The organism is Pseudomonas sp. R3-57 (genome assembly GCF_051132065.1).
In the GTDB taxonomy this organism is placed as follows: Bacteria; Pseudomonadota; Gammaproteobacteria; order Pseudomonadales; family Pseudomonadaceae; genus Aquipseudomonas.
Map to the genome: position 1 here is coordinate 908535 of NZ_CP071655.1, position 56808 is coordinate 965342.

The 56808-nt window shown below is 60.2% G+C and carries 51 protein-coding genes and 1 pseudogene (2 of these 52 running past the window's edge); 32 read left to right on the plus strand and 20 right to left on the minus strand.

The genetic code is table 11. The annotated features are described in order from the left end of the window. Nucleotides 1-217: the 5' portion of a large-conductance mechanosensitive channel protein MscL gene (mscL, locus tag J3P93_RS04220; protein ID WP_203419572.1), read on the minus strand. Its footprint begins 197 nt before the window's first position; only the first 217 of its 414 coding nucleotides appear in the window; it begins with the start codon at nt 215-217; its stop codon lies off the left edge, out of view. 288 nt (nt 218-505) lie between these two features. Here mscL and J3P93_RS04225 point away from each other — a divergent pair, with 288 nt between their 5' ends. The 3 genes from J3P93_RS04225 to radA are packed head-to-tail and all read left to right on the plus strand — an operon-like array spanning nt 506 to nt 4065. Next, on the plus strand, nt 506-2047 hold the full coding sequence (locus tag J3P93_RS04225; protein WP_434595347.1) for a catalase: 1542 nt from the start codon (nt 506-508) through the stop codon (nt 2045-2047). A gap of 59 nt (nt 2048-2106) precedes the next feature. After that, entirely contained in the window at nt 2107-2652 is a 546-nt protein-coding gene (locus J3P93_RS04230; RefSeq protein ID WP_434595350.1) for an ankyrin repeat domain-containing protein, read from the plus strand. Between the two features lie 45 nt (nt 2653-2697). Next, nucleotides 2698-4065 carry a DNA repair protein RadA gene (gene radA, locus J3P93_RS04235; protein ID WP_095181861.1) on the plus strand — a complete coding sequence of 456 codons (1368 nt, stop codon included), beginning with the start codon at nt 2698-2700 and terminating at the stop codon, nt 4063-4065. A gap of 118 nt (nt 4066-4183) precedes the next feature. Here the strand turns inward: radA and J3P93_RS04240 are convergent, their stop codons facing one another. Further along, nucleotides 4184-4552 (minus strand): PilZ domain-containing protein, encoded by a 369-nt coding sequence (locus J3P93_RS04240; protein ID WP_434595353.1) that lies wholly within the window; start codon nt 4550-4552, stop codon nt 4184-4186. Nucleotides 4553-4713: 161 nt separating this feature from the next. On the opposite strand from J3P93_RS04240, the gene J3P93_RS04245 reads away from it, so the two are divergent. The 3 genes from J3P93_RS04245 to yjiA all read left to right on the plus strand — a co-directional run bounded on the left by J3P93_RS04245 (nt 4714) and on the right by yjiA (nt 8116). Further along, complete coding sequence (locus J3P93_RS04245) at nt 4714-6780, plus strand: carbon starvation CstA family protein (RefSeq protein ID WP_041477781.1); 2067 nt, start codon at nt 4714-4716, stop codon at nt 6778-6780. A 15-nt stretch (nt 6781-6795) separates the two neighbouring features. Then, nucleotides 6796-6993 carry a YbdD/YjiX family protein gene (locus J3P93_RS04250; protein WP_003228401.1) on the plus strand — a complete coding sequence of 66 codons (198 nt, stop codon included), beginning with the start codon at nt 6796-6798 and terminating at the stop codon, nt 6991-6993. A gap of 151 nt (nt 6994-7144) precedes the next feature. Continuing rightward, a complete protein-coding gene (gene yjiA, locus J3P93_RS04255; RefSeq protein ID WP_434595358.1) occupies nt 7145-8116 on the plus strand; it encodes a GTPase in 972 nt (323 codons plus the stop codon). Nucleotides 8117-8214: 98 nt separating this feature from the next. Here the strand turns inward: yjiA and J3P93_RS04260 are convergent. The 5 genes and pseudogenes from J3P93_RS04260 to morA all read right to left on the minus strand — a co-directional run bounded on the left by J3P93_RS04260 (nt 8215) and on the right by morA (nt 16636). Next, nucleotides 8215-8924 (minus strand): annotated as a pseudogene (locus J3P93_RS04260) (GntR family transcriptional regulator). A gap of 22 nt (nt 8925-8946) precedes the next feature. Further along, nucleotides 8947-9651, minus strand: a complete 705-nt coding sequence (locus tag J3P93_RS04265) for a FadR/GntR family transcriptional regulator (RefSeq protein WP_434595360.1) — start codon at nt 9649-9651, stop codon at nt 8947-8949. A gap of 48 nt (nt 9652-9699) precedes the next feature. Then, nucleotides 9700-11013, minus strand: coding sequence for a C4-dicarboxylate transporter DctA (locus tag J3P93_RS04270; RefSeq protein ID WP_093098169.1), 1314 nt, complete (start codon nt 11011-11013; stop codon nt 9700-9702). A 278-nt stretch (nt 11014-11291) separates the two neighbouring features. After that, on the minus strand, nt 11292-12545 hold the full coding sequence (glyA, locus tag J3P93_RS04275) for a serine hydroxymethyltransferase (protein WP_434595363.1): 1254 nt from the start codon (nt 12543-12545) through the stop codon (nt 11292-11294). A 242-nt stretch (nt 12546-12787) separates the two neighbouring features. Continuing rightward, the gene (gene morA, locus J3P93_RS04280; RefSeq protein WP_434595366.1) at nt 12788-16636 is read right to left on the minus strand and encodes a cyclic di-GMP receptor MorA; all 3849 of its coding nucleotides are present in this window, start codon (nt 16634-16636) and stop codon (nt 12788-12790) included. Nucleotides 16637-16924: 288 nt separating this feature from the next. Here morA and ettA point away from each other — a divergent pair, with 288 nt between their 5' ends. Continuing rightward, complete coding sequence (gene ettA, locus J3P93_RS04285) at nt 16925-18589, plus strand: energy-dependent translational throttle protein EttA (protein ID WP_434595368.1); 1665 nt, start codon at nt 16925-16927, stop codon at nt 18587-18589. A 372-nt stretch (nt 18590-18961) separates the two neighbouring features. Continuing rightward, nucleotides 18962-20299, plus strand: a complete 1338-nt coding sequence (gene gdhA / locus J3P93_RS04290; protein WP_434595371.1) for an NADP-specific glutamate dehydrogenase — start codon at nt 18962-18964, stop codon at nt 20297-20299. On the opposite strand, the gene J3P93_RS04295 is transcribed toward gdhA, so the two are convergent. From J3P93_RS04295 to J3P93_RS04310, 4 genes are all read right to left on the minus strand, one after another. Further along, nucleotides 20296-20790, minus strand: coding sequence for a GreA/GreB family elongation factor (locus J3P93_RS04295; RefSeq protein ID WP_434595373.1), 495 nt, complete (start codon nt 20788-20790; stop codon nt 20296-20298). The genes gdhA and J3P93_RS04295 overlap by 4 nt on opposite strands. Nucleotides 20791-20858: 68 nt before the next feature. Further along, nucleotides 20859-21215 carry a hypothetical protein gene (locus J3P93_RS04300; RefSeq protein ID WP_434595376.1) on the minus strand — a complete coding sequence of 119 codons (357 nt, stop codon included), beginning with the start codon at nt 21213-21215 and terminating at the stop codon, nt 20859-20861. 212 nt (nt 21216-21427) lie between these two features. Beyond that, entirely contained in the window at nt 21428-23281 is a 1854-nt protein-coding gene (locus J3P93_RS04305; RefSeq protein ID WP_434595377.1) for an Lnb N-terminal periplasmic domain-containing protein, read from the minus strand. 96 nt (nt 23282-23377) lie between these two features. After that, the gene (locus J3P93_RS04310) at nt 23378-23866 is read right to left on the minus strand and encodes a DUF3015 domain-containing protein (RefSeq protein ID WP_007909797.1); all 489 of its coding nucleotides are present in this window, start codon (nt 23864-23866) and stop codon (nt 23378-23380) included. 300 nt (nt 23867-24166) lie between these two features. Between J3P93_RS04310 and J3P93_RS04315 the strand changes: the two genes are divergently transcribed. After that, nucleotides 24167-26605, plus strand: a complete 2439-nt coding sequence (locus J3P93_RS04315) for a Lon protease family protein (RefSeq protein WP_434595381.1) — start codon at nt 24167-24169, stop codon at nt 26603-26605. 323 nt (nt 26606-26928) lie between these two features. Next, nucleotides 26929-27249, plus strand: coding sequence for a hypothetical protein (locus J3P93_RS04320; RefSeq protein ID WP_090286459.1), 321 nt, complete (start codon nt 26929-26931; stop codon nt 27247-27249). Here J3P93_RS04320 and J3P93_RS04325 read toward each other — a convergent pair. After that, nucleotides 27246-29075 (minus strand): hypothetical protein, encoded by a 1830-nt coding sequence (locus J3P93_RS04325; protein WP_434595383.1) that lies wholly within the window; start codon nt 29073-29075, stop codon nt 27246-27248. The two genes, J3P93_RS04320 and J3P93_RS04325, sit on opposite strands and share 4 nt — an antisense overlap. Before the next feature lie 162 nt (nt 29076-29237). Here J3P93_RS04325 and J3P93_RS04330 point away from each other — a divergent pair, with 162 nt between their 5' ends. The 3 genes from J3P93_RS04330 to J3P93_RS04340 all read left to right on the plus strand — a co-directional run bounded on the left by J3P93_RS04330 (nt 29238) and on the right by J3P93_RS04340 (nt 30904). Continuing rightward, nucleotides 29238-29726, plus strand: coding sequence for a TIGR00645 family protein (locus J3P93_RS04330; RefSeq protein WP_090286455.1), 489 nt, complete (start codon nt 29238-29240; stop codon nt 29724-29726). Nucleotides 29727-29858: 132 nt separating this feature from the next. After that, a complete protein-coding gene (locus J3P93_RS04335) occupies nt 29859-30164 on the plus strand; it encodes a DUF6482 family protein (RefSeq protein ID WP_434595385.1) in 306 nt (101 codons plus the stop codon). 122 nt (nt 30165-30286) lie between these two features. Then, the gene (locus J3P93_RS04340) at nt 30287-30904 is read left to right on the plus strand and encodes an FKBP-type peptidyl-prolyl cis-trans isomerase (RefSeq protein ID WP_093098187.1); all 618 of its coding nucleotides are present in this window, start codon (nt 30287-30289) and stop codon (nt 30902-30904) included. Nucleotides 30905-31040: 136 nt separating this feature from the next. On the opposite strand, the gene J3P93_RS04345 is transcribed toward J3P93_RS04340, so the two are convergent. From J3P93_RS04345 to J3P93_RS04355, 3 genes are all read right to left on the minus strand, one after another. Beyond that, the gene (locus J3P93_RS04345; RefSeq protein ID WP_090286449.1) at nt 31041-31298 is read right to left on the minus strand and encodes a PA4570 family protein; all 258 of its coding nucleotides are present in this window, start codon (nt 31296-31298) and stop codon (nt 31041-31043) included. 192 nt (nt 31299-31490) lie between these two features. Beyond that, nucleotides 31491-31832 carry a zinc ribbon domain-containing protein YjdM gene (locus J3P93_RS04350; RefSeq protein ID WP_090286447.1) on the minus strand — a complete coding sequence of 114 codons (342 nt, stop codon included), beginning with the start codon at nt 31830-31832 and terminating at the stop codon, nt 31491-31493. A gap of 209 nt (nt 31833-32041) precedes the next feature. Then, complete coding sequence (locus J3P93_RS04355; protein WP_090286445.1) at nt 32042-33010, minus strand: polyprenyl synthetase family protein; 969 nt, start codon at nt 33008-33010, stop codon at nt 32042-32044. 241 nt (nt 33011-33251) lie between these two features. Between J3P93_RS04355 and rplU the strand changes: the two genes are divergently transcribed. From rplU to J3P93_RS04380, 5 genes are all read left to right on the plus strand, one after another. Next, on the plus strand, nt 33252-33563 hold the full coding sequence (rplU, locus tag J3P93_RS04360; RefSeq protein ID WP_007924746.1) for a 50S ribosomal protein L21: 312 nt from the start codon (nt 33252-33254) through the stop codon (nt 33561-33563). 35 nt (nt 33564-33598) lie between these two features. Beyond that, nucleotides 33599-33856, plus strand: coding sequence for a 50S ribosomal protein L27 (gene rpmA / locus J3P93_RS04365; protein ID WP_016773121.1), 258 nt, complete (start codon nt 33599-33601; stop codon nt 33854-33856). A gap of 193 nt (nt 33857-34049) precedes the next feature. Further along, complete coding sequence (gene cgtA / locus J3P93_RS04370) at nt 34050-35273, plus strand: Obg family GTPase CgtA (protein WP_090286443.1); 1224 nt, start codon at nt 34050-34052, stop codon at nt 35271-35273. Nucleotides 35274-35410: 137 nt separating this feature from the next. Further along, nucleotides 35411-36529, plus strand: a complete 1119-nt coding sequence (proB, locus tag J3P93_RS04375) for a glutamate 5-kinase (RefSeq protein ID WP_434595394.1) — start codon at nt 35411-35413, stop codon at nt 36527-36529. A 10-nt stretch (nt 36530-36539) separates the two neighbouring features. Beyond that, nucleotides 36540-37007, plus strand: coding sequence for a CreA family protein (locus J3P93_RS04380; RefSeq protein ID WP_166216509.1), 468 nt, complete (start codon nt 36540-36542; stop codon nt 37005-37007). 102 nt (nt 37008-37109) lie between these two features. Here J3P93_RS04380 and J3P93_RS04385 read toward each other — a convergent pair whose 3' ends face one another. Next, complete coding sequence (locus J3P93_RS04385; protein WP_434595398.1) at nt 37110-37463, minus strand: winged helix-turn-helix transcriptional regulator; 354 nt, start codon at nt 37461-37463, stop codon at nt 37110-37112. A 102-nt stretch (nt 37464-37565) separates the two neighbouring features. On the opposite strand from J3P93_RS04385, the gene J3P93_RS04390 reads away from it, so the two are divergent. Beyond that, nucleotides 37566-38312, plus strand: coding sequence for an NADPH-dependent F420 reductase (locus J3P93_RS04390; protein WP_434595401.1), 747 nt, complete (start codon nt 37566-37568; stop codon nt 38310-38312). A gap of 125 nt (nt 38313-38437) precedes the next feature. On the opposite strand, the gene rpsT is transcribed toward J3P93_RS04390, so the two are convergent. Continuing rightward, nucleotides 38438-38710 carry a 30S ribosomal protein S20 gene (gene rpsT / locus J3P93_RS04395; RefSeq protein WP_003228351.1) on the minus strand — a complete coding sequence of 91 codons (273 nt, stop codon included), beginning with the start codon at nt 38708-38710 and terminating at the stop codon, nt 38438-38440. A 252-nt stretch (nt 38711-38962) separates the two neighbouring features. Here rpsT and murJ point away from each other — a divergent pair, with 252 nt between their 5' ends. From murJ to ispH, 6 genes are all read left to right on the plus strand, one after another. Beyond that, nucleotides 38963-40501 (plus strand): murein biosynthesis integral membrane protein MurJ, encoded by a 1539-nt coding sequence (murJ, locus tag J3P93_RS04400; protein WP_434595405.1) that lies wholly within the window; start codon nt 38963-38965, stop codon nt 40499-40501. Nucleotides 40502-40630: 129 nt separating this feature from the next. Further along, nucleotides 40631-41569, plus strand: a complete 939-nt coding sequence (ribF, locus tag J3P93_RS04405) for a bifunctional riboflavin kinase/FAD synthetase (RefSeq protein WP_434595408.1) — start codon at nt 40631-40633, stop codon at nt 41567-41569. A gap of 13 nt (nt 41570-41582) precedes the next feature. Further along, a complete protein-coding gene (gene ileS / locus J3P93_RS04410; RefSeq protein WP_434595410.1) occupies nt 41583-44414 on the plus strand; it encodes an isoleucine--tRNA ligase in 2832 nt (943 codons plus the stop codon). Next, nucleotides 44407-44919, plus strand: a complete 513-nt coding sequence (gene lspA / locus J3P93_RS04415) for a signal peptidase II (RefSeq protein WP_434595413.1) — start codon at nt 44407-44409, stop codon at nt 44917-44919. The genes ileS and lspA overlap by 8 nt, the downstream gene beginning before the upstream one ends. Further along, nucleotides 44912-45364: an FKBP-type peptidyl-prolyl cis-trans isomerase gene (gene fkpB / locus J3P93_RS04420; RefSeq protein WP_090286424.1), complete on the plus strand. Its 453-nt coding sequence runs from the start codon at nt 44912-44914 to the stop codon at nt 45362-45364. The genes lspA and fkpB overlap by 8 nt, the downstream gene beginning before the upstream one ends. Nucleotides 45365-45499: 135 nt before the next feature. Further along, a complete protein-coding gene (gene ispH, locus J3P93_RS04425) occupies nt 45500-46444 on the plus strand; it encodes a 4-hydroxy-3-methylbut-2-enyl diphosphate reductase (protein ID WP_434595416.1) in 945 nt (314 codons plus the stop codon). Here ispH and J3P93_RS04430 read toward each other — a convergent pair. Further along, nucleotides 46416-46970 carry a GspH/FimT family pseudopilin gene (locus tag J3P93_RS04430; protein ID WP_434595419.1) on the minus strand — a complete coding sequence of 185 codons (555 nt, stop codon included), beginning with the start codon at nt 46968-46970 and terminating at the stop codon, nt 46416-46418. The genes ispH and J3P93_RS04430 overlap by 29 nt on opposite strands. A 130-nt stretch (nt 46971-47100) precedes the next feature. Between J3P93_RS04430 and J3P93_RS04435 the strand changes: the two genes are divergently transcribed. From J3P93_RS04435 to thiO, 7 genes are read left to right on the plus strand one after another with little or no spacing between them, the layout of a single operon-like run. Next, nucleotides 47101-47574 carry a GspH/FimT family pseudopilin gene (locus J3P93_RS04435; RefSeq protein ID WP_434595422.1) on the plus strand — a complete coding sequence of 158 codons (474 nt, stop codon included), beginning with the start codon at nt 47101-47103 and terminating at the stop codon, nt 47572-47574. Continuing rightward, a complete protein-coding gene (gene pilV / locus J3P93_RS04440) occupies nt 47571-48020 on the plus strand; it encodes a type IV pilus modification protein PilV (RefSeq protein WP_434595424.1) in 450 nt (149 codons plus the stop codon). Before J3P93_RS04435 ends, pilV begins: the two co-directional genes overlap by 4 nt. After that, nucleotides 48017-48730: a PilW family protein gene (locus J3P93_RS04445; protein WP_434595427.1), complete on the plus strand. Its 714-nt coding sequence runs from the start codon at nt 48017-48019 to the stop codon at nt 48728-48730. Before pilV ends, J3P93_RS04445 begins: the two co-directional genes overlap by 4 nt. 10 nt (nt 48731-48740) lie before the next feature. Then, complete coding sequence (locus J3P93_RS04450; protein WP_434595429.1) at nt 48741-49217, plus strand: pilus assembly PilX family protein; 477 nt, start codon at nt 48741-48743, stop codon at nt 49215-49217. Then, the gene (locus J3P93_RS04455) at nt 49204-52293 is read left to right on the plus strand and encodes a pilus assembly protein (RefSeq protein ID WP_434595432.1); all 3090 of its coding nucleotides are present in this window, start codon (nt 49204-49206) and stop codon (nt 52291-52293) included. Before J3P93_RS04450 ends, J3P93_RS04455 begins: the two co-directional genes overlap by 14 nt. A 15-nt stretch (nt 52294-52308) precedes the next feature. Beyond that, nucleotides 52309-52710 carry a type IV pilin protein gene (locus J3P93_RS04460; protein WP_203419544.1) on the plus strand — a complete coding sequence of 134 codons (402 nt, stop codon included), beginning with the start codon at nt 52309-52311 and terminating at the stop codon, nt 52708-52710. A gap of 57 nt (nt 52711-52767) precedes the next feature. Further along, nucleotides 52768-53868 carry a glycine oxidase ThiO gene (gene thiO, locus J3P93_RS04465; RefSeq protein ID WP_434595435.1) on the plus strand — a complete coding sequence of 367 codons (1101 nt, stop codon included), beginning with the start codon at nt 52768-52770 and terminating at the stop codon, nt 53866-53868. Between the two features lie 131 nt (nt 53869-53999). Here the strand turns inward: thiO and J3P93_RS04470 are convergent, their stop codons facing one another. After that, nucleotides 54000-55346: a sigma-54-dependent transcriptional regulator gene (locus J3P93_RS04470; protein ID WP_434595438.1), complete on the minus strand. Its 1347-nt coding sequence runs from the start codon at nt 55344-55346 to the stop codon at nt 54000-54002. Then, a protein-coding gene (locus J3P93_RS04475) for a sensor histidine kinase (RefSeq protein ID WP_434595441.1) crosses the window boundary here: on the minus strand, nt 55343-56808 show its 3' portion. The gene runs 124 nt beyond the window's last position; only the last 1466 of its 1590 coding nucleotides appear in the window; its start codon lies off the right edge, out of view; the stop codon is at nt 55343-55345. The genes J3P93_RS04470 and J3P93_RS04475 overlap by 4 nt, the downstream gene beginning before the upstream one ends.

A 56808-nucleotide genomic window follows, 5' to 3' on the forward strand; every position in this document is an offset into this window, starting at 1 on the left:
GCATCACTGCAGGAGTGTTGCCCTCGGCGGCTTTGAGCGTGATGGCCAGATCACTGAAGTCCACCCCGCCGATCAACAGGCCGATTGGCGGCATGATCACGTCGCCGACAAACGACGAAACAATCTTGCCAAACGCCGCACCGATGATGATACCGACGGCCATGTCGACCACATTGCCTTTGACCGCGAAGGCCTTGAACTCGCTAAGCACGCCCATAGTTATTTCCTTGTTACAGATGAGTTTGGTGAAGGCAGTGTAAATCAGCGAAACGCGTCCTGCGCGAAACACCTTCTTACAATCCCCGCTTTTATCGACACATCATTAGACGATTAGTTTGCAAAGTGCCAGCAATCGCGCGCGAAATAGCGCGTAAATCGCTGACCGGGAAGCCATTTTTCTCAATCATGGCGTTACGTTCTTTCTATTTATGTTCATCGCCGCAGGCCTCTAGCCTTGGCTTGGCGCACCTGGATGCGCCGCCAAAAACAACCAGAGGATCCTGATATGACTTCCTTACCTGGACTGGGGGCTTTTCCCCGTCGCCGCACGCTCGGTGTACTGACCGCCGGCCTGCTGAGTTTCTCCGTGCATGCAGCGCCCCTGACCCGCGATAACGGCGCTGCCGTCGGTGATAATCAGAATTCGCAGACGGCCGGCGCCACCGGCCCGGTACTGCTGCAGGACGTGCAACTGATCCAGAAACTGCAGCGTTTTGATCGCGAGCGCATTCCCGAGCGTGTGGTTCACGCCCGCGGTACCGGTGCTCACGGTACGTTCACGGTGACCAACGACCTCGGTGACCTGAGCAAGGCCAAAGTGTTTGCTGCGGGCCAGACCACACCGGTCTTCGTGCGCTTCTCGGCAGTGGTTCACGGCAATCACTCGCCGGAAACCTTGCGTGACCCACGCGGTTTCGCCACCAAGTTCTACACCGCCGACGGTAACTGGGACCTGGTGGGCAACAACTTCCCGACCTTCTTCATTCGCGACGCGATCAAGTTTCCCGACATGGTTCACGCGTTCAAGCCTGATCCGCGGACCAACCTGGACGACGATTCGCGCCGCTTCGACTTTTTCTCCCACGTACCGGAAGCCACCCGTACGCTGACCGAGTTGTATTCGAACGCGGGCACACCGGCCAGTTATCGGGAGATGGATGGCAACGGTGTTCATGCCTATAAATTGGTCAACGCCAAAGGCGAAGTTCATTACGTCAAGTTTCACTGGAAGAGTTTGCAAGGGCTTAATAACCTGACGCCAGATCAAGTCGCCAAAGTTCAGGGTCAGGATTACAGTCATATGACCAATGACTTGGTCAGCAATATCAACAAAGGCAACTTCCCGAAGTGGGACTTGTACGTTCAAGTTCTGAAACCGCAGGATTTGTCCAAGTTTGATTTTGATCCATTGGACGCGACGAAGATCTGGCCGGGCATCCCCGAGCGAAAAGTTGGACAAATGGTTTTGAACCGTAATCCGGCGAATGTCTTCCAGGAAACCGAACAAGTTGCGATGGCCCCGGCTAATGTGGTTCCGGGTATTGAACCGTCCGAAGACCGTTTATTGCAGGGCCGAGTGTTCTCCTACGCCGATACACAAATGTATCGCTTGGGCGCCAATGCTCTGCAATTGCCAATCAACGCGCCGAAAGTTGCGGTGAACAATGGCAATCAGGACGGTGCGATGAACTTTGGCGCCAGCAGCAGCGGTGTGAACTATCAGCCAAGCCGTCTGCAACCGCGTGAAGAGACCTCAAGCGCGCGTTACAGCCAACTGGCGCTGTCGGGCAGCACTCAGCAGGCGAAGATCCAGCGTGAGCAGAATTTCAAGCAGGCCGGCGATCTGTATCGCTCGTTCAGCAAGAAAGAGCGCCGCGACCTGATCGACAGCTTCGGCGGCTCGCTGGCCACCACCGATGACGAGAGCAAGCACATCATCCTGTCCTTCCTGTACAAGGCCGATCCGGAATACGGCACCGGCGTGACGCAAGTGGCCAAGGGCGACCTGAGCCGGGTCAAGGCCCTGGCGGCGAAATTGGTCGACTGATAGTGCGGTAACACCTGCGGGGCCTGCATCAGGCCCCGTTCCGTTCAAGGAGACTGCTGATGCGAACCTGTCTTTTCCTATTGGCCGCGTGCCTGTCGCTCACCGCTTGGGCGGCACCGATCAACCAGAGTCCCGAGGCGATCCAGGCGCAATTGCGCGACTACTACTTCGACGCGGCGCGGCGCGGGGATGTACCGATGCTCGAGACGTTCATCGAATCGGGCTATTCCCTCGACACCCGCGACAGCAAGGGCTACACCGCGCTGATCCTCGCCGCTTATCACGGTCAGGCGCCCGCGGTGGAACGCTTGCTTGCTGCCGGCGCCGACGCCTGCGCTCAGGATCAACGCGGCAACACGGCGTTGATGGGCGCGATCTTCAAGGGCGAAGTCCAGATCGCCCGGCGCTTGATGGCCACCGATTGCAGCCCCGATCAACGTAACGGCGCCGGGCAGACGGCGGCGATGTATGCCGGCTTGTTCAAGCGTCTGGAACTGCTCGATGCGCTGAAAGCCAAGGGCGCCGACCTGAACGCCGAAGACCCGTTGGGCAACAGCGCCGCACGTCTGGCCAGCGGTGAAATCCGTACGCCGGCGCCGCGCTGATTTCGGGCCTGTGGGTTATCATCGCGGTTTTTGTCGGGGGTTCTGATGGCCAAGGCCAAGCGCATGTACGGCTGCACCGAGTGCGGCGCAACCTTTCCCAAGTGGGCCGGCCAGTGCGGTGAATGCGGCGCCTGGAACACGCTGACCGAAACCATGATCGAAAGCGGCGGCGCCACGGCACCCACCGGGCGCACCGGTTGGGCCGGGCAACAAGCGCAGATCAAGACCCTGGCCGAAGTCAGCATCGAAGAAATCCCGCGTTTTTCCACCGCCTCCGGTGAACTTGACCGTGTGCTCGGCGGCGGTCTGGTCGACGGTTCGGTGGTGCTGATCGGCGGTGATCCGGGCATCGGCAAGTCGACGATTCTGCTGCAGACCCTGTGCAACCTCGCCAAGAGCATGCCGGCGCTGTACGTCACTGGTGAAGAGTCCCAGCAGCAAGTGGCCATGCGCGCACGCCGCCTCGGCTTGCCGCAGGACCAGCTACGCGTGATGACCGAAACCTGCATCGAAACCATCATCGCCACCGCTCGCCAGGAAAAACCCAAGGTGATGGTGATCGACTCGATCCAGACGATTTTCACCGAACAACTTCAATCGGCACCCGGCGGCGTTTCCCAAGTGCGCGAAAGTGCGGCGCTGCTGGTGCGTTACGCCAAGCAGAGCGGTACGGCGATTTTCCTCGTCGGCCACGTCACCAAGGAAGGCGCGCTGGCCGGCCCGCGCGTGCTTGAGCACATGGTCGACACCGTGCTGTATTTCGAAGGCGAGTCCGATGGGCGCCTGCGCTTGTTGCGTGCGGTGAAGAACCGTTTCGGCGCGGTCAACGAGCTGGGCGTGTTCGGCATGACTGACAAGGGTTTGAAAGAAGTCTCCAACCCTTCGGCGATCTTTCTCACACGCGCCCAGGAAGAAGTCCCGGGCAGCGTGGTCATGGCGACGTGGGAAGGCACCCGGCCAATGCTGGTGGAAGTGCAGGCGCTGGTCGATGACAGCCATCTGGCCAATCCGCGCCGGGTGACGCTGGGTCTGGACCAGAACCGCTTGGCCATGCTGCTTGCGGTTCTGCACCGCCACGGCGGTATTCCGACCCACGATCAGGATGTGTTCCTCAACGTGGTCGGCGGGGTCAAGGTGCTGGAAACCGCTTCCGATCTGGCGCTGATGGCGGCAGTGATGTCGAGTCTGCGCAACCGGCCGTTGCCGCATGATCTGCTGGTGTTCGGCGAGGTCGGTCTGTCCGGCGAAGTGCGCCCGGTGCCGAGCGGGCAGGAGCGCTTGAAGGAAGCGGCCAAGCATGGTTTCAAACGCGCGATCGTGCCCAAGGGCAACGCGCCGAAGGAATCGCCGGCAGGCTTGCAGATCATTGCCGTCACTCGCCTTGAACAAGCCCTCGACGCACTCTTCGAATAACCACAATCCCCTGTAGGAGTGAGCCTGCTCGCGATAGCGGTGTGTCAGCCAACTGATTTGTTGAATGACACACCGCTATCGCGAGCAGGCTCACTCCTACATTAATCGGTGGTGGACGCTAGATTTCGATCAGGGCGCCCAATTCGCGCTCGAGCTCGGCCTCATCCGCCAGGTTCAGCTCGATCAGCCGCCGCAAGCGCTGGATCGACTCCAGGCTGATATGTCGGCAGATGAACCCCAAATGGCCGTTTTCCTCGTGGGCCAGTTGCACGTCCATCTCGATATCGACGTCATCGCTCAGATGAATGTCGACGAAAAAATCCTTTTCCCGATCGCCGAGCCACGGCTCCGGCCGTTCGACCAGCAAACCCTTGAGTGACAGGTCGATCAGTTTGACCTGCCAGATGTACTCGCCCTGACTCAGCTCGGTTCTGGCATCGAACGCAATACGTTTGAAGCGACGACGGTTGTCTGAAGGCTCGTTCATGGCGCAATCCTCCGAAGGTTCGCTGACTATAGACCCGCCTTGTCCGAGCGTGCCAGCGCGGAAGGGCTCAGATAGACCTATGTCGGGGTATGGCCTTTGGCACCGTTAGCGCTAAACTCGGGGTGGCTGTCTTTCTTGTCCACCCTGGCTGGAATAAAAAAATGAAAAATAATAATAGCCTGCTACGCCACTTACCCTGGCTAGTGCTGGCAATCGTAGGAGCGTGCGCCCTGGGCGTAGTGGCATTGCGCCGCGGCGAGGCGATCAACGCCTTGTGGATCGTGGTCGCTGCCGTGGCCATTTATCTGGTTGCGTACCGTTACTACAGTCTGTTCATCGCCAACAACGTGATGCAACTGGATCCGCGTCGGGCCACCCCCGCCGTGCTCAACAACGATGGTCTGGACTATGTGCCGACCAACAAACACATTCTTTTCGGTCACCACTTCGCGGCCATCGCTGGCGCGGGGCCGCTGGTCGGCCCGGTATTGGCGGCGCAGATGGGCTATCTGCCCGGTACGCTCTGGCTGATTGCCGGTGTGGTGCTGGCGGGCGCGGTGCAGGACTTCATGGTCCTGTTCATGTCGACCCGACGCAACGGCCGTTCCCTGGGCGATATGGTGCGTGAAGAAATGGGCCGGATTCCCGGGACCATCGCGCTGTTCGGCTGCTTCCTGATCATGATCATCATCCTTGCGGTGCTGGCGCTGATCGTGGTCAAGGCCCTGGCGGAAAGCCCGTGGGGTATCTTCACCGTGATGGCGACCATCCCGATCGCGATGTTCATGGGCATCTACATGCGCTACATCCGTCCGGGCCGCATCGGCGAGATCTCCGTAGTCGGCGTATTGCTGCTGCTCGGTTCGATCTGGCTGGGCGGGCAGATTGCTGCCGATCCGGTCTGGGCCAAAGCCTTCACCTTCACCGGTGTGCAGATTACCTGGATGCTCGTCGGTTACGGTTTTGTCGCCGCGTCGCTGCCGGTCTGGCTGATTCTGGCGCCGCGTGACTATCTATCGACCTTCCTCAAGATCGGTACCATCGTCGCCTTGGCGATCGGCATTCTGGTGACCATGCCCGAGCTGAAAATGCCGGCGCTGACACAGTTTGTCGACGGCACCGGGCCGGTGTGGAAGGGCGGTCTGTTCCCGTTCCTGTTCATCACCATTGCCTGCGGTGCGGTATCGGGTTTCCATGCGCTGATTTCCTCGGGCACAACGCCCAAGCTGCTGGATAACGAAACCAACGCCCGCTACATCGGCTACGGCGGCATGCTGATGGAATCGTTCGTGGCAATCATGGCCATGGTTGCCGCTTCGGTGATCGAGCCGGGCGTGTACTTCGCCATGAACAGCCCGGCCGCCGTGGTTGGCAGTGACGCCGCGTCAGTGGCGCAGATGGTCACCAGCTGGGGCTTCGCAATCACGCCGGAAGCGCTGCAAGCGGTTGCCCATGACATCGGTGAAACCACCATTCTGGCTCGCGCCGGCGGTGCGCCGACCCTGGCGGTGGGTATTGCGCAGATCCTGCACAGTGTCCTGCCGGGTGAAAACACCATGGCGTTCTGGTACCACTTCGCGATCCTGTTCGAAGCGCTGTTCATCCTGACCGCAGTCGACGCCGGTACCCGTGCCGGGCGTTTCATGCTGCAGGATCTGCTCGGCTCGTTCGTTCCGGCGCTGAAACGTACTGAATCGTGGACCGCCAACCTGATCGCCACCGCCGGTTGTGTGGCGATGTGGGGCTGGTTGCTGTACCAGGGCGTGATCGATCCACTGGGCGGCATCAACACCCTGTGGCCACTGTTCGGCATTTCCAACCAGATGCTCGCCGGTATCGCGCTGATGCTCGGCACCGTGGTCCTGATCAAGATGAAGCGCCAGCGCTACATCTGGGTCACCCTGCTGCCAGCGACATGGCTGTTGATCTGCACCACGACCGCAGGCTTCATCAAGCTGTTCGACGCTAACCCGGCGATCGGCTTCCTGTCGCTGGCCAAGAAGTACAGCGATGCGCTGGCCAACGGTCAGGTGCTGGCACCGGCGAAAAGCGTCGAGCAGATGCAGCATGTGATCTTCAACGCCTATACCAACGCCACACTCACCGCGCTGTTCCTGTTCGTGGTGTTCAGCATCCTGTTCTATGCGCTCAAGGTCGGCATCGCCGCCTGGGGCAAAAAAGAACGTACGGATAAAGAGTCGCCATTCCAGGCCCTGCCGGATGCGTAACCAGAGGATTGCAGCATGTTCAATGACCTGAGTCGCCTCGGTAAATACCTCGGTCAGGCCGCGCGCCTGATGGTCGGCATGCCCGACTACGACACCTACGTCGAGCATATGCAAACCAAACACCCGGACAAACCGGTGATGAGCTACGAGATGTTCTTTCGCGAACGTCAGGAGGCGCGTTACGGTGGCAAGGGTGGGCCGAAGTGCTGTTGAGCTGACAGTATCAGGTTGAGGTAATCCCCTGTGGGAGCTGGCCTGCCAGCGATGGCGGAGTGTCAGTCGACGGAAATTTCGACTGACACACCCTCATCGCCAGCAGGCTGGCTCCCACATTTGTTTTGTGTTCTTTTCAGGAGATCGAGTTTTGTCCTCTCCCATCCCGGTCACGGTACTCAGCGGTTTCCTCGGCGCCGGCAAGACCACGCTGTTGCGCCATCTGCTCAAAGCCGAGCACGGCCTGAAAATCGCCGTGATCGAAAACGAATTCAGCGATGCCGGCATCGACACCCAGTTGCTGGGTGACGAGCCGGTGCAAGTCATGACCCTGGCCAACGGCTGCGTCTGCTGCACCATTCACACCGACCTGACCAAGGCGCTGTACTTGCTGCTCGAACGGCTGGACAGCGGCGAGATCGCGTTTGATCGTCTAGTAATCGAGTGCACAGGCCTTGCCGATCCAGCCCCGGTGGCGCAGACGTTTTTCATCGATGAAGAATTGCGCGAGCGTTACCTGCTCGACGGCATCATCACGCTGGTCGATGCCGCGCATGCCGACGTGCATCTGAGCCAGACCATCGCCCAGGCGCAGATCGGTTTCGCCGACCGCCTGTTGGTGAGCAAGACCGATCTGGTTGACCAGGCCACTTTCACCGCGTTGAGCGAGCGGCTGACGCGGATCAACCGTCGTGCGCCGATCCGTGTGGTCGAGCACGGCAACATTGATCTGGCGGAACTGCTGGATGTACGCGGCTTCAATCTCAATGCCGATCTTGGCGGCGGCTTGAGCCTGCGTCCGGTGGGCCAGGCGCCGTCGATCGATCGTATTTCCAGCCTGGTGCTGCGCACCGATCAGCCGCTGGATATCGATCAGCTCAGCGAGTTCATGAACGAACTGCTGGAAGAACACGGCAAGCAATTGCTGCGTTACAAAGGTGTGTTGAACATCGCCGGTGAGGATCGGCGGCTGGTGTTTCAGGGCGTACTGAAACTTTATGGTTTCGATTGGGACACAGAATGGGCCGAGGGTGAGAAGCGTGAAAGTGTGATGGTGTTTATTGCCGATGATTTGCCCGAGGAGAAGATTCGGGCGGGGTTTGCGCGGGTGGCGGCAGCCTGACGGATTTTCTGAGCCTGTGCTGCAGCTATCGCGAGCAGGCTCACTCCTACAGGGGAACGCGTTTCAAATGTAGGAGTGAGCCTGCTCGCGATGGCCATCTAACCAGCAACATATTGCCCAAGGTCTGTGCCCAACAGTGTCTGCTCAAGCTGATCCAGATGCTGATTCATCAACATCATGGCTTCAGCGACTCTGCCGGATTCCACCGCCTCGACCAGCGCCAGATGCTCCTGCCACGCGCAACAGCTATGCGAAGAACCCTCGCATCGCGCAATCGCCAGCGATGTCAGCGGCACCAGACTGCTCAGAAAATGCGCCAACGGCGCATTCCCCGCCATTGCCGCCAACTGCAAATGAAACTCCCCGGCCAAGCGGATCGCCGCACCGCTTCGATCCTGCTCGACCGCCAAACGCTCACGTTCGATCAACCCGCGCAGACGTTTGATCCCGTCAGCCTGTGGACGCTGGCACGCCAGCCGCACCAATGTGCCTTCAGCCAGCCGTCGCGCATGCAAGGTCTGCCGGGTCTGCTCCGCATCAGGCGCGGCAATACGTGGTCGATGATTGGCCCGTAGCACCACGATGTGTTCATGAGAAAGCTGCGTCAGCACCCGTCGTACATCGGCGCGGCCGGCGCTGAACATCGCCTGCAGGCTGTCCTCGGTAAATGGCTGGCCGGGGTGATTCGCTGCTCCAGAATCGCCTCGAGCAGGCGCGGATACAGATCGTCCACCGCGGCGCGCAGGCGTGTGAAGGGCAGGGGCGCGCCTGTAGAGTGAGCGGGCGGCGTTGCGGCGACACTGTTCATGGCCGGTCTCCATAAAGAAAATTCAGTTAGGCAGGTTGTCTTCCGGGATATTCAGCTCGACGCCCATGCGCTGGCCTTCTCGCAGAATGTGCCGACGCATTTCGGCGCTGGCCTGCGCGCTGTTCTTGCTGCGGATCGCGCGGACTACCGCTTCGTTTTCTTCCAGACGTTCGGCCAGATGCTCGGGAGAATTGCGCAGCACTTCGGCGCTTTGCTTGAGCGCGTTGCTGGTCTGCTGCACGACACTTTGGAAAATCGGGTTCGAGGTCAGCGTGAACAGCTCTTCGTGAAAAGCGATGTAAGCGCTGACGCCGGCGTCGCTGTCGCCCGCTTCGAGGGCTTCGCGCATGTCCATCAGGGTCAGGCGCAACTGCCCGACTTCCTTGCTGCTGATCGATTGCGCGACCAGACCGACAATGAATGGCTCGAGGGTATAGCGCAGTTGCAGCACGTCTTCGAGGCTGGCGCCGGCGACTGCACTGTCCTGGTTCGGGTTGTCGCTCAGTTGTGCGTCGAGTACGACCACGCCTTTGCCCGGCATCGAACGCACCAGACCAAGGGTTTCCAGAACGATCACCGCCTCGCGCAGGCTCGGCCGGCTGATGCCCAATTGTTCGGCCAGTTCACGCTGGCCCGGCAGCATTTCACCGCTGCGCCACTGACCACGGGCCAGCGCCGCGCGGAGCTTTTCCACCACTGAGTTGACGACGGTTGAAGTTGTGATCACGTATTGGCTCCTGCGCCGTGCCTGCCTGTCAGCAGGCACGGCGATCAATCAAAATTCTTTGGCCGCCGCCTGGGCGACGGTTTTTCTCGGCTGGAAGTTATAGCCCTGTTCGCCGTTGAGCACCTTGTTGGCCCGTTGTACGTCGATGTCCTTTTCCCAGCGGGCGATAGCGACGGTGGCGACGCAGTTGCCGATCAGGTTGGTCAGCGCGCGGCCGATGCCCATGAACCAGTCCACCGCGAGCACCAGCACCAGACCGACCACCGGAATCGCCGGAATCGCGGTCAGCGTTGCCGCCAGAATCACCAGCGCCGAGCCGGGAATGCCGTGGGCGCCTTTGGAAGTGATCAGCGACACCAGCAGAATCGTCAGCAGGTCGGTCATCGCCAGCGGTGTCCCCGTGGCGTTGGCGATGAACACGATGGCCAGGGTCAGGTAGATCGAAAAACCGTCGAGGTTGAACGAGTACCCGGTCGGAATCACCAGCCCGACGGTCGAACTGCCGATGCCCAGGTGTTCCAGCTTGCGCATGATTTGCGGCAGCACGGCGTCCGAGGAGGCGGTGCCCATGACGATCAGCAGTTCTTCGCGCAGGTACTTGAGCAGCGGCCACATGCGCAGGCCGGAAGCACGCATCACCACTCCGAGAATCACGCTGACAAACGCGATGCAGGTCAGATAGAACAGGCCGACCAGACTGCCCAGATGTTGCAGCGAATCCAGGCCATATTTGCTGGTAGTGAAGGCGATGGCGCCGAACACGCCGATCGGCGCCAGACGCACGATCATGCCCATGATGCGAAAGATCACGTGGCTCAGTTCGTTGATCAGCCGCGAGATCCCCGACGCCGCTTCGCCGACCAGATTCAGCGCGCTGCCGAACAGCACCGAGAACAGCAGCACCTGCAGAATGTTGTTGTCGGCGAAGGCACCGATCACCGAGGTCGGGATCAGGTCCATCAGGAACTGCGTGGTGGTGTGCATGTGCTGGCCGCGCTCGGCGAGGTCGCCCATGTCGGCGCTGGACAGTTGCTCCAGATGAATATTCGCGCCGCTGCCGATGCCGGTGCTGAAGGCGAACACCAGGCCGATCACCAGAGCGATGGTGGTCAGCACTTCGAAGTAGATCACCGACTTGAGGCCGATGCGCCCGACCTTCTTCAGGTCGCCCGCGCCACTGATGCCGCTGACTACCACGCAAAACACGATCAGGCCGATGAGCATCTTGATCAGTTTGATGAAACCGTCGCCGAGCGGTTTGAGCTGGGCCGAGTATTCAGGGAGAGTAAGCCCGCAGACGATGCCGAGCATCAGTCCGAGAACCACTTGGAGGAAGATTGAACGCGAGCACCATCTGAGCATGGGAGGAATCCTGGGTCGGTGTCCTGGCTGCCGCACGCGTGGCGTTTCGGATTCAGGACTTAATTATTGTGGTCTTACCGGTATGTCCAGTGCAGGCGCAGTCTAGGCGCGGTTTTTTGTTGATCGCAAGTGAAAAGTGACGAATTGGCATGACCGGTCTGACCAGTTGTGCGGCGAGTCCCATCCTTGAGCGGTTCAGGCGTTTGAAAAAATATCGGCGAAAAAAAACCGGCCAATCACTTGGCCGGTTTTTCATGCTGCGGGTTTAACGTCGCGATTTACGCGCCGTATACCGGCAGTTTCTTGCAGATGGCTTTGACTTTCTCACGAACGGCGTCGATCACCGCTTCGTTGTTCAGGTCTGCCAGGATGTCGCAGATCCAGCCGGCCAGCTCTTTGCACTCAGCTTCCTTGAAGCCGCGAGTGGTCACAGCCGGGGTACCGAAACGCAGGCCAGAGGTGACGAACGGCGAGCGTGGATCGTTAGGCACGGAGTTCTTGTTCACGGTGATGAACGCTTTGCCCAGAGCGGCGTCGGCGTCTTTACCGGAGATTTCCTGCTTGATCAGCGACAGCAGGAACAGGTGGTTTTCAGTACCGCCCGAAACCACGTCGAAACCGCGCTCGATGAATACGCTGGCCATGGCCTGGGCGTTTTTCACCACTTGTTGCTGGTAGACCTTGAACTCAGGCTGCAGCGCTTCCTTAAAGCAGATCGCCTTGGCAGCGATCACGTGCTCCAGCGGGCCACCCTGGGCGCCAGGGAATACTGCGGAGTTGAGCTTCTTCTCGATGTCGGCGTTGGCGCGCGCCAGGATCAGACCGCCACGTGGGCCGCGCAGGGTCTTGTGCGTGGTGGTGGTGACGACATCAGCGAACGGCACCGGGTTCGGATAGACGCCAGCGGCGACCAGACCGGCCACGTGGGCCATGTCGACGAACAGGTAGGCACCGACTTTGTCAGCGATGGCGCGGAAGCGTGGGAAATCGAGGATCTGCGAGTAGGCAGAGAAACCGGCCACGATCATTTTCGGCTTGTGCTCGATTGCCAGGCGCTCGACTTCGTCGTAGTCGATCAGGCCGTTGGCGTCGATGCCGTACTGCACGGCGTTGTACAGCTTGCCCGATGAGGAAACGCTGGCGCCGTGGGTCAGGTGACCGCCGTGGGCCAGGCTCATGCCCAGAATGGTGTCACCGGCCGAGAGCAGGGCCAGATACACAGCGGCGTTGGCTTGCGAACCGGCGTGCGGCTGAACGTTGGCGTAATCGGCACCGAACAGTTCCTTGGCACGGTCGATGGCCAGTTGCTCGACCACGTCGACGTACTCGCAACCACCGTAGTAGCGCTTGCCCGGGTAGCCTTCGGCGTATTTGTTGGTCAGGACCGAGCCTTGAGCTTCCATCACCGCTGGGCTGGTGTAGTTTTCCGAAGCGATCAGCTCAATGTGTTCTTCCTGACGCTGAGCTTCTTGCTCCATGGCGGCAAAAAGGTCGGCGTCGTACTTGGCAATAGTCAAATCACGGCTGAACATGGCGGTCCTCAAGGATCGGGGGGGCAGAAAAGGGGGGCATTCTAACCTAACGGGTTTTGGATGGCATATGAAACGGCATCATGTCGCAGACAAGTGGCGTTCATGACAGATATGCGGTGCTTTTGCCGGCCCCATCGCTGGCAAGCCAGCTCCCACAATGACTGCGTTCCAAGCTGAGGATACTGATCCATTGCAAATCCCTGTGGGAGCTGGCTTGCCAGCGATGGCCGCGCCGCGGGACTTCAGTCGAACATGAACAGTGCATCATTGCTGAACTGCGCCTCGAACCGTCCCGCCGGCATCGGCCGGCCGAACAGGTAGCCCTGCACCTCGTCGCAACCGTGCTCACGCAGGAAGTCCAGTTGCTCGTGGGTTTCCACGCCCTCGGCGATCACCGCCAGGTTCAGGCTGTGGGCCATGGCGATGATCGCCCGGGCGATTTGCGCGTCCTGTTCGCCCGAGGGCAAGCCATCGACGAAGGTGCGGTCGATTTTCAGCACGTCGATCGGGAATTGCTTGAGGTAGTTGAGCGATGAATAACCGGTGCCGAAGTCGTCGACTGCGATGCTCAGGCCAAGATTTTTCAGGCCAGCGAGAATCTGCATCGCCTCGCTGACTTCGCGCATCAGGATACTTTCGGTCAGTTCCAGCTCCAGGCACGCCGGCGGCAGGCCGGTTTCGCGCAGGATCGTGGCGATGCGCGTGCCGAGCTGGCCGTCGGAGAACTGCCGCGCCGAGATGTTCACCGAAACCTTTGGCACGCGCACGCGTTGCTGGTGCCAGGTTTTCAACTGGCGGCAGGCTTCGCTGATCACCCAGTCGCCCACATCGACCACCAGCCCGAGTTCTTCCAGCACCGGAATGAAATCCCCCGGCGGCACCAATCCGCGCCGCGGATGGCGCCAGCGCAGCAGCGCTTCGGCGCCGGTCAGGCGTTTGCCGTCGCCGCTGAACTGCGGCTGGTAATACAGGACGAATTCGTTCTGCTCCAGAGCGTGGCGCAAGTCGCTTTCCAACTCCAGACGCTCCAGCGCACTGGCGTTCATGTCGGCCTGATAGAACTGGAAGTTGTTCTTGCCGCGCTCCTTGGCGTGGTACATCGCGGTGTCGGCGTTCTTCATCAACTGGCTGAGTTCGTTGCCGTCCTGCGGACTGAGGGCGATGCCGATACTCGCGGTGACAAAGAACTCACGGCCTTCGAGGACGAACGGCCGCACCAGACTGCCAAGGATCTGCTCGGCGACGTGAATCGCCCGGTTCAAGGCCAGCTCGCGACTGGAACGATGTTGCAGCAGCAGGGTGAATTCGTCGCCGCCCATGCGCGCCACGGTGTCGTCTTCACCGACGCAGGCCAGCAGGCGCGTGGCCATGTCCTTGAGCATGCGATCGCCAGCGGCGTGGCCGAGGGAGTCGTTGATTGGCTTGAACCGGTCGAGATCGAGGAACATCAGCACCACCCACGACTTCTGCCGTTCAGCCGCTTGCAGCGCGGTGTGCAGGCGATCCTGGAACAGCGTGCGGTTGGGCAGATGGGTCAGGGCGTCGTAGTAGGCGAGGCGGTGGATGCGCTGTTCGCTGGCCTTGCGCTCGCTGATGTCGCTGAAGAAACACACGTAACTGGCCAGATCGCCCTCGTCGTCGAGCACCGCCGTAATCCCGACCCACGCCGGGTAGTGCTCGCCGTTACGACGTTTCATCCAGACTTCGCCTTCCCAGGTGCTGTGCTCGTGCAATTGCTTGAGCACGTAGCGCAGGTGCGCGTCCTGCTGCTCGTCGACGGTGAGCATGTTGGGCAACTGGTCGAGCACTTCGCCCACTGCGTAGCCACTGACGCGGCTGAACGCTTCGTTGGCCTGGACGATGTAACCAGCCGGGTCGGTGATCAGGATGGCCGAGGTCGAATGCTCGAATACCGTCGCGGCCATGCGCAGGTCTTTTTCGGCGCGGCGTTGCTGGCTGATGTCGCGGCCGACGCCGAGCACGCCTTCGAAGGCGCCATGTTCGTCCCAGACCAGCACCAGGCGCAGTTCGATCGGGATCTTGCGGCCATCGGCGCGCAGGCAGTCGAACAGGAACAGTTGCGTCTGCACCTGACTGCGCAGCAGGGTCAGTTGTTCGGGCTTGTCCAGGGCTTTGCTGACGCGGTCCATCAGGGCGTAGATGCCGTTCAGTTGCCCGGGATTGGCGATGGTCGATTGCCAGCCGTTGTGGAAAATCCACTCGGCGTTGTAACCCAGCACCGCTTGCACCGACGGGCTGACGTAGTTCAGCGAGAGTTTGCTGTCGGTGGAGAAAATCACGTCGCTGATGCTTTCCGCGAGCATCCGGTAACGCTGCTCGCTGTCGCGCAGGGATTCGCTGGCCTCGATCTGCTCGGTGATGTCCTTGGCCACGCCGATGATTCGCGTGACCTGATCGTGTTTGTCCCGCGCCAATGCCTGTTCGCGGATGTCGAAACGCCGCCACTTGCCGTCCCGATGACGGAAACGCAACTGGCATTGCAGCAACTGGCTGTAACCGGCGTGGCGCTGCAGCTGCCGCGAGCGATGGTAGTGGTCGGCATCTTCCGGGTGCAGGAGGATTTCCCAGAAGTATTCGCCCATCTGGTGCAGTTCGCTGCGGTTGTAGCCCAGCGTCTGGCCGAGGTGATGGTTGCTGAAAATCATCCGCTGGCTGATCACGTCCTGCACATACAGATGGTCCGGCACGGTGCGCACCACATCCGACCAGAAACCCTCGCGCTCCAGCAACGACAGTTCGATCAGCTTGCGGCTGGTGATGTCGTTGATGCTGAGGATCACCGCTTTGTAATCGTCTTGCTCGTTGGGCAGGCGCAGCACCATCCACAGGTGTTGGTCGCGACCGTTGCCGTCCGGCAGTTTGATTTCCAGCTCCAGTTGATCCTGGTGCAGCAAAACCGCCTCGAGAATTTGCTGGCCGATGACGCAGTGCTGATGCGGTTGGCCGGCGATCAGCAGTTGCCAGGCGTGCTCGCAGGAATTGACGTTGAGCAGTTGCAGCGCGACCTGATTGACCTCGGTGACGCGCAATTCCTGAAGCAACTGTTTGCATTGCTGCGGCTGGTCGAGCCAGGCCTTGAGCTGGTCGCTGCTCTGGATCTGCGCCTTGGCGAACGCCTGCTTGAGGCCCGACAGATCGAGCACGCAGAGGGCCACGCCGGTGCCTTCGAAAATGTCCTGATAACGTCGTCGCCCTTCATGCAGCTGGCGCTGACGCCGACGCATGTTCAGCAGCGCGATCACCGGCAACATCGAAAACGCCAGGCCCAGCAGGCATTTGCCGATGAACGCCGGCAACAACTCTTCGAGCACCCGCTGGCGGTCGAACAGGCCGCGCAACTGCCAGTCGCTGCTGCTCAGCGGCACGGTCAGCACGGTATTGGCCAGGTCGTCCGCGGTTAGTACGCCGGGTTTCGCCGAAGGCTGGGCTTTGTCGCGGCTGATGATTTGATGGTTGACGCGGTTTTCCACCAGCCACAGCGGACGCAGGCCGGCTTCACCCTGTTTGGTCAATGAATCGAAAAACGTCGGCGTCAGGCGCAGCGCCCAATAACCACGCGTGCTGCCGCTGGCCTGATGCAGCAACAGGTGCACCACCGAGCCATCGTCGGCGTTGCTGAAATAATGGGCCTGGGCACGGCTGCGCCGGACCAGTTCGGTGAGGTAGTCGGCGTCGTCGCTGTTTGCGGCGCTGTCGCTGATGATCCGCCCGGATGGGCTGAGCAAGGCCATACTGCGCAGGTCGGGTAGCGATTGCTGGAGCTTGCGCAACAGCGCCTGCTGTTCGTCGGCTGATTGCGGCTGTTCGACGATCGGTAGCAGATTGAGGGCGATTTGCGCGTTCAGCGCCATGTTCAGGCTGACCTGGGCGGCGAGGTCGGCGGTGTAGTCGATGGTGTACTGGCGCTGGTTTTTCTGGGTTTCGCGCAGTTGATCGAGCAGTTGCCAGAACAGCAGCGCCAGCAATAGAAGCACGAGCGTCGCCAGCGCACCCTTTAATGTGCCGCGCAGGGACGAGCCGGGCGCCGCTGGGGTGCTGCTCACAGAAGCTGGCGGAGTGACGTTGGACAAGCTGTGATCCTGCGGATTGGCTGGACTGGCGCGACGTGCACTATAAGCTGGACGCCCAAAGGGCGGCTAGCATGCCTTGACTCGTGGCGAAGTGCCAGCCCCTCGCGGCTGGACTGCCTGTGAGCATTCAGGTAGCTTTGCCGGTTAGACCGGGGGCGTTCCAGCCCCTACAATCAGACTTTTTCCTGCGCGCACGCATTGATCGTGATCACGTGAACGACGCGCACCGGTCTGGCCAGGCCTCGCCTGCGCTCCAATCATTCATCTGTCACTGACCCAAGGTTCTCCATGGCTCAATACGTCTTCACCATGCATCGGCTGGGCAAAGTTGTTCCGCCGAAGCGGGAAATCCTCAAAAACATTTCGTTGTCTTTCTTCCCCGGCGCCAAGATCGGCGTGCTCGGCCTCAACGGTTCGGGTAAGTCCACGCTGCTGAAAATCATGGCCGGCGTTGACACCGAGTTCGAAGGTGAAGCGCGTCCGATGCCGGACCTGAACATCGGTTACCTGCCGCAAGAGCCGCAACTCGATTCGACCAAGACCGTGCGTGAAGTGGTCGAAGAAGCGGTGAGCGTGATCAAGGATGCACAAGCGCGTCTGGACGAGGTCTACGCTGCCTACGCCGACCCGGATGCCGACTTCGACAAACTGGCCGCCGAACAGGCCAAGCTCGAAGCGATCCTGCAGGCCAGCGACGGTCATAACCTGGAGCGTCAACTGGAAGTCGCCGCCGATGCGCTGCGTCTGCCAGCCTGGGACGCGAAAGTCGAACACCTGTCCGGTGGTGAAAAGCGTCGTGTGGCCCTGTGCCGTCTGCTGCTGTCCGCCCCGGACATGCTGCTGCTCGACGAACCAACCAACCACCTGGATGCCGACTCCGTGGCCTGGCTGGAGCATTTCCTCCACGACTTCCCGGGCACTGTGGTGGCGATCACGCACGACCGTTACTTCCTCGACAACGTCGCCGGCTGGATTCTCGAACTCGACCGCGGCGCGGGCATTCCGTACGAGGGCAACTATTCGGGTTGGCTCGAAGCCAAGTCCGACCGTCTGGCCGCTGAATCCAAGCAGCAGTCGGCCCACGAAAAAGCCATGAAGGAAGAACTGGAGTGGGTGCGCAAAGGCGCCAAGGCCCGCCAGTCGAAATCCAAGGCCCGTCTGCAACGCTTCGAAGAAATGCAATCGCAGGAATTCCAGAAGCGCAGCGAAACCAACGAGATCTACATCCCGGCCGGTCCGCGTCTGGGCGACAAGGTCATCGAATTCAAGAACGTCTCCAAGGGCTACGGCGATCGCGTCCTGATCGACAACCTGTCGTTCTCGATGCCAAAGGGCGCCATTGTCGGCGTGATCGGTGGTAACGGTGCCGGTAAGTCGACCTTGTTCCGCATGCTGATGGGCAAGGAAACCCCGGATTCCGGCTCCATCGAAGTCGGCGAAACCGTGCAACTGGCCTGCGTTGACCAGAGCCGCGAAGACCTCGACGGCAGCAAGACCGTGTTCCAGCAGATCTCCGACGGTTCCGATCAGATCCGCATCGGCAACTACGAGATTCCGTCGCGCACCTACGTCGGTCGCTTCAACTTCAAGGGCGGCGATCAGCAGAAGTTCGTCAAGGACCTGTCCGGTGGTGAGCGCGGTCGTCTGCACCTGGCGCTGACCCTGAAGGAGGGCGGCAACGTCCTGCTGCTCGACGAACCGTCCAACGACCTCGACGTGGAAACCCTGCGTTCGCTGGAAGAAGCGCTGCTGGACTTCCCGGGCGCCGCCATTGTGATCTCTCACGATCGCTGGTTCCTTGACCGTGTCGCCACGCACATGCTGGCGTACGAAGACGACTCGCAAGCGGTGTTCTTCGAAGGCAACTACACCGAGTACGAAGCCGACCGCAAAAAGCGCCTCGGCGAAGCAGCGGCCCAGCCACATCGGGTACGCCACAAGAAACTGGCCTGATTCGGCTGGTTGCATGACAAAGCGGAGCCTTCGGGCTCCGTTTTTTTTGCCTGGGTTTTTTCAACGGGACCGAGGTGGATTCATCGCTGGCAAGCCAGCTCCCACAGGGATTGTGTTATGCCCGGATTGTGTGTCCGCCGCTAAAACTGTGGGAGCTGGCTTGCCAGCGATGGCGGTGTAACAATTGGTGCATGACCTGAATGTGTTCTCACCATTGAGGTGCAAAACAGGCCGAAAACCATGCTTATTTATATCCTGTGCACCATTTAATTTCATAACTGCGACATTTTGCTCTGTTCCTGTGCGCAATCGGTTTGTTACAGTCCGGCCCAATCTCTTCCAACGACAATAAATTTGCCGAGACTTTCACCCATGACCGAATCCGTCGAATCCTTCCTCGCGCGCCTGAAAAAACGCGACCCCGATCAACCCGAATTTCATCAGGCCGTCGAAGAAGTGCTGCGCAGTCTGTGGCCATTTCTCGAAGCCAACCCGCGCTACCTGACCTCGGGGATTCTGGAGCGCATCTGCGAGCCGGAGCGCGCGGTGGTGTTTCGTGTGTCGTGGGTCGACGATCAGGGCAAGGTTCAGGTCAATCGTGGTTTCCGCATCCAGATGAACAGCGCCATCGGCCCGTACAAGGGCGGTCTGCGTTTCCATCCGTCGGTGAACATGGGCGTGCTGAAATTCCTCGCCTTCGAACAGACCTTCAAGAACTCGCTGACGTCGTTGCCGATGGGCGGCGGCAAGGGCGGTTCGGACTTTGATCCAAAGGGCAAAAGCGACGCCGAGGTCATGCGTTTCTGCCAGGCGTTCATGAGCGAGCTGTATCGCCACATCGGTGCGGACGTGGACGTACCGGCCGGTGACATTGGCGTGGGGGCGCGGGAGATCGGTTTCCTGTTCGGTCAGTACAAGCGCCTGAGCAATCAGTTCACCAGCGTCCTGACCGGCAAAGGCATGACGTATGGCGGCAGCCTGATTCGCCCGGAGGCCACCGGTTTCGGTTGCGTGTACTTCGCCGAGGAAATGCTCAAGCGCCGCGGGCAGGGCGTTGAAGGCAAGCGGGTGGCGATTTCCGGTTCCGGCAACGTTGCTCAGTACGCGGCGCGCAAAGTGATGGATCTGGGTGGCAAGGTGATTTCCCTGTCCGATTCCGAAGGCACGCTGTTCTGCGAAGCCGGCTTGAGCGAAGAACAGTGGCTGGCGCTGCTGGAGCTGAAGAACGTCAAACGCGGGCGCATCAGCGAACTGGCCGCCGCGTTCGGCCTGGAGTTCCGCGCCGGGCAGTTGCCATGGTCGCTGCCGTGCGACATCGCGCTGCCGTGCGCCACGCAGAACGAACTCGACGCCGAAGCGGCGCGCACGCTGCTGCGTAATGGCTGTGTCTGCGTGGCCGAAGGCGCGAACATGCCGACCACGCTGGAGGCTGTGGATATCTTTATCGAGGCGGGCATTCTGTTCGCCCCGGGCAAGGCGTCCAACGCGGGCGGCGTCGCGGTGAGTGGTCTGGAAATGTCGCAGAACGCCATGCGCCTGCTGTGGACGGCCGGCGAGGTCGACAGCAAGCTGCACGCGATCATGCAATCGATCCACCACGCTTGCGTGCATTACGGCGAGGAGAACGGCCAGGTCAATTACGTCAAAGGCGCGAACATCGCCGGCTTCGTCAAAGTCGCCGATGCGATGTTGGCCCAAGGCGTGGTTTAAGCCGGTTCGATGCGGATCACTTCAATGATCTGATCGCCGGCGGGGCGCTGCCACAGCATCTCATCGTTGAGCCGCGCGCCGAGTAGCGCCCGGCCCAGCGGTGAGGCCCAATTGATCAGTCCCTGACTCGCGTCGGCCTGATCCTCGCCGACCAGTTGCACGCAAAATTCATTGTCGTGTTCATCGGCGTAGGTCACCCGACTGCCGATCTGTACCGTGTCGGTGGACGTCGCGGCGACAGCCACTTGCGCGGTACTCAGGCGCTGGTTGAAGTAACGCAGATCCCTTTGCAGATCCGCCAGTCGCTGTTTGTCGGCCTGCTCACCTTTGGCCGATTGTTCGGCATGCAGGGCTTGCAGCTCGGCGACTTTCGCCTGCAACTGCGCCAGACCTTGCGGCGTCACGTAATTGGGCTGCGTGCTGACCTGTCGCTCGACCGGTTGATCGGCCTGTGCGGCGGCGCTGTCTTCGTTGACGAATGCGCGACTCATGGTGTCCTCCTCTAAAGGATTTGGGCCATGTTCGCCGGCATTTGGTTTCACTGGATGTCCGAGAACGACTATTGCGAGCGATAGGCCCGTCCGGCGTCCTGGTCTTTCTGTTGCTGCCAGGCGCGCTCGCGTTCGTCCCAATGTTCGTTGCGATAGTCCTCGCGGCTCTTGTTTTCCAGCATTGCCTGGCACTGGCGGAAACCGTCGGTCCAGCCATCGGCGTACTGCCTGTCCTTGAGATAGCGCGGCACGTTCTTGCGAAACTCGCCGCTGATCGAACCGGCGGCTTGCCGGCCGCTGACGCAACCGTCGTCGAACCCGTCGGCGAAGGCTGGTGGATAACCCTTGGCAATCAGATCCTCATGGGTCGACTGACAACCGCCCAGCACCAGCAACACGCCCAGCACACCCGCACACCGCCACATTGCACTCTCCCGCGCCGATACCCAGCTCATAGGGAAAGTCTAGAAGGGGATTAATGAGGCGGCTGTCGAAGGTCTGTGAAAAATCCATTCACACCACAATCCCCCTTGCAGGAGTGAGCCTGCTCGCGATAGCGGTATGTCAGTCACAGCAGCACTGACTGAAGAATTGCTATCGCGAGCAGGCTCACTCCTACCAGGGGATATGTTCGAAGTCAGTAGTGATACCACTTCACTTCGAGCATGACTTCGGTCTCGGGTGTAGCGAGATGGCTGAATTCACGCTGTGCACTCAAGCGCAAGCCGAGGTTGCGCGACAATTCCCACTGCTGATTGAGGCTCAGACTGCGGCGCACTTCACCGTTGAAGAAGTAATCGCCCTTGGCCTCCAGACTCAGGTTGCCCAGCGGATTTTTCCACAGCACGCCGGTATTGAACCCGCCGGCGGGGGAGACGAACTCGGCGAAGTCATTGTTGTGCTCCACGCGCACGGTGCCGAGTGCAAAGCCGAGCACATCCTCGCCCAGCTGCCATGTACCACCGCCACCGCCGTTGACGTGGCTGACCAGCGTCTCGTCATCATGCTTGCCCGGCACCCGCTCAAGGCCACCGGTGACTTGCCATGACAATGGCTGCAGCAGCTCATTGCGCGGTGTCAGCGAACGAATCGTTGCCAGATCCAGTTGCTGCAACTGCCAGTCATTGCCTTCGTACTGGCGCAGCTTGAGTTGCAGGATCTCGATCTGTGCGCCGAGCGGGAAGCTTTCGGCGTTGTCATTGAGATCGTGATAGGCCATGCGCAAACCGTATTCGCCGAACGCACGATCGCCGCGCGTGCCGAGGCCGGCCTGCCAGGTGCGCGACTCGTGCCCGTCTTCCGGCAGCCCCGGCTGCGGAATGTTCAATTCCGGAGCCGGATTCTTGTTGATTGCCCGCAGCAGTTCGAAACTGCGCTGCGCCCGTTGCGGATCGCGTTCCTGGCCGTTGGCGCGGTAGCGCTCCAGGCGATAGGCCGCATCGACGATCAACGCCTGACGCGCGCGCGGCAGCGCCTTGAACGTCGAATCCTGCAAAACCTGTTGATCGGCGCTGACCTTGAGCACCCACTGTTGTTCGTCATCGCTCAACGGCTCGGCACGGCTAAGCAATTCGCGCTCGCGGGACGGACGATATTCGATGTGCTCGACCAGCCCGGCCTCTTTCACCGCTTTGACGGTGTCGGTGGGGATCGCGGTCAGCGGGAATTGTTCGGTCAGGCGCAGGCTCGGCCGCGCCACTTGCAGCAACTCGAGCAAGCGATAGGAGCAGTTTTCGTCGAAGAAGAAATAGTCGAACTGGATCTGCTTGAGCTCCCAGACATGCGCGACCATACGCGCGGTTTCTTCCTGCGTCAGGTTCAACCGGTATTCCCACAGGTCGCGGTTTTCCAGGCTGCGGTATTCGGAGAGTTTTTCCTGATAGGGCACCAGCGCGAACAGCCCCGGATAGCCGCCCATCAAGCCTTTCCAGGCGTAGAGAATGCTGTTGTCGGAGCCTTCGATGTAGGCGCCGAAGTTAATCGCGTAGCTGAGCAGCGAGGTTTTGTCGGCCTGTACATCGGCCTGATCGATGCGCAACAGGGTGTGGCCGAACATCGACGAAGGACTGTTGAGGTAGGCGGCCGGGAAAATCATCACCGCGCTGTGCGGCGAGACGTCCTTGAACCACTGCTTGTACTCGGCGCACTCCGGCGTCGGCAGATCGTTGAGGTTGAGCTGCGCTTTCAGCCAGCGCGTGCGCGCCGGGTAAACGCATTGTGCGTGCTGTTCGCCAAGGCTGACTGGCGCATACAGCGCCTGCACGGTCGCGGCCAGTTCACGGTCGGGATGTTCGTTGCCATCGGGCGCGAGAAAGAACTTCTTGTCGCTGACATAGCTGCGCCAGCCACCGAGCTTGGCGGTCTCATAGTGACCGAGGGAAATCCAGAAGCGGTCGTTGGCCAGTTGCTGCAAACGTTGAGGGTCGATGTGAGGCGCGGCGGACAGCGGGGCGCAGACACAGAGCGCCAGCCAGGCAAGGCGTTTGAGCATAGTCGGCAACTTGAACAGGAAAGAAATAAAAGACCCAAAGAGGGACGGGCCAAAAAAACAAAACCCGCTTCCCGAAGGAAGCGGGTGGGGTCGAGCTTAAGCCTGAGTCGCGTACTTGGCCAGACGTGGGTCCGATTTCAGTACCGCCAGGGTGTTGGTATGCACGTCTTCTGCGGTCACGTCAGCCTTGCTGAAGATCTGCTGGAAGTGCTCGTGAGTGACAGCGGCAAAGTGCGCGCGATCTTCTGGTGCCACGCCCAGTACCACAGCGTAAGTCGTCAGCGCTTCGCCGTTGCCTTTGGCCATGTCTTCGGACAGCTCGTTCATCATGCCATTCATGGCGAACCAGGATTTGCCGCCGTAGGTCAGCGACGCGTTGGTCGAGCAACCGTTGGTACCGGAAGTCATACCGAAGGTAGCGTTACCGGAAGTGCCGTTGGTGGTGGAAGCGAGGAAGTGAGCCGGGGTGCCACGCTGACCTTCGAACAGCATGTTGCCCCAACCGCAATCCGGGCCGCCTGGAGCTTGAGCCATTGCGTTGATGGATACAGCGGTGAAGAGAGTACCGAGAAGAATCCGTTTCATAGCTTTTTTCTCTTTATGTGCATACCAATGGACAGGGTTCTGACTTTCCGGTGCTGCGTGAAACAGAGCCGAATATAGCCAGTGGGCCAGTATTAGTTCCAGCCGCGCAGTTTGGAGTTTAGGCACGTTCCGGGGGTTCCGTGGTTTTTTACAAAATATTTGGAATAAACCCCGGTTTTACGGGACGCGCCACCGGGCTGGTCGGTTGTCTATGCTTTGTCATGTGGCGCGCCTTGCCAGTGGGGCACGGGCAGCGCCAGAATGCCGCTATCTGCCCCGCCCGATTGTTAAGGAAGCCCGATGCCTGATTCTGTTGCTGCCAGCTTGCGTCTTGCGCCTGAAGCGCTGACCCGTCCGTTTTCCGCTGAACAGTTCAGCTTCACTACCACCAATGATCTGGAGCCCTTTCGCGGTGTGCTCGGCCAGGAACGCGCGGTCGAAGCCTTGCAGTTCGGTGTGGCCATGCCACGCCCCGGTTACAACGTATTCGTCATGGGCGAACCCGGCACCGGCCGTTTCTCGTTCGTCAAACGCTACCTGAAAGCCGAAGGCAAACGCCTGCAGACCCCGGCGGACTGGGTCTACGTCAACAATTTCGACGAGCCGCGCGAGCCGCGTGCGCTGGAATTGCCATCGGGCACCGCCGGCGCCTTCATCGGTGACATCAATGGCTTGATCGACAACCTGCTGGCGACTTTTCCGGCCGTGTTCGAACACCCGTCCTACCAGCAGAAGAAAAGCGCCATCGACCGCGCCTTCAATCAGCGCTACGACAAGGCCCTCGACATCATTGAGCGACTGGCCCTGGAAAAGGACGTCGCGTTGTATCGCGACAGCAGCAACATCGCCTTCACGCCGATGCTGGACGGCAAAGCGCTGGACGAAGCCGAATTCGCCCAGTTGCCGGAAGCCGAGCGTGAGCGCTTTCATGATGATATTTCCGGCCTCGAAGAACGCCTGAACGAAGAACTCGCCAGCCTGCCGCAGTGGAAGCGCGAATCGAATAATCAACTGCGCCAGCTCAACGAAGAAACCATCACCCTGGCTTTGCAGCCATTGCTGGCGCCGTTGTCGGAGAAGTACGCGGAAAACGCCGCGGTCTGCGGTTATCTGCAAGCGATGCAGGTGTACCTGCTGAAAACCGTGGTCGAGCAACTGGTCGACGACAGCAAGACCGACGCCGTCGCGCGCAAGCTGCTCGAAGAGCAATACGCGCCGAGCCTGGTGGTCGGCCATCCGGCCAGCGGCGGTGCGCCAGTGGTGTTCGAGCCGCACCCGACTTACGAAAACCTGTTCGGCCGTATCGAATACACCACCGATCAGGGCGCGCTGTACACCACTTATCGGCAGTTGCGCTCGGGCGCTTTGCACCGCGCCAACGGCGGTTTCCTGATTCTTGAAGCGGAAAAAATGCTCAGCGAGCCGTTCGTGTGGGATGCGCTCAAACGCGCGCTGCAATCGCGCAAACTGAAAATGGAATCACCGCTGGGCGAGATGGGCCGTTTCGCCACGGTGACCCTGAACCCGCAGCACATTCCGCTGCAGGTCAAAGTCATCATCATTGGCGCGCGGCAGCTGTACTACACGCTGCAAGACCTCGATCCGGACTTCCAGGAAATGTTCCGCGTGCTGGTCGACTTCGACGAAGACATCCCGATGGTCGACGAGAGCCTCGAGCAGTTCGCCCAACTGCTGAAAACCCGCACTTCGGAAGAAGGCATGGCGCCGCTCACTGCCGATGCGGTGGCGCGTCTGGCGACCTACAGTGCGCGGCTGGCCGAACACCAGGGGCGCTTGTCGGCGCGTATCGGCGATCTGTTTCAACTGGTCAGCGAGGCGGATTTCATTCGTCATCTGGCTGGTGATGAAATGACCGATGCCGGGCACATCGAGCGAGCCCTGAAAGCCAAGGCCACCCGCACCGGTCGGGTGTCGGCGCGGATTCTCGACGACATGCTCGCCGGGATCATCCTGATCGACACCGATGGCGCGGCAGTCGGCAAGTGCAACGGGCTGACCGTGCTTGAAGTCGGCGACTCGGCGTTCGGCGTGCCGGCGCGAATTTCCGCCACGGTGTACCCGGGCGGCAGCGGCATTGTCGACATCGAGCGTGAGGTCAACCTCGGCCAGCCGATCCACTCCAAGGGCGTGATGATTCTCACCGGTTATCTGGGCAGCCGTTACGCGCAGGAATTCCCGCTGGCGATTTCCGCTAGCATCGCGCTGGAGCAATCCTACGGTTACGTCGATGGCGACAGTGCGTCGCTGGGCGAGGCGTGCACGCTGATTTCGGCATTGTCGAAAACTCCACTCAAGCAGTGCTTTGCGATCACCGGTTCGATCAACCAGTTCGGCGAAGTGCAGGCGGTCGGCGGGGTCAACGAGAAGATCGAAGGCTTCTTCCGCCTGTGCGAAGCACGCGGACTGACCGGCGAGCAGGGCGCGATCATTCCGCAGGCCAACGTCGCCACGCTGATGCTCGACGAAAAAGTGCTCGCGGCGGTACGGGCCGGGCAGTTCCATGTTTACGCGGTGCGTCAGGCCGATGAAGCGCTGAGCCTGCTGGTCGGCGAACCGGCCGGTGAGCCGAATGAGGATGGGCAATTCCCGGAAGGCAGCATCAACGCGCGAGTGGTGGAGCGTCTGCGTGATATTGCCGAGATGATCAGCGAAGAGGATCTGAAAGAAGCCGAGAAGGAACTGGCGCAGGAGGCTCTCGCCGAAGCCAAACCGGCTTAAGCCAAGCGCGGTCAAACTGTAGGAGTGAGCCTGCTCGCGATGGCGCAGTGTCAGTCGGCAAAGATGTTGCCTGACCCGCCGCCATCGCGAGCAGGCTCACTCCTACATTTGTTTTCAAGATTAGGATTTGCATCGATCTTCGGCAAATGTGTCACGACTCTGACGTCAATATTCACACAATGACCATTCGGCGCCTTCTGGTTCCATTCGGCTTGCGAGGGACACTTTTCTTCTATTCTCAGGTCAAGGATATCGACAGTATCACTGGATCGAGCCAGTCCTCCCGTGGGGGCTGAATACCGGCTTTACCGAGGGTCGCCGCCATGTCGCGCAACCTCTGCCTCACCCGTCAATGCCTGGGTCTCGTGACCCGGATCGAATGCGCCGTCAAGCCGCTGGCCGGCGATAACGGCATGTGGACATTGCTCTTCGCCGCCGGCATGGCGGGCGAACAACCTTCTGCGATCAAGGCCCAGGGCCCTTTCCATGGCCCGGTGGCGGCCGAGTCGATTCTCGACACGATCGTCGAAAGCCTGACCTTGCATGGTTATGAACTGGCCGACGATCCGCAGATCTGGAGCCTGCATTTGCAGGCCCAGTTGCGCCAGATCAACGGCGGGCGTGGGCGCAGTCTCAACAGCTAAGGCGCGGTTGGCGGCAATGGCGCCTTGTCGAGCTTGACCTCGAAACCGTACTGCACGGTGCTGAGGTCGGTTCGCTGATAGGTCTCCACGTGTGTCGGGCGGCCATAGAAATAATGCACGCCTAGCAGCGCCGGGCCCTCTGCACTGGCGTCATGGCTGACCGAGAGAATCTGCTTCAGGTAATGACCGCTGTCGTCCTTGACGTAAAAGCGCCATTCATTCTGGGCGAACAGTTTCTGATCGACCACTAGCGTGTTGTCTTTGATCGCCAGGCCTTTGGGCAAAGACTTGGCGTCGTAACTCTGCTTGTTCACCGTGGCGAGAAACAGCGGCATCGAGCCGACCGCAATCGCCGGTGTCTCCGGGAACAGATTGAGGTCGTAGGTGATGGTCGCTTGCAACGGGTCGACCTGATACGCCTCGGGCGGCAGTTCGATCGGTTCGTCGAGTTTGCCGCCACGCTTTTCAGTAAAGAACGTGACCGGGCTGACGCCAGGATTGAGTTCGTCGCCGAGCAATTCATCATTGAAGCTGCGGCGGTGCGAGAACTCGATGCGCGCGCCACTCGGCTCCTCCACCGATTGATGAATACGCACGCCAGCCTTCAGTTGCTCCTCGGTCAGCGTCGCGCCTTTGAGCCAGTTGGCGGCGAGATCGTCGTAAACCACGACCGGCAGGTCCAGCGGCTGCACGGCTTTGGCCGTGGTATGCGGAGTGAAGGTGCGAACTGGCAGGTTCAGGTCTTTGCGCGTGACCGTTGCTGAAGAAAAGTCCAGCACACTGACTTCCAGCGTTTCGATCGGGCCGTGGAAATACACCTTGTTGTAGCGACGTGGATGCTCCTTCTCGAACGCTTGCTGGTCGTCGCTGAGCTGTTTTTCCAGGCTGTCGCTCCAGGTCTTCTGCTGCTGCAATTGCGCCAGTTGTTTTTGGTAAAACGCCACCTGTTCCGGGCTTTCGTTGATCGAGCCGGCGCGCACCAGATATTGCCCGCTGGCGTCGCGGGCCTGGACGATCAGCGGATTGAGGCGAGTCTCGGCCACTTCCGCGGCCAGCGGCAGGTTGTTGCTGACTTCGACCTCGGCGTAGTTGTTTTCAAGCTTCAGCAATTTGACGCTGAGGTTGTCGTTGCTGCGGGTCTGGCCGACGTCTTTCTGCGTCAGGTCGAAACTGTACAGGCGCCGCGGCGCGATGACTTCGACCTGGCCTTGCAGGCTGACCGGTTGCGGCAGGGTTTTCTTGTCGACATTCAGGCCGTCGATGAACGGGTAGGTCACGGTCAGGTCGTCGGGGTTGGTGACGTTGGAGCTGGACGGGCTGAGCTGAATGCCGGGATCGGTTTCCGACCATTCCGGCTGAAAGGCGATTACGCGTTTGTTGCTGAGCGTCACCGAGCGCCATTCGATGGCATGCGGAAACAGGAAGCCGCCGGGAATGTTCAGGTTGAAGGGGAACACCGGCTGCAGGTCGGTGAGGTAATCGGAACTGGCATCCTTGTGCAGCACGAACAGGCCGTTGATGAACGTATCGACCAGTGCCTGCGGGGTAGGGTAGTGCTTGAGCACGGCGAGAGCGTCTTCGCCGTATTCGGTGTGCGGCGCAAGGTCGTCGAGCTTGAGTCGGGCGCGATCGAGCAACAGCAGCGAGCCGCCGAGTTCAGTGATGGCATCCTTGAGCTTCGGATCGCTGATCGCGTCCAGCGACTGTTCGAAGGTGGCGGTCTTTTCGTCAAGGTTGACGACGCGTTTTTCATCGCCGGGCGAGCAACCGCTGATCAGCAAGGCAAGGCAAATTTCGGCGGTCGTTAGCGGCAATCGCACATCCATTTCCACGCGTCCTGTCTACGGTCACTGGGCTGTCAATGCTTTGGACACTAGCAGAAAACAAATGACACACACACGCAGGTGGCGGATTTACGGGCGGTTTCTGGCTGTCACAGGTGGCTGCTATACTCGCCGCCACTTCCAGCCCCCCTTGTGTGAGATTCAATGGAACGCTTTATCGAAAATGCAATGTACGCCACGCGCTGGCTGCTGGCGCCGATCTACATCGGCCTGTCCCTTGGCTTGCTGGCGCTGGCATTGAAGTTCTTCCAGGAAATCGTGCATATCCTGCCCAACGTCTTCGCCATGGCCGAGTCGGAACTGATTCTGGTGCTGCTGTCGCTGATCGACATGGCGCTGGTCGGCGGCCTGCTGGTAATGGTGATGATTTCCGGCTACGAGAACTTCGTCTCGCAACTGGACATCGACGAAGGCAAGGAAAAGCTCAGCTGGCTTGGCACCATGGACTCTTCGTCGCTGAAGATGAAAGTCGCGGCGTCGATCGTGGCGATCTCCTCGATCCATTTGCTGCGCATCTTCATGGATGCCAAGAACGTCGATCCCGAGCACCTGATGTGGTACGTGATCATTCACATGACCTTCGTGATCTCGGCGTTCGCCATGGGTTACCTGGACAAGGTCACCAAGCACTGATCAACCGTGGATCAAGGCAAAAAAGCCGCCCGTCTGTTGTGAAACAGACGGGCGGCTTCGCTTATACCTTGTGCTTTGTTCTGTACAAGCCTATCCCTGTAGATTCTGGCTCGCCACTGCTTGAGGTGTTCGATGAACCTGCAAGAGCTGAACGCGTTCGCCATCGCCGGCAAGGTCGATGAGTTGAATCTGATTTCCATGGAGGGCGGGATCTATCTGCTGGAAGCGCGCATGCACGGGGCGGCGCATCCGCTTCGTGACGGGCACGGTAAAACATTGAGTCTGCGCTCGATCGAGCATGCGCGAGACATGTTGCAGACCTTTCCGGTGCTGCCGTTCAATCTGGTGCACACCTCGGTGCATGATGAAATGTGCGGCCTGGGCGGTGGCATCAATGAAAGCCTGAAGGTGCCGCTCGCCTTTCGCTCGGCCCTGTAGGCCTGGCGCCCCACGTCCGGGGCATCTGTGCTAGTCTGCTCGCCCTTTTGGTTCCGGGCGCGCCGGGACGCGCTGTGCTCGCACGGCACGTCTTGTGGCCGTCCGCACAGCGGAGCAGTGTCATGTCCGAAGTAAATCTGTCCACCGACGAAACCCGCGTCAGCTACGGCATTGGCCGTCAGCTGGGTGACCAGCTGCGTGACAACCCGCCACCGGGCGTCAGCCTGGACGCGATTCTGGCTGGCCTGACCGACGCCTTCGCTGGCAAGGAAAGCCGCGTGGGTCAGGAAGAGATGTCCGCCAGCTTCAAGGTGATCCGCGAAATCATGCAGGCCGAAGCGGCTGCCAAGGCTGAAGCCGCGGCTGGCGAAGGCTTGGCCTTCCTGGCAGAAAACGCCAAGCGTGACGGCATCACCACTCTGGCTTCCGGCCTGCAGTTCGAAGTGCTGACCCAGGGCGACGGCGCCAAGCCGACCCGTGAAGACCAGGTGCGTACGCACTACCACGGCACGCTGATCGACGGCACTGTGTTCGACAGCTCCTACGAGCGCGGCCAGCCTGCAGAATTCCCGGTCGGCGGCGTGATCGCCGGCTGGACCGAAGCCCTGCAACTGATGAATGCCGGCAGCAAATGGCGCCTGTACGTGCCAAGCGAACTGGCTTACGGCGCTCAAGGCGTTGGCAGCATCCCGCCGCACAGCGTTCTGGTGTTCGACGTCGAGCTGCTGGACGTTCTGTAATTCCGGGCCTGCCTTGATGGCGGGCTTACCGCTGTAGGAGTGAGCCTGCTCGCGAAAGCGGTGTGTCAGTCAACACGATTGTCGACTGGAAATCCGTCATCGCGAGCAGGCTCACTCCTACAGTTTTTACCGCGTTTCATAGTTCGATCTTGTTGTGCAGTTCACTGCTGGGGCGCAAGGCCCGGGCATAGCAGAACAGGAACAGGTTGCGCACCAGCTCCTTGAGCACCAGCGGCTCGCTGGAATTGAGGCTGCTGACGTCCAGATCGCCTTGATCCTGCAGCTCATGCAACGCTTCTTCTTCAAGCACCGCACAGACTTCGCCGGTTTCCCGATGGAGGATTCTGAGATAGGGGTGCGGGCGATCCAGCCAGGCGTCGATCAAATAAGTCATGGGTCGTTTCTCCTTGAAAGGTTTCAATGAGAATAATTCTTATTCGTCAAATAGCAAGTGCCTATTGGCGGATGATGACCTTTGTGTGGGAGTGAGCCTGCTCGCGAAGGGGCGAAACTGATGTTTCTTTGAGGCGCAGCGCAGAGGGTGAAGCTCCATCCCACGGCTGGCGCGGGATGGATGACGCAAGGCTCAGACTTTTCTGACGAACTCGGATTTGAGCTTCATCGGGCCGATGCCGTCGATCTTGCAATCGATGTCGTGGTCGCCATCGCACAGGCGGATGTTCTTGACCTTGGTGCCGACCTTAACGACCAGGGAGGTGCCCTTGACCTTGAGGTCCTTGATCACGGTGATGGTGTCGCCGTCCTGCAGGACGTTGCCGACCGAATCTTTCTTCACGTCATCCGTGGACGCCACTTCGGCTTCGCCGCCGGCAGACCACTCGTGGGCGCACTCAGGGCAGACCAGTTGCGTACCGTCTTCGTAGGTGTATTCGGAATTGCATTTCGGGCAGGGTGGCAACGTGCTCACTAAGGTTCCTTGGGTATCAGGAGGATAAAAGGGCGCACATTGTATAGGGTTTTACGCTCGGCAGGGCATAAGCCAGAAACAACTGTGGGAGCGACGGTGCGACGATTCGACCTGCTCGCGAAGGCGGCTTTTCAGACAACATTGTCATCTGACAGACCGCTTTTGCGAGCAGGTCGAATCGTCGCACCGTCGCTCCCACAGGGGATCAATCAGTGCGTGCGGGCGACCGCAAACTCGCTCAGTTCCACCAGCGCATCGCGGTATTCGCTGGCTGGCAGCGCCTCGAGGCAGGTGATCGCACGGGCCACGTAATCGCGGGCCAGTTGCGCGGTGTACTCCAGCGAACCGGAAGCTTCCACGGCGATGCGGATGCTTTCCAGGTCTTCGATCCCGCCTTTCTGGATCGCCTGGCGCACCAGTGCAGCCTGTTCCGGCGTGCCTTCGCGCATCGTGTAGATCAACGGCAGGGTCGGTTTGCCTTCGGCCAGATCATCACCAACGTTCTTGCCTAGAGTCTCGGCGTCGCCCTTGTAATCCAGCAGGTCATCGACCAGCTGGAAGGCCACACCCAGATGATCGCCGAAGGTGCGCAGGGCTTCGCTCTGCTCGGCGGTGGCACCGGCCAGTGCGGCGGCGCTGTGAGTCGAGGCTTCGAAGAGCATCGCGGTCTTGCCGCGGATGACTTCCATGTAGGTTTCTTCGGTGGTGCTGGCGTCACGCACCTTGGACAGTTGCAACACTTCGCCCTCGGCGATGATGCGCGTGGCCTGGGACAGGATCTTCATCACCGGCATCGAGCCCAGTTCGACCATCATTTCGAACGAGCGCGAGTACAGGAAATCGCCGACCAGCACGCTCGGGGCGTTGCCCCACATGGCGTTGGCGGTCGAACGGCCACGACGCATGCCGGACATGTCGACCACGTCGTCATGCAGCAGGGTCGCGGTGTGCAGGAATTCGATGGTGGCGGCCAGCAGACGCATGTCGTCGCCTTCGCGACCCAGGGCCTTGCCACACAGCAACACTAATAAAGGACGCAGACGCTTGCCGCCAGCCGAGGTGATGTAATCGCCGATTTTCGATACCAGCGGTACTCGGGAAGTCAGCTGCTTCTTGATGATGCCGTCGACGGCGCTAAAATCGTCCGCCACCGCGCGGTAGAAAGCTTGGGGTTGCATCAGCGAGAGTCGCTCCAGAAGGGTTGCGCGGCATGCTAGGACCCCCACCCAGACCTGTCAAGGCGCGATAGACGGCTACTTGCAAGCCTGGTGCGGCTTGCGTACAATCGCGCACCCTGAACTTCCTGGGCAGCACCTGCCTTACGCAATTGCACTTGGGCCGTTCCAGCCCCATGCAGCCATGCCAGCCAATACCTCTTCTTATAAAGAGCTGGGTGAGCAGGATTATCGGAGAAATACCATGTACGCAGTAATCGTTACCGGCGGTAAGCAATACAAGGTCGCTGAAGGTGAATACCTGAAGATCGAAAAACTGGAAATCGCTACTGGCGAATCCGTGACTTTTGATCGCGTTCTGCTGGTCGCCAATGGCGACGACGTGAACATCGGCGCACCAGTTGTTGCTGGCGCAACCGTCAAGGCTGAAGTGATCTCCCAAGGTCGTCACGATAAAGTCCGCATCATCAAGTTCCGTCGTCGTAAGCACCACATGAAGCGTATGGGCCACCGCCAGTGGTTCACCGAGATCAAAATCACCGGTATTCAGGCTTAATTACAGCCTAATTCCTCACTAGGAGAATTGAACTCATGGCACACAAAAAAGCTGGTGGTAGTACCCGTAACGGTCGCGACTCAGAAGCCAAACGCCTTGGCGTGAAGATGTATGGCGGCCAGGTCATCAAGGCCGGCAACATCATCGTGCGTCAGCGCGGCACCCAATTCCACGCTGGCTACGGCGTTGGCATGGGTAAGGATCACACTCTCTTCGCTAAAATCGAAGGCGTGATCAAGTTCGAAGTAAAGGGCGCCTTCGGTCGTCGTTACGTGAGCGTAATCGCGGCTTAATCGCGAGATCGCTGGAGAAGCCCTGTCTTGCGACGGGGCTTTTTCGTTTGTGGGGTGAGTCTCTTGCAAAGCTGTTTGTATGGGCTGTCGGCGTGCGATGCAGGTCGTGTCTTGGGGTCGCTGCGCTCATTTTTGCAAGAGTCTTATGTCTTGATTGTTTTTCGGCTCGTCCGTACGGCGAGAGGCGTTGGTTATGAAGTTTGTTGATGAAGTATCGATTCGCGTAAAGGCTGGTGATGGCGGCAATGGCGCCATGAGTTTCCGTCGGGAAAAATTCATTGAAAACGGTGGCCCGAACGGTGGTGATGGCGGTGATGGCGGTTCCATCTACATGATGGCCGACGAAAACCTCAACACCCTGGTCGACTACCGTTACACCCGGCACTTCGATGCCGAGCGTGGCTCCAACGGCGGCAGCACCGACTGCACCGGCAAGAAGGGCGAGGACCTGATCCTGCGCGTGCCGGTCGGCACCACGGTGATCGACTCCGCTACTCAGGAAGTCATTGGCGACCTGACCAAGGCCGGTCAGAAACTGATGGTGGTGCAGGGCGGCTGGCACGGTCTGGGCAACACCCGTTTCAAATCCAGTACCAACCGTGCGCCGCGCCAGACCACACCGGGCAAGCCGGGCGAGCAGCGCGACCTGAAACTGGAAATGAAAGTGCTGGCCGACGTCGGTCTGCTGGGTTTGCCGAACGCCGGTAAAAGTACCTTTATCCGTTCGGTCTCGGCCGCCAAGCCGAAAGTCGCCGATTACCCGTTCACCACGCTGGTGCCGAACCTGGGTGTGGTCAGCGTCGACCGCTGGAAAAGCTTCGTCGTTGCCGACATTCCGGGTCTGATCGAAGGCGCTTCCGACGGCGCCGGTCTGGGCATTCGCTTCCTCAAGCACCTGGCGCGTACGCGTCTGCTGCTGCACCTCGTCGACATGGCGCCGCTGGATGACTCCAGTGCTCCGGACGCGGCTGAAGTGATCGTCAACGAGCTGATCAAGTTCAGCCCGTCGCTGGCCGAGCGTGATCGCTGGCTGGTGCTGAACAAGTGCGACCAGATCCTTGAAGAAGAGCACGACGCTCGGGTCAAGGAAATCGTCGACCGCCTCGAGTGGACTGGTCCGGTGTACGTGATTTCGGCCATCGCCAAGATCGGTACCGAGCGTCTGTGCCACGACATCATGCGTTACATGGAAGATCGTGCCGATCGCCTGGCCAATGACCCGGCCTACAAGGAAGAGCTGGCCGATCTCGATCAGCGCATCGAAGACGAAGCGCGTGCGCAACTGCAGGCGCTGGATGACAAGCGTGCGCTGCGTCGCAGCGGCGTGAAATCGGTCCATGACATCGGCGACGATGACTGGGACGAAGAAGATGTGGATGACGAAGACGGTCCGGAAATCATTTACGTGCGTGACTGATTCGTTGCAGTAAACTTAAGCGCCGCTCAATCGAGCGGCGTTTTAGTGTCTGGAAATCGATCGTTGGTCAGCAATAGCCACGATTAACGTCATGGGTGGTGCCAGGTCGTGCTGCCCTCAAGCTAAGGTTGAAGATGATGCGGAGCAAGGTGACAGGTGCGCAGCGTTGGGTCGTGAAGATCGGCAGCGCTTTGCTGACGGCGGATGGCAAAGGGCTCGATCGCGCGGCAATGAGTGTCTGGGTCGAGCAGATGGTGGCCTTGCATGAGGCTGGCGTCGAGTTGGTGCTGGTGTCCTCCGGGGCGGTAGCGGCCGGCATGAGTCGTTTGGGCTGGACTGCGCGACCCAGTGCGATGCACGAGCTTCAGGCGGCCGCGGCAATCGGTCAGATGGGCTTGGTGCAGGCGTGGGAGTCAAGCTTTGCCGAGCATGACCGGCACACCGCGCAGATCCTCCTGACTCACGATGACCTGTCTGATCGCAAGCGCTACCTGAATGCCCGCAGCACGTTGCGCGCGTTGGTCGAGCTGAAAGTCATCCCGGTGATCAACGAAAACGACACCGTGGTCACTGACGAAATCCGTTTTGGCGACAACGACACGCTGGCGGCGCTGGTGGCCAATCTGGTCGAAGCGGATCTGCTGGTGATCCTCACCGATCGCGATGGCATGTTCGACGCCGATCCGCGCAACAACCCTGATGCGCAGATGATCTTCGAGGCGCGCGCCGATGATCCGAGCCTCGACGCGGTCGCGGGCGGCACCGGTGGTGCGCTGGGGCGTGGCGGCATGCAGACCAAGCTGCGCGCGGCGCGGCTGGCGGCGCGTTCCGGTGCGCACACGATCATTGTCGGTGGGCGCCTGGAGCGAGTGCTCGATCGCCTGAAGGCCGGCGAGCGCATCGGCACCTTGCTGTCGCCTGAGCGCGGCATGCTCGCGGCACGCAAGCAGTGGCTGGCCGGGCACCTGCAAACCCGCGGCACGCTGGTGCTGGATGATGGTGCAGTATCGGCGCTGTCACAAGGCAACAAGAGTCTGCTGCCGGTGGGCGTCAAGCTGGTGCAGGGCAGCTTTCGTCGCGGTGAGATGGTGGTCTGCGTGGCGCCGGACGGTCGTGAGATCGCCCGCGGCCTGGCCAACTACAGCGCGCTGGAGGCACAAAAAATCATCGGTCAGTCGTCGGATGCGATTGTCGGTTTGCTTGGTTACATGGCGGAGCCTGAGCTGGTTCACCGTGACAACCTGATTCTGGTTTAAGGAAAACTCGATGCGCGTAGCGAAAGGATTGTTGGGTCTGCTGATGGCGCTGCCATTGCTGGCATCGGCCGAAGAAATCGGTCAGGTATCGACGGTGTTCAAGTTCGTCGGTCCGAACGACCGCATTGTGGTCGAAGCCTTTGATGATCCCAAGGTCGAAGGCGTGACCTGCTACCTGTCGCGCGCCAAGACTGGTGGTGTGAAGGGCGGTCTAGGCCTGGCCGAAGATCGCGCGGAAGCGTCGATCGCTTGCCGGCAGGTGGGGCCAATCAAGTTCAAGGGTGAACTGAAGGATGGCGACGAGGTGTTCAAGGAGCGCACTTCGCTGGTGTTCAAGACCATGCAGGTGGTGCGCTTCCTCGACAAGAAGCGCAACACGCTGGTGTACCTGGTCTACAGCGATCGCTTGATCGAGGGCAGTCCGCAGAATGCCGTGACCGCGATTCCGATCCTGCCGTGGGTGCCGGTCCAGCAGTAAGCGCTGCAAACCCAAACGGTGTGCGAGCCGGTCCGGCAATCTTTTGCGGACCGGCTCGCTGCATTCTGGCATTTGGATTTGAGCAATTGCAGCCTGAAGCGCTCAGCGCTGATCGCGGCGCATCTCTGCCCATTCGATCAACGCCTGGATCGACGGCCCAAGCGCCTGGCCGATGGGCGTGAGCTGATATTCCACCTTGGGTGGCACCTGCGGGTACACCGTGCGCAGCACAATGCCGTCCTTTTCCAGTTGCTTGAGTTGCTGGATCAGCATCTTCTGGTTGATCCCTTCGATCAGTTTTTCCAGGTCCGAGAAGCGCAGCGCACCCTTTGCCGCGAACAGCTGGCAGAGGATGATGATTTTCCATTTTCCCTCCAGTACGCGCAGCGTCTCAGTCGTTGCCTCGGCCCAGTTCTTTCGATTTTGCGGGTCTTCGCAGTTCCATTCTCGGTCCATTTCTTCCTCGCAGGTGAGTTACCCCCCTTTTGGTCGGTACTTACCATTATCTCACCAGCCCCCTAACATCGGTGCAGCTAATCATTGAAGAGGGGTTGAGTCATGAAAATCGGCATCATCGGCACCGGCAATATCGGCGGTGTTCTCGCGCGCAAGCTTAAAGCTGCTGGTCATGAGATTCGTGTGGCGAACTCTAGAGGCGTTGACGGCGTGCGTGCGTTCGCTGAAGAGATCGGCGTCGAGCCTGTGGATATTCGGGGTGCGGTAGACGGCGCGGATGTGATCGTATTGTCGATACCGCTGCCGGCGTTAAGCGCATTGCCTGCCGATCTGTTTGCTTCTGTGCCTGCTGGCGTCCCGATCGTCGATACCAGTAATTACTACCCCGGTTTGCGCGATCCGAAGATTGAGGCAATCGATCAGGGAATGACGGAAAGCATCTGGGTCACCCGGCAAATCGGCCGTCCTGTGATCAAGGCTTTTAACAACCTGCTGGCCTATACCTTGGCTGAGCTGGGGCGTGCGCAAGGTGTTGAGGGTCGCTTGGCGGCGGCCGTAGCGGGGGATGATCCAAAGGCCAAAGAGACGGTGATGTCCCTGGTTGATCAGGTCGGTTTTGATCCAGTTGATGGCGGTACGCTTGACGAGTCCTGGCGGCAGCAGCCGTGCACGCCGTGCTATTGCTGTGACTATGACGCGCAAGCCATGCGCAGGGCTCTGGCGTTGGCGGTGAAAGGGCAGGCGCCGGCCTTGCGAGATGAATTGCCCCGGCACTTCCAGTTGCTCGGTCCGAACCCGAGCCATGACGACGTCGTGGCGATGAATCGTTCTTTCAATCCGCTGGATTGACGCTAGTCGGGTGCGTAGTGGCGCCTGGCTCTTTGAGGGCTCGGCGCTGCCTCGCTCGCGAAGCTGGTCAAATCACAGGCAATAAAAAACCGACCCTGAGGTCGGTTTTTTAATGACTACGTCGATTAAGCAGCTTCTTTCAGCGCTTTGACGTGGCCATTCAGACGGCTCTTATGACGAGCAGCCTTGTTCTTGTGGATGATGCCTTTATCGGCCATGCGGTCGATAACTGGCACAGCCAGAACGTATGCAGCTTGAGCTTTTTCAGCGTCTTTTGCGTCGATGGCTTTAACTACATTCTTGATGTAGGTGCGAACCATGGAACGCAGGCTGGCGTTGTGGCTGCGACGCTTCTCAGCCTGTTTTGCACGTTTTTTGGCGGAAGGTGAGTTGGCCACCGTCGAGCTCCTCGAAAGACTTTTTAGGAAATAGCAAACAAAATAGGCCGCGAATCATGCCGATGAAGACTTGTCTTGTCAAGGGCACTTGAATCGTTCCGCTAAGTGGTAGGTATAAAGAGGCGGGATATTTATTTCCGGCGCTTGACCTGTAAACTCGCGAGCTTTGGCTCTGTGCTGTTGCGGCGCGGAGTATCGCACAAGTAGGCGCATTGTTCGCCTGCTGTTTATCGACAGGCACCCATTCTCTCAATGAATCTGCTCAAATCGCTGGCCGCGGTCAGCTCTATCACCATGCTTTCCCGGGTTCTGGGTTTTGTACGGGACACGTTGATCGCGCGCATATTCGGCGCCGGAATGGCCACGGACGCCTTTTTTATTGCGTTCAAACTGCCCAACCTGTTGCGGCGGATCTTTGCCGAGGGCGCATTTTCCCAGGCTTTCGTGCCGATTCTCGCCGAATACAAAAGTCAGAAGGGCGAAGAGGCGACGCGGACGTTCATTGCCTACGTGACCGGCCTGCTGACCCTGGTGCTGGCGCTGGTCACGGCGTTAGGTATGCTCGCTGCGCCTTGGGTGATCTGGGCGACGGCGCCGGGTTTTACCGATACGCCGGAAAAATTCCAGCTCACCTCCGATCTGCTGCGGGTGACCTTTCCTTATATATTGCTGATCTCGTTGTCCTCGCTGGCCGGCGCCATCCTCAATACGTGGAACCGTTTTTCCGTGCCGGCGTTCGTGCCGACGCTGCTCAACGTCAGCATGATCGTGTTTGCGTTGTTTCTGACGCCGTACTTCGATCCGCCGGTCATGGCCCTTGGCTGGGCGGTGCTGGTCGGCGGTCTGGCGCAGTTGCTCTATCAACTGCCGCACCTGAAAAAGATCGGCATGCTCGTGCTGCCGCGCCTGAACCTGCGCGATACCGGCGTGTGGCGGGTAATGAAGCAGATGCTGCCGGCGATTCTCGGGGTTTCGGTCAGCCAGATTTCGCTGATCATCAACACGATTTTCGCCTCGTTTCTGGTCGCTGGCTCCGTGTCGTGGATGTATTACGCCGACCGTTTGATGGAATTGCCTTCCGGTGTGCTCGGCGTGGCGCTCGGTACGATCCTGTTGCCGACGCTGGCAAAGACCTACGCCAACAAGGATCGCCACGAATATTCACGGATCCTCGACTGGGGCCTGCGCTTATGCTTCGTGCTGGTGCTGCCGTGCGCGCTGGCACTGGGGATTCTCGCCGAGCCGCTGACGGTTTCGCTGTTCCAGTACGGCCAGTTCAGCGGCTTCGACGCTGAAATGACCCAGCGTGCATTGATTGCCTATTCGGTCGGCTTGCTGGGGATCATCGTGATCAAAGTGCTGGCGCCGGGCTTTTATGCGCAACAGAACATTCGCACGCCGGTGAAAATCGCCATCTTCACCCTGGTCTGTACGCAGTTGTTCAACCTGGTATTGATCGGTCCGTTGGCCCATGCCGGTCTGGCGCTGGCGATCAGTGCCGGGGCCTGCCTGAATGCCGGGCTGCTGTTCTATCAATTGCGCAAGCAGAAGATGTATCAGCCGCAGCCGGGCTGGGGCAAGTTCGGTTTCAAGCTGGTTGTGGCGGTCACGGTCATGTCGGCGGTATTGCTGGCGGGCATGCATTTCATGCCGGCATGGGATGAGGGGCACATGCTAGAGCGCTTCCTGCGTCTTGGCGCTCTGGTGGTTGCTGGCGTGGTGGCCTATTTCGGCATCTTGCTGCTGCTCGGTTTCCGTCTGCGTGACTTCAATCGCAAGGCCTTGAGCTGAGGTTTCAGCCTTTATCCACAGGCGTGGGCCGGCAGTTTTGTCGGCTCGATCACTTTGCGTTACGGTGTTGCCTGTCGTCGGCCGTCGGGTGTGGTTATAATCGACCACTTTATGAGCAAGAAGCGCGTTATGCAGCTGGTTCGAGGCCTCCACAACTTGCGCCCCCAGCATCGGGGCTGCGTCGCCACTATTGGCAACTTTGACGGTGTTCACCGTGGTCACCAGGCTATCCTGGCCCGGCTGCGTGAGCGTGCGCTCGAGTTGGGCGTACCCAGCTGCGTGGTGATTTTCGAGCCGCAGCCACGGGAGTTCTTTGCCCCCGAGACTGCGCCGGCGCGTCTGGCCCGCTTGCGTGACAAGCTGCAATTGCTGGCTGCCGAAGGCGTCGACCGGGTGTTGTGCCTGGCGTTCAACCAGCGCTTGAGCAAGCTCAGTGCCAGCGAGTTCGTCGATACCATTCTGGTTGATGGTCTCGGCGTGCAGCATCTGGAGGTCGGTGACGATTTCCGTTTCGGTTGTGATCGCCTCGGTGATTTCGATTTTCTGCTGCAGGCCGGGCAGATGCACGGTTTCAGCGTCGAAGCCGCGCAAACCGTCGAGCTGGACGGCATTCGCGTCAGCAGCACGCAAGTGCGCAACGCCCTCGCCGCGGCCGATTTCGCTTTGGCCGAACGCTTGCTCGGCCGCCCGTACCGGATCGCCGGTCGTGTGCTGCATGGCCAGAAACTGGCCCGGCAACTGGGTACGCCCACTGCCAATGTGCAACTCAAGCGTCGTCGCGTGCCGTTCACCGGGGCGTATCTGGTGAATGTCGATATCGACGGCAAGACCTGGCCCGGTGTCGCCAATATTGGCGTGCGGCCCACGGTACAAGGTGATGGCAAGGCCCACCTCGAAGTCCATCTTTTAGATTTTGCCGGCGATCTGTATGACCGGCGTTTGACGGTGGTTTTCCACCAGAAGCTGCGTGAAGAGCAGCGTTTCGCCTCCCTGGAGGCACTGAAAACGGCGATCAACGCGGATGTCGCCGCCGCCCGTGCACTAGCCGCACCTAGCGCCCATCGCTAATGAAGAGCCTTAAATGACCGACTATAAAGCCACGCTAAACCTTCCGGACACCGCCTTCCCAATGAAGGCCGGCCTGCCACAGCGCGAACCGCAGATCCTGCAGCGCTGGGACAGTATTGGCCTGTACGGAAAGTTGCGCGAGATTGGCAAGGATCGTCCGAAGTTCGTTCTGCATGACGGCCCTCCGTATGCCAACGGCACGATTCACATCGGTCACGCACTGAACAAGATTCTCAAGGACATGATCATCCGCTCGAAGACCCTGTCGGGCTTCGATGCGCCGTACGTTCCGGGCTGGGACTGCCACGGCCTGCCGATCGAACACAAGGTTGAAGTGACCCACGGCAAGAACCTGGGCGCGGACAAGACCCGCGAACTGTGCCGTGCCTACGCCACCGAGCAGATCGAAGGGCAGAAGTCCGAATTCATCCGGCTTGGCGTGCTGGGCGATTGGGCCAACCCGTACAAGACCATGGATTTCAAGAACGAGGCCGGTGAAATCCGCGCCCTCGCCGAAATCGTCAAGGGCGGTTTCGTCTTCAAGGGCCTCAAGCCGGTGAACTGGTGCTTCGATTGCGGCTCGGCGCTGGCTGAAGCGGAAGTCGAGTACGAGAACAAGAAGTCCTCGACCATCGACGTCGCGTTCCCGATCGCTGACGAAGCCAAGCTGGCTGCCGCGTTCGGTCTGTCGTCGCTGAGCAAGCCTGCCGCGATCGTGATCTGGACCACTACCCCGTGGACCATCCCGGCCAACCAGGCGCTGAACGTACACCCGGAATTCAACTACGCGCTGGTGGATATCGGCGACAAGCTGCTGGTACTGGCTGAGGAACTGGTTGAAGCCTGCCTGACCCGTTATGGCGTCGAAGGCTCGGTCATCGCCACCACCACCGGTAAACAACTGGAGCTGATCAACTTCCGTCACCCGTTTTACGACCGTCTGTCGCCGGTGTATCTGGCTGACTACGTCGAACTGGGCGCCGGCACCGGCGTGGTTCACTCCGCCCCGGCCTACGGCGTGGACGACTTCGTGACCTGCAAGAAATACGGCATGGTCAACGACGACATCCTCAATCCGGTGCAGAGCAACGGCGTGTACGTGCCGTCGCTGGAATTCTTCGGCGGCCAGTTCATCTGGAAGGCCAACCCGGCGATCGTCGACAAGCTGACCGAAGTCGGTGCGCTGATGCACACCACGGTCATCGAGCACAGCTACATGCACTGCTGGCGCCACAAGACCCCGCTGATCTACCGCGCTACCGCGCAGTGGTTCATCGGCATGGACAAAGAGCCCACCAGCGGTGACACCCTGCGCGTGCGTTCGCTCAAGGCCATCGAAGACACCACATTCGTGCCGGCCTGGGGCCAGGCGCGTCTGCACTCGATGATCGCCAACCGTCCGGACTGGTGCATCTCGCGTCAGCGCAACTGGGGTGTGCCGATCCCGTTCTTCCTCAACAAGGAAAGCGGCGAGCTGCACCCGCGCACCGTCGAGCTGATGGAAGAAGTGGCCAAGCGCGTCGAAGTCGAAGGCATCGAAGCCTGGTTCAAGATGGACGCGGCCGAACTGCTTGGCGATGAAGCGCCGCTGTACGACAAGATCAGCGACACCCTCGACGTCTGGTTCGATTCGGGCACCACGCACTGGCACGTCCTGCGCGGCTCGCACCCGATGGGCCACGAAAGCGGCCCGCGCGCCGACCTGTACCTGGAAGGCTCCGACCAGCACCGCGGCTGGTTCCACTCGTCGCTGCTGACCGGCTGCGCCATCGACAACCACGCGCCGTACCGCGAGCTGCTGACTCACGGTTTCACCGTCGACGAAGCCGGGCGCAAGATGTCCAAGTCGCTGGGCAACGTGATCGCGCCGCAGAAAGTCAACGACACCCTGGGCGCCGACATCATGCGTCTGTGGGTCGCTTCGACCGATTACTCCGGCGAAATGGCAGTGTCCGACCAGATCCTGCAACGCAGCGCCGACGCCTATCGTCGTATCCGTAACACTGCGCGCTTCCTGCTTTCCAACCTGAGCGGCTTCAACCCGGCCACCGACATCCTGCCGGCTGAAGAAATGCTCGCGCTGGATCGTTGGGCGGTCGACCGCACCTTGCTGCTGCAACGCGAGCTGCAAGAGCACTACGGCGAATACCGTTTCTGGAACGTCTACTCGAAGATCCACAACTTCTGCGTGCAGGAGCTGGGCGGTTTCTACCTCGACATCATCAAGGATCGTCAGTACACCACTGGCGCCAACAGCAAGGCCCGCCGTTCGGCGCAAACCGCGCTGTTCCACATCTCCGAAGCGCTGGTGCGCTGGATCGCGCCGATCCTCGCCTTCACCGCTGACGAGCTGTGGGAGTACCTGCCGGGCGAGCGTAACGAATCGGTGATGCTCAATACCTGGTACGAAGGCCTGACGGAACTGCCGGACAACGTCGAGCTGGGCCGCGAATACTGGGACCGTGTGATGGCGGTCAAGGCAGCGGTCAACAAGGAAATGGAAATCCAGCGCGCGGCCAAAGCCGTCGGTGGCAACCTGCAGGCCGAAGTGACGCTGTACGCCGAAGACGCGCTGAGCGCCGATCTGGAAAAACTCAGCAACGAACTGCGCTTCGTGTTGATCACGTCGACCGCCAGCGTTGCGCCGTTTGTTCAGGCACCGGCGGACGCGGTCGCCACCGAAGTCAGCGGTCTGAAACTGAAGATCGTCAAATCGGCCTTCCCGAAGTGCGCCCGTTGCTGGCACTGCCGCGAAGACGTCGGCGTGGACCCGGAGCATCCGGAAATCTGCGGTCGTTGCGTCGACAACATCAGCGGCACTGGCGAGGTTCGTCACTATGCCTGATGCCATTGGCCGTTTCGGACGGTTGAGCTGGCTGTGGTTGAGCCTGCTGGTACTGGTAATCGACCAGGCCAGCAAGTTCTACTTCGAAGGCAAGCTCGAGATGTTCCAGCAGATCGTGATCATTCCCGATCTGTTCAGCTGGACTTTGGCCTACAACACCGGCGCGGCATTCAGCTTCCTGGCCGACAGTTCCGGCTGGCAGCGCTGGCTGTTCGCCCTGATCGCCATCGTGGTCAGCTGTGTGCTGGTGGTCTGGCTCAAGCGCCTGGGCCGCAACGACACCTGGCTGGCCATCGCGCTGGCGCTGGTGTTGGGCGGCGCGCTGGGCAATCTGTACGACCGCATCGCCCTGGGCCATGTGATCGACTTCATTCTGGTGCACTGGCAGAACCGCTGGTACTTCCCGGCGTTCAACTTCGCCGACAGCGCGATCACTGTTGGTGCGATCATGCTGGCGCTGGACATGTTCAAACCGAAGAAAACCGAAGAGACCGCTCATGACTGAACAGGTATCGGCTGAGCAACGCATCGGCCAGAACACGGAAGTCACTTTGCATTTCGCACTGCGTCTGGAAAACGGCGACACCGTCGACAGCACGTTCGACAAAGCCCCGGCGACCTTCAAGGTCGGCGATGGCAACCTGCTGCCGGGATTCGAAGCGGCGCTGTTCGGCTTCAAGGCCGGCGACAAGCGCACGCTGACCGTCGAGCCGGAAAACGCCTTCGGCCAGCCGAACCCGCAAAACGTCCAGGTCATCCCGCGTTCGCAGTTCGCCGACATGGAACTGTCGCCGGGCCTGTTGGTGATCTTCAACGATGCGGCCAATACTGAACTGCCGGGCGTGGTAAAAGAGTTCGACGACGCGCAAGTGACCGTCGACTTCAACCACCCGCTGTCCGGCAAGACATTGACCTTTGACGTGGAAATCATTTCCGTCAAAGCGATCTGAAAATGTAGGAGTGAGCCTGCTCGCGATGGGTGCCTGACATTCAACGTTGGTGTTGACTGACATACCGCCATCGCGAGCAGGCTCACTCCTAGAATGGTTTCTCATAGCTTTTGCGCGCAAGACACGAGGCACAGCATGCAAATCAAACTCGCCAACCCCCGTGGCTTCTGCGCCGGCGTGGACCGGGCGATCGAAATCGTCAACCGCGCACTCGAGGTTTTCGGGCCGCCGATCTACGTGCGTCATGAAGTGGTGCACAACAAGTTCGTCGTCGAGGACCTGCGCAGCCGTGGCGCGATTTTCGTCGAGGAACTCGATCAAGTGCCGGACGACGTAATCGTGATCTTCAGTGCTCACGGGGTTTCCCAGGCCGTGCGCAATGAAGCCGCCGGCCGTGGCCTGAAAGTTTTCGACGCCACCTGTCCGCTGGTGACCAAGGTGCATATCGAAGTCGCCAAATACAGTCGCGATGGCCGTGAGTGCATCCTGATCGGCCACGCCGGGCATCCGGAGGTCGAAGGCACCATGGGCCAGTACGACGGCAGCAATGGCGGCGCGATCTACCTCGTCGAAGACGAGCAAGACGTGGCCGAACTGCAGGTGCGCAACCCGGAAAAACTCGCGTTCGTCACCCAGACGACCCTGTCGATGGACGACACCAGTCGCGTTATCGACGCCTTGCGCACACGTTTTCCGGCAATTGGCGGTCCGCGCAAGGACGACATCTGCTACGCCACGCAGAACCGTCAGGACGCGGTCAAGCAATTGGCTGACGAATGCGACGTGGTGCTGGTGGTCGGCAGCCCGAACAGCTCCAACTCCAATCGTCTGCGCGAACTCGCCGAACGCATGGCCACCCCGGCCTACCTGATCGACGGCGCCGAAGACCTGCAAAAGAGCTGGTTCGATGGCGTCGGGCGTATCGGCATCACCGCCGGTGCCTCTGCCCCGGAAGTGCTGGTGCGCGGCGTGATCCAGCAATTGCAGGCCTGGGGCGCCACCGGCTCCGATGAACTGGCCGGGCGCGAAGAGAACATCACCTTCTCGATGCCTAAAGAGCTGCGCGTGCGTTCGATCTGACCCGCTCGGCTTTTTGACACAGCGCCTGTTCCGCCTTCGCGCGGCTCAGGCGCACGCGACCGGTCGCGGCCAACACAATCTGCTGCTGGCTGACCGGCTCGTGCATCGAGCAGACGTGTAATGTCCCTGCCTGAAACGCCCGCCCGGGCATCAGCGGTTGCCCCAGACTGCTGAAACGCACATAACACCTTACCGCCCAATTGCCGACAATCGGCACCCGTGCTTCACTCGCCTGTTCCGCCAGCAGCGGATTACGGCTGTCCACCGGCCCTTTGCCGCTGATATCGAGAATGATCCGCCAGCCCTGACTCCAGTCGCCGTTGATGCCATGAATCACCACGCTTTGATTGCGCGTGATGGCCAGACTGCGGGCGTGACGGATGCCCTCGAATAATGACTGCGCCGCCTGATCGCGGCGATTGGATTCTTTGAGACTGGCAAGCGCGGGGCTGACCAGCAGCAGAACAATTGCGCCGATCGCCAGTCCCATAAGCAATTCGATCAGGCTGAAACCGTGTTGTGACATGAAGACTCCCTCCGTGGAACGTGATGGATGGCGCGCTCCGTGCGCCGGGCAGGGCAAATCAACCGACACAGGTCGGCTGAATGTTCTAGCGTGTAGAAGCAGGTATAGCCGACGGCAACGGAGGGCATCGATGGATCTTCGTACAAAAGGTTTCACGCTGATCGAGTTGCTGGTAGCGATCGCCGTGTTTCTGGTTTTGATCACGTTGGCGGTCCCGGCTTTTACCCGTTCGATACAGGGCAGCAAGGCCGATACCGAGATGGGCGATCTGCAACGGGCGATCAACTTTGCCCGCCTTGAGGCGATCAACCGTGGGGTCACCACACGCTTGCGCCCGACGGCTGGCGGCAGCGCCTGGACCGGTGAACTGGCGGTCTACGACAGTACTGGCAATCCGGCCAATGTATTACGGGTTGTTCCAGCGATGAGCAGCGGCGCGACTCTGACGCTACCCTCAGGAGTGACTGCGCTGGATTTCAATAATCTCGGCGGTCTGGCGGCACCGTCGACGGCGGTGGTCATCGGTTACACGCTGGGTACGCAAAGCAGGACGCTGAACGTGTGTCTGAATGGAAGAATTCAACTGGGTGGAAATTGCGGATGAGGGCAGGGAGTCAACGGACGCAGCGAGGGATGACGCTGATCGAGGTGCTGGTCGCGTTGTTGATTCTGACGGTCGGCTTGCTGGGCGCAGCGGCAGTGCAACTGAATGCGCTGAAGTACACCGACAGCTCGCGGATGACCAGCCAGGCCAGTTTCATCGCCTACGACATGATGGACCGCATCCGCGCCAATTCCGCCGCCGATTACACCGCCACGCCGCCGACATCGGGCAATCTGTCGGTGGCGCGGGATCAGGATCTCTACGATTTCACCACCAACATTGCCAGCTTCGGCGGCCCGACCGCCACGGGCAGCATCACCCGCAATCAACGCGTGTACACCATCACCATCACCTGGAACGACGCGCGCGCCGCCAACACTGCTAGCGCTGCGCGTAGCTTCGTCCTCAGCAGCCGCGCCGCGGTCGATCCGGTGGTGTCGCCATGAAGCGTCGGCAACTGGGTTTCGGCCTGATCGAATTGCTGGTCGCCCTGGCGTTGGGCCTGATCGTGGTACTCGGCGTGGTGCAGATTTTCATCGCCGCAAAAAACACTTACGTCAGCCAGAACAGCGCCGCCGCGATGCAGGAAGACGCGCGCTTCGTGTTGAGCAAGATGATTCAGGAAATCCGCATGGTCGGCATGTTCGGTTGTCTCGGCACCATCACCGACTCCAGCAGCACCGGCGATTTCAACGGGGCGCAACTCGCGCCGATCAGTTGGGACAATGCCAACCTGAAACTGACCCTGGTCACCGCCGACGTCGGCAACGCCGGCGGTACACCGACCTGGACGGTGCTTTCCGATTGCCGCAACAGCGCCGTCGCCTACACCGGATTACGAACCGCAGCCAGCGGGCAGATCGCGTTCCCGATTCGGCGGTTGATCTATAGCTTCAGCAATAATCAGATCCTGATGGGCACCGGTAGTGGCAACCCGACGCAACAGGTACTGGTGAATAACGTCAGCGCATTCAATGTGATGTTCGGGCTGGCCAGTTCAGCCACGGATATCGCGGCGTCGACTTACAGTGCCAACCCCAGCGATGCCGCGCGGATCCGCAGTGTGCGCCTTAGCCTGACCCTCACCGATCCGAACAATAGGGTCGCCAGTCAAACCTTCAACGTGGTTGCCGCCTTGCGCAACCGCTTGCAGTGAGGGGGTGATCATGAGTATTTCTCTGCATCAACGGCAAGCGCAACGCGGCATGGTCTTGCTGGTAAGTCTGGTGTTCCTGTTGCTGCTGACCTTGATTGGCCTGTCGTCGATGCAGAGCGCCAACCTGCAGGAAAAAATGGCTGGCAGCGTCAGCCTGCGCAACCAGTCGTTTCAGGCTGCCGAAGCCGCGTTGCGCATCGGCGAAAGCGCAGTGCAACTGGACAGTTATTCGCTGGCGGTGTGCAGCGGCACTCAATGTGCGCCACCGGCAGAGTCGACGGTGGTCAGCGCGGCGGGGCTCAACTCGACGTCCGGGGTGACCTGGATCGCTGCCGGTAACGGCTTTTATGGGGTGCAGAACATCGGCACGACATTGACCGCGGTCAACGTGCCGAGCAACACCTCGGCGACCCTGTACCGAGTCACCGCTGTCGGTATCGCCGGTAGCTCGCGCAGTGTGTTGGAGAGCGTGTATGCGAAGTTTTGAGCGCTGCAGGACGCTGTTGCTCGGCATGCTCCTGAGTTTCTATCTGAGCTCGTCGGCCTACGCCTTCACGCCGTCCGACTCGCCTTTGCTGAGCGCAGCAGCCGTGCCGCCAAACGTGATGCTGCTGATCGACGATTCGGGGAGCATGAACAGCATCATTTATGCCGCCGGGTTTGATCAGAACGTCAACCGCACACCGGCGCGGCAGTGCAATGCCTTTCTTGGATTGTGCTCTGCGCTGAATGCCCCGCAGATCACCGGCGACCTGGTGTTTCTCTCGAGCTTGCCGAACTCGGGTTGCTCCGGCGGCGCCTATGCGTTTTACAACAATAGCCCAGCACCGTTGTGCCTGAAACTGCCCGACCCGGTGGGCAACGAGAACACCCGCTATTCCGCCGATTACATTGCCTACATCGTCAGTCTGGCGATCAGCAACGGCACCCGCGATTTCACCACCGGAGCGATTCCCAACGATTACCGGATGAACGTGGCACGCAACGTGTCCACCGCGCTGGTCAGCAGCAACCGTACCTTGCGCATGGGGCTGGCGACGTTCAACCCGGCCACCAGCGCCAACCCCGGTAACGGAGGTTTCATCCCTCGCGCGATTACCGATCTGTCGCCGGTAACGGGCAGCGTGACCCAGGCGCAGGCCGATACCAACTACAACGCGCTGATTTCTTCGATCAATGGTCTGAACGCGGTGGCCAACACACCTTTGGCGGAAAGCTATTACGAGATCACCCGCTACATGCGCGGCATCGCCCCTTTCTACAACGGCACGCCGAGCAGCTACACCAGCCCAATTCAATATCGCTGCCAGAAAAACTACGGCGTGGTGATTACCGACGGCTTGCCGACCTACGACCGAACCTTCCCGACCAACGATCCATTGGGCGGCAATCGGTTGCCGAACTGGGATGGCGTCAACAATGACGGCGATAACCTCAACGGCGATGGTGAGGGCGATACGCTGTACCTGGATGACATCGCCAAGTTTGCCTTCGACATCGACATGCGCTCGACCGGCACCGATGCGGCGGGCAAAAGCTGGAACGCGGTGGATTTTCCCAAGCAGAACATGAACACCTACACCGTCGGTTTCGCGGCGGATAACGACATGCTGTCCGACGCCGCCAGTTATGGGCAGGGCCGGTATTACCAGGCTACCGACAGCTCCGGACTCAACGCGGCCTTATCGTCGGCATTGAGCGACATTACCTCCAAGGCCGGCTCCGGCGGAGCCGGTGTCGCCAGCAGCAGCTCGTTGAGCAGCGGCAGCAGTTTTTATCAGACCACTTACGATCCAAAGGATTGGCGCGGCACGATCCGCTCGTTCGGCTTTACCTCGGCCGGTACGGTGAATACCTCGAGCGCACAATGGTCCACCGACACGACCATTGTGCCTTCCGCCACGGCGCCGATTTACCAATCGTGGAACACCGTGAGCAATGCGCCGATCCCCCTGGTCTTCGGCAACTTTTCCCCGGCGCAGCAGACCACGCTCAGTCAGGGCTTGCCCACCGGCATCACCGGCAGTGATCTGGTGGAGTGGAGCAAAGGCACCAACAAGGCCGGGCTCAAAGTGCGCAGCGTGTTGCTCGGCGACATCATCAATTCGCCGCTGGTGCTTGCGTCGCCTTCGGACAAGACTGCGTCCGATCTGTCCGCCGACACCAGTTACACCACCTACCTGGCGGCCAAAGCGGCCAACATGAACAGCAGTCTGGTGGTCAACGCCAACGATGGTTTCGTCCATGTGATCAATCCGGCGAACGGCACTCGTCGTTATGCCTACATGCCATCCAGTGTGCTGCCGTCGCTGCGCCTGATCGCCGACACCAACTACGTCAACGGCGTCAGCCACAAGTTTCTCGTGGATGGTCAGGTCGGGGTGTTTGATGTGCAGTCCGGCACTACCTGGAAAACCCTGGCCATTGGCGGCACCGGTGCCGGCGGTAAAACCTTCTACGGGCTGCAACTGTTCGATGCCTCGGCAGGCAATGTGATTCGTGCCCTGTGGGAAGTCAGCGCGCCGGTCACAGCCAACACGGCCAACGCTTTCAATGATCTGGGTTACGCCTACGCCCGTCCGGAAGTGGCACGCTTGGCCGATGGTCGCTGGGCCGCGTTCATTGCCAACGGTTACGGCAGCAATTCCGGCGTAGCGGCGTTGTACGTGCTGGATGTGCGCGATGGCTCGTTGATCAGGAAAATAGTTATCGACAGCACGGAAACCACCAATGGCCTGTCCTCGGTGGAGCTCAGGGTCAATTCGTCGAACGTGGTGCAGGCGGCTTACGGCGGTGACTTGAAAGGGCGGATGTGGAAATTCGACTTGAGTGCGACGGCCCCGGAAAGCTGGGGCGTGGCGTTTGCCGGCAAACCGTTGTTCACCGCACCGGGCGGGGCGACGCAGCCGATCACCGCGCAACCGCTGCTGGCGGATAACCCGCAGGGTGGCAAGCAGGTGTTCTTCGGCACCGGCAAATTCAACGAAACTGCCGACAAGAGCAACAAGGATCTGCAAGCGTTCTATTCGGTATGGGACGCCGATGGCGGCTCGGGACAAATTACCGTCAGCAGCTTGCAGGCGCAGGCGATTACCGGGTCGTTCTCCGGCAGCACCGGCCAGTTCGTGACCACTACGCAAAATGACACGACGTATCCGGGCGAGAAGGGCTGGTACTTGCCGCTGGTGTATAACAACGTGCTGACCGGCGAGCGGGTGATCAATCAGGCGAGCATTGTGCTGGGGCGCATCCTGTTTACCACTGCCAGCGTGGATACCACCGATCCCTGTGCAAGTTTCGGCACGGGCAAACTGGTCGAACTAGAAGCGTTCAGCGGTAAGATGCTCAACTACGCCGTGATCGACACCAATGCTGATCGTTTGGTCGACGGCAATGACACGATATCCAGCGGCGTGGTCTTCACCGGCGGCATCCCGAGCCTTAACGTGGTTTCCGCCGATGCCAAGACCAAGCTCCTGACCGACTCCAGTGGCGCAATCACTACCGTTGTGGAAAAGGGCGGTGGCGGCAGCCGTCGTATCATGTGGCGACAAATCCAGTAAGCGAGAGTTTGAGGCATGCGCAGAACCAACCGAGGTTTCACCCTGATCGAAATCATGATCGTGATTGCGATCATCGGGATCGTCATTACCATCGCCGCACCGAGCTATACCGAGTACCTGAAAAAGGGCCGTCGCGCCGAAGTGGTATCGCTGCTCTCGGAACAGGCGCAGATCCTCGAACGGTTCTACACCCGCAACAATGTCTACACCGGCGTCACCGGGCTGAGTGCCGGCAATGACTTCTACACCCTCACGCCGACGATCACTGACCAGACCTTTGTGCTGACCGCAACACGCAAGAGCGGCACGTCGATGGCCACTGACAAATGCGGCGATTTCACCCTGACCAACACCGGTGTCAGGGGCATGAACAACGCGACCACCGGGCTGACCACCAAGGATTGCTGGGGCCGCTGAGGCGCTTTCTTTCGGGCGCCTTTTGCGCCCACTGTCTTTTTTACGGTTGGATCAAACATGACCAGGCAACAGCAAGTGGTGATTGTCGGTGGCGGGGTGATAGGCCTGCTGACCGCCTACAATATCGCCTCCGAAGTGCGCAGCGTGGTGCTGCTGGACCGTTCGAACCTGGGCCAGGAATCGTCCTGGGCGGGCGGCGGTATTGTTTCTCCGCTGTACCCTTGGCGCTATAGCCCGGCGGTCACCGCGCTGGCGCACTGGTCGCAGAATTTTTATCCACAGCTCGGCGCGCGGCTGTTCGCCGACACCGGGGTTGATCCAGAAGTGCACACTACCGGCCTGTACTGGCTGGACCTGGATGACGAAGCCGAGGCACTGGCGTGGGCCGAGCGCGAAAACCGCCCGCTGCGCTCTGTGGATATCTCGGCGGCGCATGACGCGGTGCCGGTGCTGGGCGGCGGATTTTCGCGCGCGATCTACATGGCTGATGTTGCCAACGTGCGCAATCCGCGGCTGGTGAAATCCTTGAAAGCAGCGTTGCAGGCGTTGTCCAACGTGACCATTCACGAGCAGTGCGAAGTCAGCGGTTTCGCTCGCGACGGAGAACGTGTGATTGGGGTGGAAACGGCCGGTGGTGTCATCGCTGGCGATCAGGTGGTACTGACCGCTGGGGCGTGGAGCGGCGACTTGCTCAAGACCCTGGACCTGACACTGCCGGTGGAACCGGTCAAAGGGCAGATGATTCTTTATAAATGCGCTGCGGACTTCCTGCCGAGCATGGTGCTGGCCAAGGGGCGTTATGCGATTCCGCGTCGCGACGGGCATATTCTGGTCGGCAGTACGCTGGAGCACGCAGGCTACGACAAGACGCCAACCGACGTCGCCCTTGAAAGCCTCAAGGCATCGGCGGTAGAGCTGCTGCCAGCGCTGGCCGATGCCGAAGTGGTCGGGCACTGGGCCGGGCTGCGTCCGGGCTCGCCGGAGGGGATTCCTTATATCGGGCGAGTGCCGGGGTTCGACGGCTTATGGCTCAATTGCGGGCATTACCGCAACGGGCTGGTGCTGGCGCCGGCGTCGTGTCAGTTGTTTGCCGATGTGATGTTGGGCAGGGCGCCGATTATTGATCCGGCGCCGTATGCGCCTGAGGGTCGTATTTGATCTGATAAGTCTTCGGTGTCTGATAAGCCGTCATCGCGAGCAGGCTCACTCCTACAATTGTCCTTTGGTGTACACAAGAAGTGGTTACACCAAAAACCCATGTAGGAGCGAGCCTGCTCGCGAAGGGGCCCTCAATCCAGACCGAGTTTCTTCAGCCGGTAACGCATCGAACGAAACGAAAGACTCAAGCGCTGCGCTGCCGCCGTACGGTTCCAGCGCGTCTCTTCCAGTGCCTGCAAGATCAGCTTGCGCTCGACGTTCTCCAGATAATCTTCAAGATTGTCGATCTGCGTCAGATCGGCAATCGCGCCGTCTGCCGCACAGTTGCCCTCGCTGAGGCGCAAATCACCGGCCTCGATCGTACGGTTCTCGCACAGGGTATGGGCTCGCTCGAGGACGTTTTCCAGTTCGCGCACATTGCCGGGGAAGCGGTAATTCTTCAGTGTTTCCAGCGCCTGCGGGTGTAGACGTGCGGCTGGCTGGCCGGTGTCCTTGGCCAAGCGCTTGAGCACGTGCGTCGCCAGTACCTCGATGTCATCGCGCCGCTCGCGCAAAGACGGCACGCGTAGCTCGATCACGTTCAAGCGGTAGTACAAATCCTGACGAAAACGCTCGGCGGCGACCTCGGCATCGAGGTCCTTGTGCGTGGCGCAAAGAATCCGCACGTCGACCACGGTTTCCTGCTGGCCGCCGACGCTACGCACGGCTTTTTCCTGAATCGCCCGCAGCAGTTTGACCTGCATCGACAACGGCAAGTCCGCCACTTCATCAAGGAACAACGTGCCGCCATGCGCCGCCTGAAAAAGCCCCGGTTTGTCTTCGACCGCGCCGGTGAAACTGCCTTTGCGATGACCGAAAAATTCGCTTTCCATCAACTCCGAGGGAATCGCCCCGCAGTTCACCGGCACGAACGGCTGGCTGGCGCGCGGCCCTTGTTCATGGATCAGCCGCGCGACCAGTTCTTTGCCGCTGCCTGATTCACCGCTGATGTACACCGGCGCCTGGCTGCGCGCGAGTTTGTCGATCTGCTTGCGCAGGCTGCGCATTGGCGGCGAATCGCCGAGCAAGTGCCGATCGATCGGTGTGCAATGGCCACCCGCAGCGGGCATGCGCAAGGCACTGCTGACCAGTTCGCGCAGGCGCGTGAGATCGACCGGTTTGGTCAGAAAATCGAACGCCCCGGCCTTTAGCGCATTAATTGCGGTTTCCAGGCTGCCATACGCGGTGATCATCGCCACTGGCACCTGTGGATAACGCTGCTGGATGTGCTGCACCAGCTCCAGCCCCGTGCCGTCGGGCAGGCGCATATCGGTCAGGCACAGATCGAACGCTTCGCGTTGCAAAAGTGCTTGTGCCTCGGCCAGATTGCGCGCGCTGTAAGTGTCGAGTTTCATCCGGCCCAGGGTGATTTCGAGGAGTTCGCGGATGTCCGGTTCGTCGTCAACAATGAGGATTTTTTGCCGTGGGCTTGTATTCAACTTTGTTTCCGTCCGTGAGCAAAAGTGATGCGAAAGCAGCCGCCGCCTTGGCGTGATTGAAAGTCTAGGCGCGCTTGGTTGCTTTCGCACAGCTCACGGGACAGATACAGGCCCAGGCCGGTGCCCTGGCTGCTGGTGGTGAAGAACGGTTCGAACAGATGCGCCTGTTCTTCGGCCGGTACGCCGGGGCCGTTGTCCTGCACTTCGAGTACCGCCAACTGGCTGTCCGGGTCAGTGAACAGCGCCAGCCAGACCTCGGCCTGATCGTGCAGCAGGGCGCTGTGACGCCAGCCGTTGCGCAACAGATTGTCGAGGATCTGCCGCAGCTGGTTCGGGTCCATCAATGTGGTGAAGTCCCCGGAGTTGATCCGCAGATGGATCTGCTGACGCTCGCCGGCCTGCTCGCGGCTTTCGGCAACGAAGTTCTCCAGCCACGGTTTGAGATCGAGCCGCTGCGGGGCGCTTTGCTGGCGGCGGGACAGTTGCAGGACATTTTCGATGACTCGGTTCATGCGTTGAGAGTGGTCTTGAATAATCTGCGTCAGACGCCGATCGGCACTATCGAGTTCCTCGGACTCGGCCAACAGTTGCGCGGCGTGGCTGATCGCCCCCAACGGATTGCGGATTTCATGGGAGATGCCGGCGGTCAATCGCCCGAGCGCGGCTAGCTTCAATTGCTGCGCCTGTTGAGCGATTTGCGCGAGGTCTTCGAGAAACACCAGGGTGCGCGGATTCGGGCTCTGTTCGAGGGCGATGAAACTCGGTTGCAGTTCTATGCCATTGCCGGCGACTTTCAGGCTTTGCGGGCGCAGGGTCGGGTTGTTCATCCACAGTTGCAGGCGCTCGACCAGCATTGGCGAATATTCGTCGATCAGGTGGCCCTGCAACTGCGACTGAGCGAGCAGGATTTGCGCGCTGTGGTTGGCCAGTAAAACTCGACGCTCACGATCTAGGACGAGGATGCCGGTGCGCATGCGTTGCAGAATCAGAGCATTGAGGGCTTCAAGGCCCACCACTTCGCTGGCGCGCTGCTCGGCCAGGGTTTCGCTGACCTCGAGGCGACGGATAAGCCCCTGCACCAATAGCGAAGCGGCAAAGCACAGCGCGCCGAGCGTACCGGCCTGCAGGTATTCATTGGCGCTCAGGGGATGGCTCAAACCGAGCAGGAAACTCGAGCCGACGATGCCCAGCGCGGCGATGGCCGCAATCAACAGACCGATGCGCCGGCGCAGCAGGGTGTTGCTGATCGCTACGGACACAATCAACAAGTTGCCCAGTGCACTGCCAACGCCGCCTGCTGCGAAGAACAAACCGCACAGAAGCAGCACGTCGACCAGTGCCAGGCTGAACAATTGCCCGGGCCGGCGGGTGTTTTCGAGAAACACCACCAGCAGAATATTCAGGACCAGATACAGCCAACTGCCGCCGCGCAGCAAATCGTCGTTGGCCGACGTCAGCAGGC

Excerpts from the sequence above, each read along its gene's own strand:
- J3P93_RS04295 (WP_434595373.1), bottom strand. The coding sequence starts at position 20,790 with ATGAGTCGCGCATTCGTCAACGAAGACAGCGCCGCCGCACAGGCCGAT.
- J3P93_RS04445 (WP_434595427.1), top strand. The coding sequence starts at position 48,017 with ATGAAGCGTCGGCAACTGGGTTTCGGCCTGATCGAATTGCTGGTCGCC.
- J3P93_RS04240 (WP_434595353.1), bottom strand. The coding sequence starts at position 4,552 with ATGAACGAGCCTTCAGACAACCGTCGTCGCTTCAAACGTATTGCGTTC.
- J3P93_RS04270 (WP_093098169.1), bottom strand. The coding sequence starts at position 11,013 with ATGCTCAGATGGTGCTCGCGTTCAATCTTCCTCCAAGTGGTTCTCGGA.
- fkpB (WP_090286424.1), top strand. The coding sequence starts at position 44,912 with ATGACTGAACAGGTATCGGCTGAGCAACGCATCGGCCAGAACACGGAA.
- J3P93_RS04430 (WP_434595419.1), bottom strand. The coding sequence starts at position 46,970 with ATGTCACAACACGGTTTCAGCCTGATCGAATTGCTTATGGGACTGGCG.
- J3P93_RS04325 (WP_434595383.1), bottom strand. The coding sequence starts at position 29,075 with ATGGATGTGCGATTGCCGCTAACGACCGCCGAAATTTGCCTTGCCTTG.
- J3P93_RS04250 (WP_003228401.1), top strand. The coding sequence starts at position 6,796 with ATGTTCAATGACCTGAGTCGCCTCGGTAAATACCTCGGTCAGGCCGCG.
- J3P93_RS04330 (WP_090286455.1), top strand. The coding sequence starts at position 29,238 with ATGGAACGCTTTATCGAAAATGCAATGTACGCCACGCGCTGGCTGCTG.
- J3P93_RS04245 (WP_041477781.1), top strand. The coding sequence starts at position 4,714 with ATGAAAAATAATAATAGCCTGCTACGCCACTTACCCTGGCTAGTGCTG.
- proB (WP_434595394.1), top strand. The coding sequence starts at position 35,411 with ATGCGGAGCAAGGTGACAGGTGCGCAGCGTTGGGTCGTGAAGATCGGC.
- J3P93_RS04390 (WP_434595401.1), top strand. The coding sequence starts at position 37,566 with ATGAAAATCGGCATCATCGGCACCGGCAATATCGGCGGTGTTCTCGCG.
- ettA (WP_434595368.1), top strand. The coding sequence starts at position 16,925 with ATGGCTCAATACGTCTTCACCATGCATCGGCTGGGCAAAGTTGTTCCG.
- J3P93_RS04315 (WP_434595381.1), top strand. The coding sequence starts at position 24,167 with ATGCCTGATTCTGTTGCTGCCAGCTTGCGTCTTGCGCCTGAAGCGCTG.
- radA (WP_095181861.1), top strand. The coding sequence starts at position 2,698 with ATGGCCAAGGCCAAGCGCATGTACGGCTGCACCGAGTGCGGCGCAACC.
- J3P93_RS04335 (WP_434595385.1), top strand. The coding sequence starts at position 29,859 with ATGAACCTGCAAGAGCTGAACGCGTTCGCCATCGCCGGCAAGGTCGAT.
- pilV (WP_434595424.1), top strand. The coding sequence starts at position 47,571 with ATGAGGGCAGGGAGTCAACGGACGCAGCGAGGGATGACGCTGATCGAG.
- J3P93_RS04345 (WP_090286449.1), bottom strand. The coding sequence starts at position 31,298 with ATGACTTATTTGATCGACGCCTGGCTGGATCGCCCGCACCCCTATCTC.
- rplU (WP_007924746.1), top strand. The coding sequence starts at position 33,252 with ATGTACGCAGTAATCGTTACCGGCGGTAAGCAATACAAGGTCGCTGAA.
- J3P93_RS04355 (WP_090286445.1), bottom strand. The coding sequence starts at position 33,010 with ATGCAACCCCAAGCTTTCTACCGCGCGGTGGCGGACGATTTTAGCGCC.
- cgtA (WP_090286443.1), top strand. The coding sequence starts at position 34,050 with ATGAAGTTTGTTGATGAAGTATCGATTCGCGTAAAGGCTGGTGATGGC.
- J3P93_RS04460 (WP_203419544.1), top strand. The coding sequence starts at position 52,309 with ATGCGCAGAACCAACCGAGGTTTCACCCTGATCGAAATCATGATCGTG.
- thiO (WP_434595435.1), top strand. The coding sequence starts at position 52,768 with ATGACCAGGCAACAGCAAGTGGTGATTGTCGGTGGCGGGGTGATAGGC.
- ileS (WP_434595410.1), top strand. The coding sequence starts at position 41,583 with ATGACCGACTATAAAGCCACGCTAAACCTTCCGGACACCGCCTTCCCA.
- rpmA (WP_016773121.1), top strand. The coding sequence starts at position 33,599 with ATGGCACACAAAAAAGCTGGTGGTAGTACCCGTAACGGTCGCGACTCA.
- ispH (WP_434595416.1), top strand. The coding sequence starts at position 45,500 with ATGCAAATCAAACTCGCCAACCCCCGTGGCTTCTGCGCCGGCGTGGAC.
- J3P93_RS04320 (WP_090286459.1), top strand. The coding sequence starts at position 26,929 with ATGTCGCGCAACCTCTGCCTCACCCGTCAATGCCTGGGTCTCGTGACC.
- J3P93_RS04450 (WP_434595429.1), top strand. The coding sequence starts at position 48,741 with ATGAGTATTTCTCTGCATCAACGGCAAGCGCAACGCGGCATGGTCTTG.
- J3P93_RS04310 (WP_007909797.1), bottom strand. The coding sequence starts at position 23,866 with ATGAAACGGATTCTTCTCGGTACTCTCTTCACCGCTGTATCCATCAAC.
- J3P93_RS04300 (WP_434595376.1), bottom strand. The coding sequence starts at position 21,215 with ATGTGGCGGTGTGCGGGTGTGCTGGGCGTGTTGCTGGTGCTGGGCGGT.
- glyA (WP_434595363.1), bottom strand. The coding sequence starts at position 12,545 with ATGTTCAGCCGTGATTTGACTATTGCCAAGTACGACGCCGACCTTTTT.
- murJ (WP_434595405.1), top strand. The coding sequence starts at position 38,963 with ATGAATCTGCTCAAATCGCTGGCCGCGGTCAGCTCTATCACCATGCTT.
- J3P93_RS04455 (WP_434595432.1), top strand. The coding sequence starts at position 49,204 with ATGCGAAGTTTTGAGCGCTGCAGGACGCTGTTGCTCGGCATGCTCCTG.
- J3P93_RS04380 (WP_166216509.1), top strand. The coding sequence starts at position 36,540 with ATGCGCGTAGCGAAAGGATTGTTGGGTCTGCTGATGGCGCTGCCATTG.
- J3P93_RS04435 (WP_434595422.1), top strand. The coding sequence starts at position 47,101 with ATGGATCTTCGTACAAAAGGTTTCACGCTGATCGAGTTGCTGGTAGCG.
- J3P93_RS04385 (WP_434595398.1), bottom strand. The coding sequence starts at position 37,463 with ATGGACCGAGAATGGAACTGCGAAGACCCGCAAAATCGAAAGAACTGG.
- ribF (WP_434595408.1), top strand. The coding sequence starts at position 40,631 with ATGCAGCTGGTTCGAGGCCTCCACAACTTGCGCCCCCAGCATCGGGGC.
- lspA (WP_434595413.1), top strand. The coding sequence starts at position 44,407 with ATGCCTGATGCCATTGGCCGTTTCGGACGGTTGAGCTGGCTGTGGTTG.
- J3P93_RS04225 (WP_434595347.1), top strand. The coding sequence starts at position 506 with ATGACTTCCTTACCTGGACTGGGGGCTTTTCCCCGTCGCCGCACGCTC.
- gdhA (WP_434595371.1), top strand. The coding sequence starts at position 18,962 with ATGACCGAATCCGTCGAATCCTTCCTCGCGCGCCTGAAAAAACGCGAC.
- J3P93_RS04340 (WP_093098187.1), top strand. The coding sequence starts at position 30,287 with ATGTCCGAAGTAAATCTGTCCACCGACGAAACCCGCGTCAGCTACGGC.
- J3P93_RS04230 (WP_434595350.1), top strand. The coding sequence starts at position 2,107 with ATGCGAACCTGTCTTTTCCTATTGGCCGCGTGCCTGTCGCTCACCGCT.
- J3P93_RS04305 (WP_434595377.1), bottom strand. The coding sequence starts at position 23,281 with ATGCTCAAACGCCTTGCCTGGCTGGCGCTCTGTGTCTGCGCCCCGCTG.